A 57,671-nucleotide genomic window follows, 5' to 3' on the forward strand; every position below is an offset into this window, starting at 1 on the left:
TCCATATCCTCACGCGCGAAGTCGGCAGCCATGTCCTTGAAGGCGCGCTGCTCCTCGCTGAGCGCAAAATCCATCCCGTCTCCTCCCGTACCGGCCTCCCCGCCGGATCGATGGTCTTTCCGTGTCGGCTATCGGGATATCGGGCGCGGGCGGAAGCGTCAATCACAGAGCGCAATGAGCATTGTTTAGGAAAAAACACAAATAATAAAACACCCCCCCAAAATATAATTATTATCCACTATGAATCTTAAATATTTTACACCTCCAAATAACTAAATCAATCTGCCCTTATGTCTTCCCGTTTCTCGAAAGCGGCTAAGGGAACTTCCTTCAGATTTGACATCCCGCCCATCCTCACACCGCCCATGAATGCATTATCTATAGAAAAATCGTTACCAAATACGTCTTCATAATACAAACTTATTAGCAACACTACAAACAACCCCCCACTGCCACTTGCCATGTTAATAGCTTCCTCTTCTTTATAGTTAAGAGAGAATCCAAATTCCGTAGATAACTCAAAGCAACCGTTAGACGGTATTGTTATACCGAACTCGCCTGATCCCAATCTATGCTGAAGTCGTCGAGAGCTTTGCCTTTCTCTCAACGACGGATTATCTCCATCATAAAACACAGCCATATATTTTATCGATGGAGCCCAGCTAACACGAAGTGCTGGACTATTACCAAAATTCTCCAAAATTATATATATCTTTGGATTTATATTGCTTTCATTTCCATCATCTGGATTCTCAGAAGGAGTAATTGTCTGGGTCCCTTCTTCAATACCAAAGCCCAAACGAACGTCTTTAATCGTAGGATAACAGCGAACTTGCGCTTCACCCATTTCTCGCGCGACAGATACAGCGCGCCAAGCCGCCTCCGCACTACTCTTTGATAATTCCCAAGTGCGCTTCAACCAAATAAGAGCGATATAACTTATCAACGTCGCAAATATACCAAGTATTGCCATAACCCATTGAGCAAGAGAATCTTCCGAAAAGATCCACCCATCAAATGGACCGAGCCAATTATGCCCCGAATAACTTTCTCCAAATATACAGTGCCAATCCGAATTTATTAATCTAGAAAAATACACTCCGGCAAATGAAGAATTCCGAAACTCCGGGACTGCCCATACTAAGAATAATAGCGCCACCCCCAAACCGAGCACGAACCCGAGCGCCGCCCAAAAATATCTTTCTGGACCCGACATCTCCCCCCCTAGAAATTAGCTCTAATTATAACATAGATAAATATCATCTATTTCGTAAATAAAATTTGCAAGTTATTCCAGAACAAATATAAACAGATTTATATTATTTTTTGTCACCCCCAATCCGACCGCGCACGCACGCACGCACGCACGCACGCACGCACGCACGCACGCACGCACGCACGCACGCACGCACGCAGAAATATATCCAATCAAACAGATCTAAAAACAAAAAAAATCGATATTAATATCATTATTTTTTAATTCACTATTTACTCATTTCTTCGAATTATTATTAATTTATATTGATAAATTATATAAATAATTATTAGAATTTTACGATAGAAGAAGAGAAATGTATTTATTATTCAATACACACATCAACAACTTTACGTCATATGAAAATTGCGCAGTGCTCGAGCAACATGCGCAAAAATTGGGCTTCCGTTGCGATCAATTTAGTCATTTCGTTTCTGTATCAAATCGTACAACGCTGTTACGCTCTCTAACGAATAGAACAGACAGCATCGCACGACGACGTACGGGGAACGGACGCATGCCAGGCAATTCAGCCCCCCTTCTGGCGGTCAGGCGGCTCTGCAAGGACTTCGGCGGCATCAGGGCGCTTTCCAGTGTCGACTTTGAAATCCCGGAAGGTGTGCTGGCGGGCCTCATCGGCCCCAACGGCTCGGGCAAGACCACCGCATTCAATCTCGTCACCGGCGTTTTGAAGCCGACATCGGGACAAATTCTCTTCCGCGATATCGACGTCACGGGCAATGCGCCGGAGCGCAACGCCGAACTGGGCATGGCGCGCACGTTCCAGAACATCCGGCTGTTTCGCGACCTGCCCGTCATCGACAACGTGATGGTCGGCCTGCACATGCGCAAAGGGCCGGGTTTCTGGTCTACCGTTCTGGGCCTGCCCCGGGCGGCGACGGCCGAACGCGACATCCGCCGCGCGGCGCTCGAAGCGCTTGACGTGCTGGGGCTCGCCGACAAGGCGGAGCTGGTCGTCGGCAACCTGCCCTATGGCGACCAGCGCAAGGTCGAATTCGCCCGCGCGCTCGCCACAGGACCCCGCCTGCTGCTGCTCGACGAGCCGACGGCGGGCATGAACCCCAACGAGACCGCGGATCTCGGCAGGACGATCTCGAAGCTCCACAAGGATCTCTCGCTCACCGTCCTTCTGGTCGAGCACGACATGAAGATGGTCATGGGCATCTGCGAGCAGCTGACGGTGATCAATCAGGGAAAGATGCTGGCGGCCGGCACGCCGCACGAGATCCAGAGCAATCCGGCCGTCATCGACGCCTATCTGGGCCGCCGCCGGGACAGAAAACATGCTTGAGATCGAAGACATCCACGTCAACCGAGGCGGCACCCATGCCGTTCGCGGCCTGTCGCTCACCGTCGGGCGCGGCGAGATCGTCTCGCTGATCGGGGCAAACGGCGCCGGCAAGACGACAACGCTTTCCGCCGTCTCCGGCCTGCTGCGCCCCCGCAAGGGCCGGATCCTCTATCGCCCGGACGAGACCGCCGGGGCCATCGATCTGACAGCCATGAAGGCGGAGCAGATCGTCGCCGCCGGCATCTCCCACTGTCCCGAGGCGCGGCAGATCTTCGGCAATCTCACGGTCACGGAAAACCTGCGGATCGGCGCCTATCTGCGCCGCGACGCCGAGGGCGTGGCGAAGGATCTCGCCGACATCCACCGCCGATTCCCCATTCTGGAGGAACGCGGCTCGGTGCCGGGCGACAAGCTTTCCGGCGGCGAGCAGATGATGCTCGCCATCGGCCGGGCGCTGATGAGCCGGCCGAAGCTGATCCTGTTCGACGAGCCCTCCCTCGGCCTCGCCCCCATCCTCGTGGAGCAGATCTTCGACATCCTGGAGGCCGTGCGGGCAGACGGCGTCACCGTGCTGCTGGTCGAACAGAACGCGGCCATGGCGCTGGACATCTCCGACCGAGCCTACGTGATCGAGGCGGGCGAAATCACGCTGTCCGGCACCGGCAGGGAACTCGCCACCAACGCCGACGTCCAGCGCGCCTATCTGGGAGCTGCCTGATGACCTTTCCCTACCTCCTCGATCAGCTCGTCAACGGCCTGATCCTCGGCAGCATGTACGCGCTGGTCGCCATCGGCTTCTCGATGATCTACGGCATCGTCCGGCTCATCAACTTCGCCCACGGCGACATCCTCACCATCGGCGCCTTCGCCGGGCTGGCGGCCTTCGCCTCCGCCGACCTGCCCTTTCCGGTGGTTATCCTGATCGTGCTCGTCGCCGGGGCCGTCGTCGGCATGGTGATCGAGCGCACGACCTTCCGCCCCATGCGCGGCTCGCCGCAGGTGACCGGCTTCATCGCCTCGCTCGCCGTTTCCATCATCCTGGAAAACCTGGCGATCATGATCCTGTCCGCCCAGCCGCGCACCTTCCACATTCCGGCCTATCTCAACACGCTGGTGCATTTGGGCTCGGTCTCCGTCCGCGTGATCGACCTGACGATCGTCGTGCTCGCCATCGTGCTGATGATCGCGCTGGTGACCTTCGTCCGCTTCACCCGCATCGGCATCGCCATGCGGGCGACGGCGGAGAACTATGACGTCGCCCGGCTGATGGGCATCAACATCAACCGCATGATCATGCTCGCCTTCGCCATCGGCAGCGCGCTGGCGGCCACCGCCGGGCTCATGTGGGGCGCAAAATACGGACAGATCAGCCCGCTCATGGGCGCCCTTCCCGGCCTGAAGGCCTTCGTGGCGGCGGTCATCGGCGGCGTCGGCTCGATCTCCGGCGCGGTTCTGGGCGGCTACATCCTCGGGCTTGCGGAGGTGCTGTTCGTCGGCCTGCTGCCTCCGGCCCTTTCCGGCTACCGCAACGCCTTCGTCTTCGGCGCGCTGATCATCGTGCTGCTGGTCCTGCCCAACGGCCTTCTCGGCCGCAACCAGGAGACACGGGCATGAGCGGACGCGACACCTTCCTGCCGAAGTTCGCCGCCCTTGCCCTCATTGGCGCAGGCCTCGTCTTCTGGGCGCGCTCGGTCCTCGACCCCTATGCGCTCTCCATCGTCATGTTCGTCGGGATCAACATCATCCTGGCGGTCAGCCTGAACATCTCCAACGGCTTCACAGGCCTGTTCTCGCTGGGCCATCCCGCCTTCATGACCATTGGCGGCTACATGACCGCGATCCTGGTCATGCCGGCGGCGCGCAAGGGGCTGATGCTGCCGGACCTGCCGGCCTTCCTGGCGATGCAGGAATGGAGCTTCCTTCCAGCCCTTGTGGCCGGCGGACTTCTCTCCGCCCTTGTCGCCGTCATCGTCGGCTTCCCCGTGCTCCGGCTGCGCGGCCACTACCTGGCCGTCGCGACGCTGGGTCTGATCTTCATCGTCCAGAGCCTCGCCGTGAACCTCGACGGCGTCACCCGCGGCGCGCTGGGCCTCAGCGGCCTGCCGTCGCTCACCACCACCTGGTGGGTCTACGGCTTCGTGCTGCTGACGCTGTTCGTGTGCTGGCGGCTGAAGCATTCCTCGCTCGGCCGCACCATGCTGGCCATCCGCGAAAACGAGCTCGCCGCCGCCTGTCTCGGTGTGAAGGTCGCGCGCACCCGGGTCTTCGCCTTCGCGCTCGGCGCCTTCTTCGCCGGCATCGCCGGCGGCCTGTGGGTGCATGTGGTGACCCTGATCAGCCCGGACAGCTTCTCGTTCGGGTTGGCGTTCCAGCTCGTCGTGATGGTCGTCGTCGGCGGCACCGGTTCGATCACCGGCGCCAGCCTCGTCGCCGCCGTCCTCACGCTCGCCACCGAATTCCTGAAACCGGTCGAGGAGAGCCTGAACCTCTACGGCGCCAGCCAGATCGCCATCGCGGTCGGCGTCATCCTCATCCTCATCTATCGTCCCGCCGGCCTGTTCGGCACGGCAGAGCCCCAACCGCTGAACCTCATAAAACGACTGGGCAGCCGGCACACCTCACCCGCCAACTCACCTGAATGAACAGAAAGGCAATCCCCATGCAGACTTGGATCAAGGGTTTGGCATCGGCAGCCGTGGGCGCGCTCATCGCGGCCTCCGCAGGCTCCGCCCAGGCGGCCGACCCCATCGACATCGTCGCCCTCTACAATCTCTCCGGCGGCGGCCAGGCTTCCCTCGACGTGCCCTCGCTCAACGGCGTCAAGCTGAAGGCGAAGATGATCAACGAGGCGGGCGGGCTGCTCGGCGGCCGGATGCTGAACGTCACCGCCTTCGACACCAAGGACGACACGCGCGAGGCCGCCACCGCCGCCAAGCGCGCCGTCGCCATGAAGGGCGTCAGCGCCGCGATCGGCTTTTCCGACACCACCTACGTGCTTGCCGCCGCCCCGCTCTTCCAGACCGCCGGCATCCCGTTCGTGACCTCCGGCGCCACCTCGCCCGACCTCCCCGTCATGGTCGGCGACGAGATGTTCCTCGTTCCCTTCGGCGATGACGTCCAGGCCGAGGCCATGGCCGAATACGCCTACAACAAGCTCGCCATCCACAAGATCGCCATCTGGACCGACCGGGGCATGGACTACACCACCGGCCTGACCAAGTATTTCACCAAGCGCTTCGAGAAGCTCGGCGGCGAAGTCGTTCTCTCCGACGTCTTCATGACATCCGACCAGGACTTCTCCGCCCTCGTCTCGCGCCTGAAGTCCACCGACGGGGTTGAGGGCGTCTATGCCGCCTCGGGACCTGATACCGCCGGCATCATCATCAAGCAGATCCGCGAAGCCGGCCTCGATCTGCCGATCATGGGCGGCGACGGCCTCGACACCGACCTCGTCGTCTCCGTTCCCGGCAAGGCCATGGCGACCAACGTCTACTTCACGACGCACGCCTATGTCGGCCTCGACACCGGCCCGGCCAACGAGTTCCGCAAGGCCTACACCAAGGAATACGGCCACGAGCCGGAGAACGCCTTCGCAGCCCTCGGCTTCGACGCGATGGGCGTCGTCGCCAACGCGATCGAGAAGGCCGGCTCCTCGGACCCGGCCGCCGTCACCAAGGCGCTCGCCGCGACGAAGGACTATGAGGGCGTCACCGGCGCGCTGACCTATCCCGAAGGCAGCCATGTTCCTTCCAAGCCGGTCGCGATCATGCACGTCGACAAGGGCAACGTCGCCTTCGAGGAGACGGTGACCCCCAAGGACTGAGGCCGCAGGACCTGCGTCCTTACTCATGCTTTCCCGGCCGGCGGCGCATGCCCTCGCCGGCCGGGATCCCGCAGTTCATCGCGGACCTTCGGTCCGCTTCGGAGACTTCGACCTCGACATGACCGACGGACTTTTGCGCGACGGTGATTGCAGCCCATTCGTGACGGAAAATGCGGGCGCCCCCTCACCCATCCTCCTCACCTCCGACCACGCGGGCCGTGCCGTTCCGCGCCAGCTCGGCACCCTGGGCCTGTCGGAGGAAGATCTCGCCAAGCATGTCGCCTACGATATCGGCATCTACGGGGTGACCACGCGGATCGCCGCCGCGCTCGAGGCGACCTACGTCTACCAGCCCTATTCGCGCCTCGTCATCGACTGCAACCGCAAGCCCGGCCACGCGCAGTCCGTCGCGCCCGTCAGCGACGGGGTCCGGGTTCCGGGAAACGAGAACCTCTCGCACGAAGCCATCGCGGCGCGGCAGAACGAGATTCTCATGCCCTACCAGAACGCCATCGCCCGCACGCTCGACGACCGGCAGGCGGCCGGGCTGGCGACGGTTTTCTTCGCGATGCACAGCTGCACGCCGGTGATGGGATCGATGCCGCCGCGCCCCTGGCACATCGGCGTCATGGCCGTCGACGACTGGCGCATCGGCGATGAACTGATCGCCCTTCTGGAGAAGGAGACGGATTTCTGCATCGGGCGAAATCAGCCTTACGAAATCAATCCCGAGACCGACTACACTGTGCCCGTGCACGCAATCGGACGGGGCCTGCCCTATGTCGAGATCGAGATAAGACAGGACCTCATCGGTGACGAAGACGGCCAGCGGGAATGGGCAGCGCTGCTGAGCGACATCTTCCCCCGCGCGGTCGCGAACGCGGAGATCCTGGCCCATTGAGCACGCATGGAAGCCGACCGGCCGACGCCCCGGCCCCTACCCCGCCCCCGGCCCAGACCCCGGCCCGCTCCCTTCAGGAGCAGGTCCGCCAGCACCTGACGCGCTTTACCGATGCGGAACGCCGCGTCGCCCAGGCGCTTCTGGCGGATTATCCCGTCGCCGGGCTTGAGACCGTCGCCCGTTTCGCCAAGCGGGCGGGCACGAGCAGTCCCACCATCCTGCGCTTCGTCTCCCGTCTCGGCTTCCACACCTATGCCGATTTCCAGAACGCCCTGCACGAGGAAATCCACGTCCGCCTGCAGGGTCCGCTCACCCGCTACCCCGCCCGCAGCCAGCCGGCGGAGCGCGATCTGGCGGAAAATATCTCCCGGGCGTTCAGCGACAACATCGCCCGCGTCGGCAAGAGCCTGCAGCCCGACGACCTGCGCGAAATCATCGCCCTTTTGTGCGACGTGGAGCACACGGTGTTCTTCCTCGGCGGCCGCTTCAGCCACCTGCTGGCGTCCTACTTCCATCACTACATGCGGGAACTGCATCCCCAGGTGCGGCTCGTGCGCGACACGAGCGCGGCATGGGCCGACTACCTGCTGGACGTGAAGCCCGGCGACGTGCTCGTCACCTTCGATTTCCGCCGCTACCAGGCCGACGTTCTGGAATTCGCAAGAGCAGCGGCCGCGCAGGGCGCGCGGATCCTGCTGATCACCGACGTCTGGTATTCGCCCATCGCCTCGCTGGCGCACAAGGTCGTGCCCTGCCCCGTCGAGATCCCCAGCGCCTTCGACAGCGGCGTGGCCGGACTTGCGGCCGTGGAAATCATCGTTTCGGCCGTCATCGAGGAGCTCGGCCCCGACGCCCGGGAGCGGATGGCGGCGCTGGAGGACCTGCGCAAGTCGTTCAGGCTCGGTCAATAGGCAAAGCACACACACTTTCAGCCCGGAAAAGACGCATCATGATCCACGAAGACCTCACCATGTTCTGCTACGCAGACCTTTCCGGCGCCGTGCGCGGCAAGGGTCTGCCCGCCCGTCTCGTCGAAAAGCGCCTGAAGAGCGGTGTCGGCTGGACCCCCACCAACATCATGTACACCGCGCTCGGCACCATCGCCCCCTCGCCGTTCCTCGCCTTCGGCGACGTCATGCTGAAGGCGGACCCGAAGACCCGCGTCGAGGTCGATTTCGACGACGGAACGCCGGCGGAACGGTTCTACCTCTCCGACGTCTGCAACACCGACGGCACCCGCTGGGAATGCTGCCCGCGCAGCGCCCTGAAGGACGCGATCGAGGCGCTGCGCGCTGAAACGGGCCTCACGCTGAAGGCGACCTTCGAGCACGAATTCATCTACGAGGGCGCCAACGCGGGCGCGGCCGACATGTATGCGCTGGAAGCGATCCGCAAGCACGGCGCCTTCGGCGAGGTGTTTCTGGCCGCGCTGTCGCACGCAGGCATCGAGGTCGACAGCTATCTCTCCGAATTCGCCGCCGGCCAGTTCGAGGTGACCCTGCCGCCGTCGGATCCGCTGGCGGCCTGCGACAGGGCCATCATCGTCAAGGAAATGGCCCGCGCCACCGCCTGGCGGCTCGGCTCCTCCGTCAGCTTCGCGCCGCGCCTTTCGCCCAACGGGCTCGGCAACGGCGTCCATGTCCATTTCAGCCTGTGGGACGAGAACGACAAGCCGGTGAGCTTCGATGCGGACGGCCCGCACGGGGTCAGCAAGCCCGCGCAAGGGTTCCTCGCCGGCATCGTGCGGCACATGCCGGCGCTGCTCGCCTTCTCCGCCCCCTCGCCCGTATCCTATCTCCGGCTCGTGCCGCACAGCTGGACCGGCGTGTGGTCGAACATCGGCCTGCGCGACCGCGAGGCCGGTATCCGCATCTGCCCGACGTTCGGATCCGCGGACAAGGTCGCCAAGCAGTTCAACTTCGAGTACCGCGCGGCCGACGCGACCGCCAATCCGTACCTGATGCTGGCCATGATCCTGCACGCCGGCCGGATGGGCATGGCCGACGGGCTCGCCATGCCGGAACCGACCGTCAATGTCGATCCGGAGGATATGAGCGAGGACGAGCGCGCCAAGAACGGCATCGTCCGCCTGCCGACGAGCGTCGGCGCCGCCCTTGCCGCGCTGAAGGCCGACACGAAACTGGCCGGATGCCTGCCGCAGGCGCTGCTCGACATCTTCGTCATCAACAGGACCGCGGAAGAGGAAATGACGGCCGAGTGGTCGGCCGAGGAGATCTGCCAGCGCTACGCCCGGGTCTACTGACCCCTCACGCACGCGACCGACGGGCGGCATGGATCCGCCCGATAATTCCTGTATTTGCCGAAGGCCACTGCCATGCAGCGCGAACAAGATGCAAAACTCAGCCGGCTCCGCCCGTTCGATCCGAAGCGGACGTGCCTGCTCCTGATCGACACCCAGAACTGCGTCTGGAACGACGACGTCGCGGCCCGTCTGCCGGACTTCGACGCCACCATCCGCGCCACCGTCCTGCCGAACCTGAAGAAGCTGATCGCGGCCTTCCGCGAAGCGGGCGGCGAGGTGATGTACACGGTCATGGAAAACCTGACCAAAGACGGCCGCGACCGCAGCCTCGACTACAAGCTCTCCGACTTCTTCATCGCCAAGGGGTCGTGGGAGGCGAAGGTGCTGGACGAACTGGCGCCGGGAGACGACGACATCGTCCTGCCGAAGACATCGTCCGGCGTTTTCAACTCCACCAATATCGAATACATCCTGCGCAACATCGGTATCGACACCGTGGTCATGACGGGTTTCCTGACCGACCAGTGCGTCGATCACGCCATCCGCGATGCGGCCGACCGGGGCTTCTATCCGGTTTGCGTGCGCGATGCCTGCGCCACCCACTCGCCCGAGCGCCACGAAGCGGCCCTGAACGCCTTCAAGGGCTACTGCCGAACGATGACGACGCAGGAACTCGTCGCCGCCCTCCTTTGACGCACCGGCCAGTGCAAGGCGAGGGTTTAGAGACAACCGGATTGCCGCGCACACATGACCGCCGCGCGAGGTTCTTGCGTGCCCTTCGCCGGGCATGAGTTTGGAGATGAATGGAAATGGCTGACTGCGACTGGGCCCTCGCGCTGCACGGCGGTGCGGGAACGATCTTGAAGGAAATGATGACGCCGGAGCGCGAGGCCGCCTACCGGGCGGGCCTTGAAGCCGCGCTGGAGGCGGGGCGCAAGGTGCTTGCCGACAACGGAACGGCGGAGGACGCGGTGGTCGCCGCGGTCATGGTGCTGGAGGACGATCCGCTCTTCAACGCCGGACGCGGCGCCGTCTTCACCAGCGCCGGCACGATCGAGATGGACGCCGCGATCATGCGCGGAAGCGACCGCGCGGCCGGTGCCGTTGCCGGCATCCACACCGTGCGCAACCCGATCCGGCTCGCGCGCCAGGTGATGGAGCATTCGCCCCATGTGATGTTCTGCGGCGCGGGCGCGGAGGCGTTTGCGCGCGAACAGGGTTTCGAGGCGATGCCCGCCTCCTATTTCGAGACCGAGCACCGGCGAAACCAGCTTCGCGAGGCGCAGAAGCTGAACCAGATCTCGCTCGATCACAACGACCACAAGTACGGCACGGTGGGCTGCGTCGCCAGGGACTGCCACGGCAACCTCGCCGCGGCGACCTCCACCGGCGGCATGACCAACAAGCATCCCGGCCGCGTCGGCGACAGCCCGGTGATCGGCGCCGGCACCTATGCCAGCAATGACGGGGCGGCGGTCTCCGCCACCGGCCACGGCGAGGCCTTCATCCGCGAGACGGTGGCGCGCGATATCGCGGCGCTGGTGCAATATGGCTGCGTTCCGCTTGAAGAGGCGGTCCGGCGCAAGGTGCTGGAGGATCTGCCCCGCATCAGTGGCGACGGCGGCGTGATCGCCATCGCCGGAGCGGGCGCACCGGTCATGCTGTTCAACACGCCGGGCATGTACCGCGCCGCGCTCTGCGAAGGCGGCGAAGCCGAAATCGGCATCTACGGCGACTGACGCCCCGTTTGGCGGCGGGCCACCCGCCGCAATTCGGGGGGCGTCAAGTTCCTCGCCCCCATTCCCCCTCCCGCATCATGGTGCTACACCATGCCTCACTGGGAGACACACGCCGAATATTGGAGCCAGAGAATGAACGTCGAACCGCGTAAGCGCCGCCCCATGCCCGAGATTGACATGAGCGGGATCCTGGGTGGCAAGCGGATGCGACGCAACCGCCGCTCCGACTGGTCGCGCCGTCTGGTACGCGAGACCACGCTGACCGTCGACGATCTCATCTGGCCGATCTTCGTCATCGACGGCGAGAACCGCCGCGAGCCGGTCGCCTCCATGCCGGACTGCTATCGCCTGTCCGTCGACGAGGCGGTGCGCGAGGCAGCGCTGGCCGCCTCCCTCGGCATTCCGGCGCTGGCATTGTTTCCCTACACCGACGACGCCTTGCGCGACGAGACCGGCTCGCAGTCGCTCGATCCGGACAATCTGGTCTGCCGCGCCTGCCGCGCCATCAAGAAGGAAGTGCCGCATATCGGCCTTGTCACCGATGTCGCGCTCGACCCCTACACCAGCCACGGCCACGACGGGCTGCTCGACGGCGAGACCATTCTCAACGACGAGACGGTGCGCGTGCTGGTCGCCCAGGCGATCAACCAGGCGGAGGCCGGCGCCGACGTCATCGCACCGTCGGACATGATGGACGGCCGCATCGGCGCCATCCGCGCCGGGCTCGACGCGGTCGGCTTCCAGGACACCCAGATCATGGCCTATTCGGCCAAGTACGCCTCGGCCTTCTATGGGCCCTTCCGCGATGCCATCGGCACCAACGCGTGCCTGAAGGGCGACAAGCGCACCTACCAGATGGACTACCACAACTCCGACGAGGCGATCGTGGAGGCCGGTCTCGATCTGGAGGAAGGCGCCGACATGATCATGGTCAAGCCCGGCCTGCCCTATCTGGATGTGGTGCGCCGGCTCAAGGACACCTTCGCGGTGCCGACCTATGCCTATCAGGTGTCCGGCGAATACGCGATGATCTGCGCGGCCGGCCAGAACGGCTGGCTCGATTTCGACAAGGCGATGGTGGAAAGCCTCGTCGCCTTCAAGCGCGCCGGCGCCGACGGCATCCTCACCTATTTCGCGCCAAAGATCGCCAAGCGGCTCGCTTCCGGGCTTTGAGGGCACAGCGCTCCGGATTTGCGGTTGGTTCTTCGCGCCGAATTCGGAGCACCTTCAAACCTCTCCATCGTCATTGCCCGGCACCCGCTTTCGCGGGCACAGGCTCCGTCCGGGTGATCCAGCGCGCGCCAAATGCTGCGGCTGAAGATGGATTGCCCGGACTTCGCCGGGCAATGACGGCGGAGGGATATGAAGGCGCGTATAATTATGAAGGCGCGTAGAATTCGAGGCGAAGAACCAACTACCATTTTCGAGCGAGACTCTGAGGAGCGCTCGTGAGAGCGCGTCTCGAAGGACAGGCACCACTGACATACCAGTTGGCACCTCCGCCGCATCGCCAAGATGAATCAGAAAGCCAAAGATCTCGCGCAATCGATTGTTCGAATAGGAATTTTACGTACCGCCCCAGCCGCCCTCCCCGCAGGATCGCCCGTCATGTCCGTCCACGACCTCCTGCCCGCCCTGATGCCGCTCGACCGGTTCGGCCTCCTGTGCCTCTATGTCATGGCGCTGACGGGCACGCCTGGGCCGGCCAACATGGCCCTCGTCGCCCTTTCCGGCACCCACGGCATCGCGCGCACGGTTCCGTTTTTCCTCGGCACGCTGGCCGGCTTCGCGATGACCTACTGGCTGGCGGCCCTCGGCCTTCTGGCACTGGTTGCCGGCGTCCCCGTCGTCTGGGGTGCGCTGAAAATCGCCTGCATCGCCTACATTCTCTATCTCGCCTGGCTGATCGCCACGGCCGGCCCGGCCGGGCCTGACGTCACGAGCGCCCCCGCCGCGCCGGGGTTCCTGCGCGGGTTCTGGGTCCATCCGCTCAATCCCAAGGCGTATGCCATGCAGGTCGCCGCCATTTCGCAGTTCACCGCGCCCGAGCGCTACGGCGCCGATGCGCTCGTGATCTGGCTCACCTTCTTCCTTCTCGGCGGCGCGATGAATTTCTGCTGGATGATCGGCGGCCGGCTGCTGACGCGGTTCGTGCACATGCCGCGGCTCTTTCGCGCCATCAACGTGACGCTCGCCCTCCTGATGGTGGCGAGCACGCTGGCGAGCCTGCTGGCCAGCTGAGCGTACCGCTGATCACTCCCCCATCTTGCCAACCGGCGCAAACGGGTGCACATCGCGCAATCATCCCGAAATCACCTTCCGGTGCCATCATGCCGCTCGATGCCAGTTCGCCCGATCTTCCCGTCACCCTTGCCGACATCGAGGAGGCGGCGCGGCTGATCGAAGGTCAGGTGGTGCGCACACCCTTCCTGCCGGCCCCCTCCCTCTCGCGCCTCACGGGCGCCGATGTCTGGGTGAAGTTCGAGAACCAGCAATACGTCAACTCCTTCAAGGAGCGCGGCGCGCTGGTGAAGCTCCTTTCGCTCTCGCAAGAGGAGCGCGCACGCGGCGTTATCGCCATGTCGGCCGGAAACCATGCGCAAGCCGTCGCCTACCACGCCTCGCGGCTCGCCATTCCCGCCACCATCGTCATGCCCAAGACGACCCCGCACGTGAAGGTCGCCGCCACCCGCTCCTATGGCGCCAGCGTGGTGCTGGCCGGCGAGACAATCGCAGACTCGCAGATCGAGGTCGAACGCCTCATCCGCGAGCGCGATCTCACCCTCGTCCACCCCTACGACGATGTCCGCATCATCGCCGGCCAGGGCACCATCGCACTCGAAATCCTGGAAAAGACCCGCGAGGCGGGCGTCTCGCTCGACTGTCTGGTCGTGCCGATCGGCGGCGGCGGGCTCATCTCCGGCATCGCCGTCGCCGCCAAGGCGCTGGCCCCCGATATCGAGATCATCGGCGTGGAGGCAGCACTTTACCCCTCCATGTACGCCATGCTCCACGGCGAGGAATCACGCTGCGGCGGCAACACGCTGGCGGAGGGCATCGCGGTCAAGAACGTCGGCGCGCTCACAAGCCAGATCGCCGAACGCCTTGTCGACGACATTGTGCTGGCGGAGGAAGCGGCCATCGAACGCGCCGTCAACGCCTTCCTGGCGCTGCAGAAAACGGTGGCTGAAGGCGCGGGCGCTGCCGGCCTCGCCGCCATGCTGCAGCAGCCGGAGCGCTTCCGCGGCAAGCGCGTCGGGCTTGTGCTGTGCGGCGGCAACATCGATCCGCGCCTCCTCGCCTCCATCATCGTGCGCGAGCTCGCCCGCGAGGGCCGCATGGTGGCGATCCGCATGGGCATTCCGGACCGGCCGGGCGTTCTGGGCGAAATCACCTCGCTGATCGGCCAGATGGACGGCAACGTGGTCGAGGTCGCCCACCACCGGCTGTTCCTCGACGTCCCGGCCAAGGGCGCCATTCTGGATGTCACGATGGAGACCCGCGACAACGCCCACGCAGAGGAGATCATCGCCGCGCTCGAGGCCCGCGGCTACCACGTCAAGCGCGTGGCGGCGGCCGAGACGGCGGACTGAGGGCGAGGGCGCGGCGCACGTTCCGGCTGTAGCCCATCCTTCGAGACGGCGCTGACGCGCCTCCTCAGGATGACGTTGTGTTTGTTGATGTTTTCTTCAAAACCGACAACACGATAACGTCATCCTGAGGAGCCGTCGCGAGACGGCGTCTCGAAGGATGGGCCCCAGCCGCATCGCCCGATTTTTCCGCCCGCCGCACGCGGGCCGGCACCATAATCGCGCCGGAGATCGAGGCCCTGCGCATTGAAAACACCGCCGCGCACCCCCAATTTCCCAGGGTAACCGCCGCACGAGGACAGCCAAGACATGAGCACCATCGAGCCCAACGCGCTTTACGACCGTGATCCGCTGGAGCACATGGCGCTCTTCGAGGGCGTGCGCACCAAGCGCATCTTCGCCTTCCTCATCGATGTGGTCGCCATCGCGATCCTCACGTTCCTTGCCGGCATCGCCGTGTTCTTCCTCGGCATTTTCACCCTTGGTCTCGGCTGGCTCGCCTATGCCTTCCTGTGGCAGGGCGTGGCGATCCTCTATTCCGCCTTCACCCTCGGCGGGCCCTACTCGGCCACCCCCGGCATGCGCGCCTTCGGCGTCGAGCTCAGGCTCTTCGACGGAAGCCGCCCGACGCCGCTCATCGCCATCGCTCATGTGGTCGTGTTCTGGGTGTCGGTCACCATGGTCACGCCGCTCATCCTGCTGGTCTCGCTGTTTTCCGACAAGAAGCGCCTGCTGCATGACATCATCGTCGGCGGCGTGGTCGTCAACTCCGCGGCCCTTTCCCGCCCCTATTGACCGCGTCCCCTCCGCCGCTTTTGCGCCCCGCTTTTTGGCCCCCGCTCTCCGGCGGCGCTTGCGCGCGTCGGCCGAAGGGGCTACCCGTGTCAGATTGATCGATGTCTGGCACGATCCCGGATCGTTCGCCCGTGACGCCTGACGGCGCGCAGCCCCGGGCGGAAACCGCAGGCTGCTTCATTGCACCGGGTCAGACGGCCGAAGTCGGGGGAAATCAATTGCAAGAAGGCGACATATGAGCGTTGCCGATATCCAGATGGGGCTCACCTTCGCGGTGATCGCCGGCACCATACTCCTCTATGCGTGGGAACGCTTTCCGATCGAACTGACGGCGCTCGGCTCGGTCGTCGCCTTCATCCTCATCTTCACCGTCTTTCCCTACCAGCCCCCCGCCGACGGATCGGCCGCGGGCGGCCTCGGCCCGCAGGAACTGCTGATGGGCTTCGCCAATCCGGCGCTCATCACCATCATGGCCCTGCTCGTCGTCGGCCAGGCCCTTTTTCAGACCGATGCGCTCGACAAGCCGACGCAGATCGTGCTGCGCGCCTTCCGCCGGCTCAGGCTTGCTCCCGTCACCCCCATCCTCATCGGCGTCGCCGCCATTTCCGCCTTTCTCAACAACACGCCCGTGGTGGTGATGTTCCTGCCGGTTCTGGCGGCCGTGGCGGCTGCCGGCGGCACCTCGGCCTCGCGCGTGCTGATGCCGCTTTCCTTCATCGCCATCCTCGGCGGCATGACCACGCTGATCGGCTCCTCCACCAACCTGCTGGTGGCCGATGTGGCCGGCCGCGCCGGCGGCGTCACCATCGGCTTCTTCTCGTTCACCCCGCTCGGCTCCCTCATCGCCTTCATCGGCGCGCTCTACATCATCTTCGTCATGCCCCGGCTGCTGAAGCCGCGACAGACCATGGCCGACGAAATCCAGGGCCCGGCGGGCGGCAAGCAGTTCATCGCCCAGATTCCGGTCACCTACAATCACCCGCTCGTCGGCGCGCGCTCGGTCAAGGGCATGTTCCCGATGCTGCGCGACATGACGGTCCGCCTCGTCCAGCGCGGCGAGAAGCCGTTCCTGCCGCCCTTCGAAGGCGTGGAGCTGCAGCCCGGCGATACCGTCATCGTCGCCGCAACCCGTCAGGCGCTGACCAAGGCGCTGTCGCTGCGCCAGCCGATCATGCGCTCCGACCATGGCGAGCCGGACGACGAGGACCGAACGATCACCGATGGCGCCGTTTCGCTGGCCGAAGCGGTGGTGGCGCCGGGCTCGCGGATGATCGGACGCACCACCGCGCAATCGAGCCTGAAGGCGGAATCGAACTGCGTCGTCATGGGCCTCCAGCGCCGCAGCCGCATGCCGCGCATGGCGATGACCGACATCCGGCTGGAGGCCGGCGACGTGCTGCTGCTGGCCGGGGCGCACGAGGACATCCAGTCGCTGCGCGGCAACCGCGACGTGCTGCTTCTGGACTGGTCCACCGCCGAGGTGCCCAAGCGCCGCTACGCGCCGCGCGCGCTGATGATTTTCGTCGCCGTCGTGGCGGCGGCGGCCAGCGGTCAGGTGCCCATCGTCACCGCCGCCATCACCGGCGCGCTGGCGATGATGATGGCCGGCTGCCTCAACATCCGCCAGGCGCTGCGCGCGCTCGACAGCCGCATCTTCCTGCTGATCGGCGCCTCGCTCGCCGCCGCCACCGCGCTGGAACGCACGGGCGGCGCGAGAGCCGTCGCGGAAGGACTGATGACGGCCATGGACGGCCAGCCGCCGGCCGTCATCCTCTCCATGCTCTTTCTGCTGATCGCCGCGCTCACCAACGTGCTGTCGAACAACGCCACCGCCGTGCTGTTCGCGCCCATCGCCGTCAACATGGCCGCGCGCACCGGGGTCGACGTCAACGCCTTCGTCACCTGCCTGATCTTTGCCGCCAACTGTTCGTTCGCCACGCCCATCGGCTATCAGACCAACCTGATCGTCATGGGCCCGGGCCACTACCGCTTTTCCGACTTCCTGCGCGCCGGCACGCCGCTCGTCTTGATCATTTGGCTGGCTTTTTCGTTGCTGGCGCCGTGGTATTATGGATTTTGAAACGGAGACGCCGGATCTTTTGAAGACGGGATCTTCGCAACGTTATACGTCGAACGGATTTTCGATGACGCGGACCCTGAGCAGAGGGCGATGAGGTTCAGGCCCAGGTACGGTCGCGCACAGTATCTGCATGTTGAATTTTTCCATGCGGCTTATACAGTTACGGGATAATTCGAGCGACAACTTAGCCAATTTTCGACACGTGGTTTTGGTGCGAGGCTTGGGGCATGACGAAGCCCATTACGGACAATCCGCAATTCTACCTGACAGCGCCGGCGCCCTGCCCCTATCTGCCGGATCAGGAAGAGCGCAAGGTCTTCACCCACCTCGTGGGCGAACGGGCCGGCTTTCTCAATGACGTCTTGACCCATGGCGGGTTCCGCCGCTCGCAGAACATCGCCTACCGCCCGGCCTGCGACACGTGCCGGGCCTGCACCTCGGTGCGCATTCTCGTCGACGAATTCCAGTACACGCGCTCGCTGCGCCGGGTGCGCAATGCCGGCCGCGCCTTTGTCGGGCGCGAGGAGCCGCCCACGCCGTCCACGGAACAGTACGACCTCTTTCGCAACTATCTCGCCGCCCGCCACGGCGAAGGCGGCATGGCCGACATGCGGCTGCTCGACTACGCGCTGATGGTGGAGGACACCCATGTCGAGACGATGGTGATCGAGTATCGCCGCCGCACCGAAGGCCGCGCCGATCTTCTGGAAAGGGACCGCGGCGAAGGCCCGCTCGTGGCGGCGGCCCTGACCGACGTGCTGTCCGACGGGCTGTCGATGGTCTATTCGTTCTTCGACACCGGGATCTCCCACTTCTCTTTCGGCACCTATCTGATCCTCGACCACATCGAGCGCGCCCGCCGCATGGGCCTGCCCTACGTCTATCTCGGCTACTGGGTGCCGGGCTCCAAGAAGATGGAATACAAGACCCGCTTCCAGCCGCAGGAACACCTCGGCCCGCAGGGCTGGGTCAGAAACGACGGCAGCTGAGAGGCGGCAGGTTCGCGCGGATGGTGATGGGTATGATCGGGATAGCCCATTCTTCAACACAGACCTTGCGCGCCCCCTCGGGAGGACGTCATGGTGACGATTGTTCGCGTCGAAGTCTAAGCGCTTTCATACCCCTCCATCGTCATCACCCGGCTCCGTCCGGGTGATCCAGCGCGCGCCCCGAATGCTGCCGCTGGAGGTGGATTGCCCGGACTTCGCCGGGCAATGACGGCGGTGGGGCATGAGCGTGAAAGGTTGAAAGCGCACAACCCGATACCAATTTCGGGCCGGGCTCTCAGGAGGCCCGCAAGGCCGTCTCGAAGGATAGGCCCCACCCGCCCCCGGCACCGACCGTATAAGCCCGCTCACCCCAGATGCGCGGCGATCTTGTCGAACACATCGCGAAACATTTCCGGCGTCAGGCGGCCGGTGTTCGTGTTGTAGCGCGAGCAATGGTAGCTGTCGAAGAGCGTGTAACGGCCGAGATCGTGCACCCCGCCATGGCTGAACGGATGGGCGGCGCGACGCTTGTCCAGCGTCGTCAGCACCGTCTCGTGCGCCACCCGGCCGAGCGCCAGGATCGCCGACAGGTTCTCCATCGAGCCGAGCGTGTTGACCAGAAACGGCCGGCAGGCCTTGATCTCCGGCCCCGTCGGCTTGTTTTCCGGCGGCACGCAGCGCACCGCGTTCGTGATCGCCGCGCCCACCAGTTCCAGCCCGTCATCCGGCCGCGCCCGGAACGTGCCGCGCGAAAAACCGTAGGCATCGAGCGTCTCGTAAAGAAGATCGCCTGCGTAATCGCCCGTGAACGGACGGCCGGACTTGTTGGCCCCGCGCAACCCCGGCGCGAGCCCAACGATCAGGAGCCGCGCCGCCCCGGCCCCGCCGCGCGGCAGGAAGCTCGGTACCGGGCCGTTGAACCAGTCCGGCTCGCGCGCCCGCCAGGTCTCGCGAAACGCAACGAGGCGCGGACAGAACGGGCAGTCGTGGTCCGGGTCGGTGCCGACGACGGCACCATCGGGCAGGCCGGGGGTCATGGAAACGGAATGCTCCTGAAGGCTCGGTGATACGAAAGGGGGCGATGATCCGGACGATCGGCATTGACCGGCGCGCGTCGGCGTCGGACCCGAATCGCGTCCCGTCCGCCGTCACACTACGCCAGATCGCTCCGCCGCGCGGCCGACAGGCGAAAGCGCTTCGTCCCGATGGCGCCGGTTTCGCACGTTTTTCGCATTTTCTCGTAGAAAGCCGGAAATTCGAGGAAATTCGAATGAAATTCGAAACACATGCAAAAAGCCGAGGAAAAGGCCGCACCTCGTTGAATTCAATGATGATTTTACGAGATCGCGTTGGTTCGGCCGGTCGCGCGCACTCCGCCCCTTGCGCCGTCCTTATCCCCGGGCACCGCAAGCCGACCGCAGCGCGCCAGCACTTGCCCCAGGTCGGCGGAAACGAAAAGGCCGGATCGCGGGACCCGGCCTTTCGCTAACTCGTTCGGGGTGTCGGCAAGCTGAGGCCGCGCGAAGCGACCCCGGGCTCACAGGTCGTCGAATTCCTCTTCACGCTCGCGCTCTGCCTGGCGCTGCTGGCGCTCGGCCGGATCGCGGCCGATCTTGTTCGCCAACGTATTGAGATCAATGAAGTGATCGGCCTGACGACGCAGATCGTCGGCGATCATCGGCGGCTGGGTCTGCAGGGTCGAGACGACCGAAACCTTGCGGCCGCGGCGCTGCACCGCTTCCACCAGCGAGCGGAAGTCGCCGTCGCCGGAGAACAACACCAGATGGTCGACGTACTCCGCCATTTCCATGGCATCGACCGCCAGCTCGATGTCCATGCTGCCCTTGATCTTGCGGCGGCCGGAAGCATCGATGAATTCTTTGACAGGTTTTGTAACGACTTTGTAACCGTTATAATCGAGCCAGTCGATGAGAGGACGGATCGATGAATACTCCTGATCCTCAACGAGAGCAGTGTAATAATACGCCCTCAGAAGATATCCCTTACCCTGGAATTCTTTCAGCAACCGCTTGTAGTCGATGTCGAAGCCGAGGGATTTTGCGGTTGCGTAGAGATTTGCGCCATCAATAAACAGCGCAACTTTCTCGCGCGGGTCAAACATCTTTATTCTCTTTTCTTCTATGGGTTTGGACTTGCCATGTGCACAGATAAGAATGAGGCCGATCAGCTGCGAAACCCCGAACCCGGGACCATAATCAGCACTAAAAAATTAGGCAAGGAGCCCGAGCCAATGCGACCATCTTCGTTTTTTGCGTGTGTAGTATAAAATATTATCGCGTGCAAGAACACAGTACCACTACAGATTTCGTGCAAATCGCGGTTCTCATCGGAAATTATCGGAAATTATTTGACCGTGGAGACAAATCCCAAGAGATCCCGAAGGTTACCCGAAGCGTTTCGCGACGACATGCACGTGGTTGCCGCACCGCAAGTCCGAACGGGTCTGGGTAGAGACACCATCAGGCCGACGACCTCGCGACTCCGCACCGCATACCGGGAGACCACCGCCGATGCGCGGCACCTCGATACCTTCGGCACCTCCACTGCGGCCTTGCATTTGCGCCGCGAAATCCCTAATAAGGCGAGTTCATTCCCATGCGCGCGAAAGAGCGTCCGGCCCCTCTCAGGCTGAGCCCAGAGGCCCGGAACCGTCGCACGCCAACGAGACATCGGGCCAAAATGGCGGAATTCTGCCATCAGCGGCCCTCGACTGGAGACCTGCAATGGCGCGTGTGACTGTCGAAGACTGCATCGACAAGGTCGACAACCGCTTCGATCTGGTGCTTCTGGCCAGCCACCGGGCGCGGATGATTGCCTCCGGCTCGCCGCTGACCATCGATCGCGACAACGACAAGAACCCCGTCGTCGCGCTGCGCGAGATCGCCGACCAGACCATCAGCCCGGAAGATCTCAAGGAAGATCTGATCCATTCGCTGCAGAAATACGTCGAGGTCGACGAGCCGGAACCGGAAGCCGTGCCGATGGTGCCGAGCGCCGCCTCCGCCGGTCCCGCGACGGATTCCTCCGAGCCGCCGATCGAATTCGACCGGATGTCGGAAGAAGACCTGCTGAAGGGCCTGGAAGGCCTCGTCCCGCCGGATCGCAACGACGACTACTGAGCCGGCCGGCGGACCGGACATCCCGGTCCGAAAAAAGGCACGCTCCGGCCGCCCTGCGCGACGGGACCCCACGACAGGCTCCCACGACAGGCCCGGCGCGCGGCTCGCACCGAATGCGTATCAAAGGGCGGAAGCGCAAGGAGCGCCCCGCCCTTTTCAACGTCAGTGCCACTCTTTGTCGATGCGGGACCCGCAAAGCTGCGCGCCGCAATTTCGGGCGACGAACCAGGCGGGAACGGCATAAGGCGCGCCGTGGAGACGGCAGAATGATCTGGCGCTTCGCAAACGGGTAACTTATCTAAGGTTAAATCCATATAATCATACGAAAACCCGGCCGTTTGCGGCCTGCTTCAGGAATGCGTCGCCACCACCATGATGCGCCAATACGAACTCGTCGAACGGGTCAACCGCTATAACCCGACCACCGATGAGGCGCTGCTCAACAAGGCCTACGTCTATGCCATGCAGAAGCACGGCATGCAGATGCGTGCCTCGGGCGATCCCTATTTCTCCCACCCGCTGGAAGTCGCCGCGATCCTGACCGATCTGCGGCTCGACGACGCCACCATCGCCGTGGCCCTGCTGCACGACACCATCGAGGACACCGACGCCACCCGCACCGAGATCGACACGGTCTTCGGCGAGGAGATCGGCAAGCTCGTCGACGGGCTGACCAAGATCAGCCGGCTCGATCTGGTCTCGCGCCGTGCCAAGCAGGCGGAGAACTTCCGCAAGCTCCTGCTGGCGATCGCCGACGACGTGCGCGTCCTGCTGGTCAAGCTGGCCGACCGGCTGCACAACATGCGCACGCTGCATTTCGTCAAGGAAGACGAGCGGCGCAAGCGCATCGCCGAAGAGACGATGGAGATCTACGCCCCGCTCGCCGGCCGCATGGGCATGCAGGACCTGCGCAGCGAGCTGGAAGAGCTGGCCTTCAAGACCATAAACCCGCAAGCCTTCCAGACGATTACCGAACGGCTGGCGAGCCTGCGCGAGAAGAACGCCCAGCTCATCGGCGACATCGAGCGCGACCTGACCGAACGTCTGGCCGAGCGCCACATCCAGTCGACCGTGCGCGGACGGATGAAGCGCCCCTACTCCATCTTCCGCAAGATGGAGCAGAAGTCGATCGGCTTCGAGCAGCTCTCCGACATCTACGGCTTCCGCGTGGTGGTCGAGGACGTTGAGACCTGCTACGCAGTCCTCGGCGTCATCCACACCGCCTGGCCGACCGTTCCGGGCCGGTTCAAGGACTATATCTCCACGCCCAAGCAGAACGACTACCGGTCCATCCACACGACCGTCGTCGGCCCCTCGCGCCAGCGCGTGGAACTGCAGATCCGCACCCGGGAAATGGACCGCGTCGCCGAATACGGCATCGCCGCGCACGCCCTCTACAAGGACGGCGTCAAGGGCGGGCGCAACATCGCGCGGCTTGCAGATGAATCGCGCGCCTACGAATGGCTGCGCCAGACCATCGACATGCTGTCCCAGGGCGACACGCCGGAAGAATTCCTTGAAAACACCAAGCTGGAGCTCTTCCACGACCAGGTCTTCTGCTTCTCGCCCAAGGGTCGCCTGATCGCCCTGCCGCGCGGCGCCACGCCCATCGACTTCGCCTACGCGGTCCATACCGACATCGGCAACACCACGGTGGGCTGCAAGATCAACGGCCAGATCGTGCCGCTGGTGACGGAGCTGAGGAACGGCGACGAGGTGGAGATCATCCGCTCCGGCGCGCAGAAGCCGACCGAGGATTGGCTCACCATCGCCGTCACCGGCAAGGCCCGCGCCGCCATCCGCCGTGCCATTCGCGAGGCCCAGCGCGAAAAATACGCAACCCTTGGCCGCCACATCCTGACCCGCGGCTTCGAGCGGCGCGGTCTGGATCTGAACGATCAGGTGCTCGCCCCGGTTCTGCTGCGCTTCTCGCAAGCCTCCGTGCTGGACCTGATGGCCGCGGTCGGGCGCGGCGAGATCCACGCCGCCGACGTTCTCAATGTCATCGACCCGGCGCACGAGGAAGCCCAGCGCGAACAGATCGGCACCGAGCGGGCGACGTCGGCCGATGTCGCGCGCAAGGACGGCTGGTTCGATCTGGAAGGCGGCTCCGGCCTGCAGTTCCGGGTGCCGGCCGGCTCGAACGAGGAGACGGCCTCCCTCCCCATCCAGGGGCGCAAGGGCGATCTTCCCATCCGCTTTGCCCCCGATGGCGGCGCGGTGCCGGGAGATCGTATTGTCGGTATCCTGACGCCGGGCGAAGGCATCACGATCTATCCGATCCACTCCGAGGCGCTGAGGGATTTCGACGACTACGACCAGTGGCTCGACGTCCGCTGGGATATCGACACCGAGCATCCGGAGCGTTTTCCCGCGCGCGTGTCGGTGGCGGCGATCAACGAGCCGGGTACGCTGGCCGAGATCGCGCGCATCATCTCCGACAACGACGGCAACATCGACAATATCAAGATGATGGGCCGCGCTGCCGATTTTCACGAGATGACAATCGATCTCGAAGTATGGGATCTGAAACATCTCAACCGCATCATCAACCAGTTGCGCGGGGCCAAGGTGGTCTCCAACGTGCAGCGGGTGAACCACTGAACCGACATGACGCGCAAGACGCCTTCCGCGTCGCCGCAGGGAAAGGACGACATGACGAAGGACGAGGTTCTGGCCGTATTCCGGGAATCGGGCGCCATTCTGGAGGGTCATTTCATCCTGTCGTCGGGCCTCAGAAGCCCGGTCTTCCTGCAGAAGGCGCGCGTTTTCCAGTATCCCGAGCGCACCGAGATCCTGTGCAAGGCGCTTGCCGAGCGCATCCGCGCGGCCAATCTCGGCCCGATCGACTACATCGTTTCGCCCGCGCTCGGCGGCATCATTCCCGGCTACGAGACCGCCCGTCATCTCGGCGTGCCCGCCATGTGGGTGGAGCGCGAGGATGGCGAACTGAGGCTGCGCCGCTTCGAGATGGAAAAGGGCGCGCGGGTGATCGTGGTGGAGGACATCGTCTCCACCGGTCTGTCCTCGCGCGAGACGGTCGAGGCGCTGAGGGCCATGGGCGCCGAAGTCGTGGGCTGCGCCTGCCTGATCGACCGATCCGCCGGGGAGGCCGATTGCGGCGTGCCGCTGATCGCGCTTGCCGAATACAAGGTGCCCGCCTACCCGGCCGACGCCCTGCCACCGGAACTGGCCGCCCTGCCGGCGGTCAAGCCCGGCAGCCGGGGGCTTGCCTGAAGTCTCTCTTCCCGGGATGCACCGGACCGCGCCCCTTGCCCGGGACCGTCCGCATCCTCATCTGAGCGGTGCCCCCTTGCGATAAGGAGGCGCCACGAGTTCACTGCCGATATCGGTCGATCAGAAGCGTCGAAATGCTGTTCCAGCGTCGCAACCAGCCCAACTGGGCAGAACGGGTCCGCATCGCACTGTGGCCCCGCCACAGCTTCACCCGCTCGGCGAAATATTTCGCCAAGCGGGTGCTTCGGCTGACGGCGAGCCCGCATGCGGTGGCGATCGGCTTTGCCGCCGGCACCTTCGCCTCGTTCACGCCGTTTGTCGGCTTCCATTTCATGCTGGCCTTCTTCGTGGCTTTCCTGATCGGCGGCAACATGCTGGCCTCCGCGCTGGGGACGGCGGTCGGAAATCCACTCACCTTTCCCTTCATCTGGGCCTCCACCTACCGGCTCGGCCACGTGCTGCTCGGTCACGATCCCGCCACGGCCGGCCATCATCCGCTGAAGCTCGACCTGTTCCATCAGTCGATCGACGCGATCTGGCCGATCTTCAAGCCGATGCTGGTGGGCTCGCTGCCGCTCGGCTTCATCGCCGGCGCTATCGCATATTTCATCGTCTACGGTATGGTACGCACCTATCAGGCCACGCGCCGCGAAAAGCTCTCCGCACGCAGGGAGGCGACGCGCGCCGAGCCAAAGGATGCACACCCGGCCGCCATCAAGCCGGGCCCACTGGAGAAGACCTCATGACCACGCGTCTGCGCCTGGGCGTGAGCATCGACCACGTCGCGACCGTGCGCAACGCCCGCGGCGGCCCGCACCCGGAGCCGCTGCGCGCCGCGCTCGCCGCCGAGGCCGCGGGCGCCGACGGCATCACCGCGCATCTGCGCGAGGACCGGCGCCACATCCGCGATGAGGACATCGCCCTGCTGAAACAGCGTCTCGCCATTCCGCTCAATCTGGAAATGGCCGCGACGGCGGAGATGCGCGACATCGCGCTGAAGACCCGGCCGCACGCCGCCTGCCTGGTGCCGGAGCGGCGCGAGGAGCGCACGACCGAGGGCGGGCTCGACGCCGAGGGCGGGTTTTCCATGCTCCAGCCGATCGTCGAGGCGCTCTACGAGGCCGATATCCGGGTGTCACTGTTCATCGAACCCGACGCCCGCCAGATCGACGCCGCCCGTGCGCTGGGCGCCCCGGTCGTGGAGCTTCACACCGGCGCCTATTGCGAGGCGGCACTTTCCGGCGATGCGCAGGCGCGCGCCGCCCATCTGGAGCGCGTGCGCGAGGCCGCCCGCCACGCCGCCCATATCGGGCTGGAGGTCCATGCCGGTCACGGCCTGACCTACGATACGGTCACCGACATCGCCCGCATCCCCGAGATCCGCGAACTCAACATCGGCCATTTCCTGATCGGCGAGGCGATTTTCGTCGGGCTGGAAGGCGCAATCGCCGGGATGCGCCGGCTGATGGAGGCCGCACGCGGCGCGGCCGCGACAGCATGATTATCGGAATCGGTTCCGACCTCATCGACATCCGCCGGATCGAGCGGACGCTGGAGCGCTTCGGCGAAAGGTTCATCCGCCGCGTCTTCACCGAGATCGAGCGCGAACGTTCGGAACGCCGCCAGGAGCGCGCGGCCTCCTACGCCAAGCGCTTTGCCGCCAAAGAGGCGACCTCCAAGGCGCTCGGCACGGGCATTCGCGGCATCCGCTGGCAGGAAATGGGCGTGGTGAACCTGAAATCCGGCCAGCCGACGGTGGCGCTGAAGGGCAAGGCGGAGGCGCGCCTCGCCCGCATGGTGCCGGACGGCTTTGCCCCGCGCATCGACATCACAATCACCGACGACTATCCGCTGGCGCAGGCCTTTGTGGTGATTTCCGCCTGGCCCGAGGACTGGCCATCGGCCCTCGATCCGGGCAAATGACCCGCCATCCGCAGCCCCTTGCGTTGCAGGTTGCGAACGGACCCGGTATCAAGACGCTCGTCTGCGCATTTTCGCCGCGGGAATCATCGACAAGGTTTCCCAAGGCCGGCGGCATGCCGGACATCGACACCGGATGAGGGGACGGACGGCATCGGGCGACAGCGGCCCGGCCCCCGGGTGAGACGTCGCGCGCCCTTGCCGGACGCCGGCGCAGCCACGATTGAGACAACGCCCGCCTCGGCCGGGCCGAACACTGGACGCGCGCTTTTCTGTGCCTCGATGGCGCAAGAGAGCGCGAAGCAGGATGGACGCGAAGGACCCGATGAGCGACGCGAGCGACAAGAACAGTCAGAAAGGCGGCTGGGGCGAGACCGTGAAGGTCGTCATCCAGGCGCTGCTGCTGGCCCTGGTTCTCAGGACCTTCCTCTTCCAGCCCTTCAACATCCCGTCGGGATCAATGAAGGACACGCTGCTGATCGGCGACTACCTGTTCGTCTCCAAGTTCAGCTACGGCTACTCGCGCTATTCCTTCCCCTTCGGCCTGGCGCCGTTTTCCGGCCGCATCTGGGAAGGCACGCCGCAGCGCGGCGACATCGCCGTGTTCAAGCTGCCGCGCGACAATTCCACCGACTACATCAAGCGCGTGATCGGCCTTCCCGGCGACACGGTTCAGATGATCGACGACCGGCTCTACATCAACGGCAAGATCGTCCCGCGCGAGCGCATCGACGACTATATCGAGACCGACGCCTACGGCGAGACCCGGCGCGTCGCGCGCTACCGCGAGACACTGCCCAACGGCGTGTCCTACGATACCCTGGACCTGACCCCCAACGGGGCGGCCGACAACACCGAGCTCTTCACGGTGCCGAAAGGGCACTACTTCATGATGGGCGACAACCGCGACAACTCCTCCGACAGCCGCGTCCACGGATCCGGCGTCGGCTATGTGCCGCTTGAAAACTTTGTCGGCAAGGCCGAGATCCTGTTTTTCTCCGTGGAGGACGGCGAGCCGGCCTGGATGTTCTGGAAGTGGCCGTGGACCGTTCGCTGGGACCGGCTCTTCAAGATACTTTGAGGATGGAATGGCACGAGACACCAGCCCTGCGCTGAACCAACTTGAACGCGAACTCGGACACGAATTCTCCGACCGCTCGCTGATCATCCGTGCCCTGACCCACGCAAGCGCCCTGCCCTCGGCGCGCAGCGCCACGGAAAATTACGAGCGGCTGGAATTCCTGGGCGACCGCGTGCTGGGCCTTGCCGTGGCGGACATGGTGTTCCAGACCTACCCGAAGGCGGAGGAAGGCGAGCTGGCCCGCCGGCTCAACCATCTGGTCAAGCGCGAGACGTGCGCGGAAGTCGCGGCCGAACTCGGCATCGGCGCGCTGATGGTGATCGGCGAGAGCGAGGCGCAGTCCGGCGGCCGCGCCAAGGTGGCGCTGCTCGCCGATATCTGCGAATCCGTTCTGGGCGCGCTCTACCGCGACGCCGGGTGGGACGTGGCGCGGCGCTTCGTCGAAAAGCACTGGCGCGGCCGCATGCTGGCGTGGTCCGGCGACCAGCGCGACGCCAAGACGACGCTTCAGGAATGGGTGCAGGGCAAGGGCCTCGCCACCCCCAACTACCGGATCGCCGAGCGCTCCGGCCCAGATCATGCCCCCCTCTTCACCGTTACCGTGGCGGTCGACGGCATGGATACCGGATCGGGCACCGGCCCCTCCAAGCGGCTTGCCGAACAGGCAGCGGCCGAGGCCGTCCTGCGCCGCGAAGGCGTCTGGTCGGGATCCGACCAATGACCGGCAACGACCGACACAACGACAACGACAACGAGATCGAACCGACCGTGACATCCGATACCGCCGGAAACGGCGCCCCGAACGAGACCGATGCCAGCCAAGACACCGCGGCCGCGAAAGGAACCCGCGCCGGCTTCGTCGCGCTGATCGGCGCGCCCAACGCGGGCAAGTCGACACTTCTGAACCGGCTCGTCGGAGCAAAGCTCTCGATCGTCACCCACAAGGTGCAGACGACGCGCGCCATCATGCGCGGCGTGGCGATCCACGGGACGGCGCAGATCGTGTTCGTCGACACGCCCGGCATCTTCGCGCCGAAGCGCCGGCTCGACCGGGCGATGGTGGACACCGCGTGGAGCGGCGCGGAGGGAGCAGATATCGTCGCCCTGCTCATCGACGCGCGCAAGGGCATCGACGACGAGATCGCCCCGATCCTCAAGCGGCTGGCGGATCTGAAGCGGCGCAAGGTGCTGATCCTCAACAAGATCGACGTCACGAAACGCGAAGAATTGCTGGCGCTCGCCCAACGTGCCAACGCGGAAGTTCCCTTCGACCGGACCTTCATGATCTCCGCGCTCGACGGTGACGGTGCCGAAGATCTGATGGACTATTTCGCCGAGCACCTGCCCGCAAGCCCGTGGCTCTACCCGGAAGACCAGATCTCCGACCTGCCGCTGCGCATGATCGCGGCGGAGATCACCCGCGAGAAGCTTTTCCTGCGGCTGCACCAGGAGATCCCTTACGCCTCCACGGTGGAAACCACCCAGTGGAAGCAGCTGAAGGATGGTTCGGCGCGCGTGGAACAGACGATCTACGTTGAGCGCGAGAGCCAGAAGAAGATCGTGCTCGGCAAGGCCGGCCAGACCATCAAGGCGATCTCGCAATCCGCCCGCCAGGATATCGCGGCGATGGTGGAACACCCGATCCACCTGTTCCTGTTCGTGAAGGTGCGCGAGAACTGGGGCAACGACCCGGAACGCTACCGCGAGATGGGACTGGAATTCCCGCGCTAGGGCAATTCGCGGATAGACGGACACAAGCTGCCATCCTTCGAGACGGCCGCTCTCCAAAGCGTGGAATGAGTTAGGGAGCTTGTTCGAGGCTCCGGGCTTTATGCCTGTGCCTCCCGCAAAGGCCTCTCCGTCGTCATTGCCCGGCTTCGTCCGGGCAATCCATCGCAGGCTGCGGCGTATGCGGAACGTGCTGGATCACCCGGACGGAGCCTGTGCCCGCGAAAGCCCTCAGAGCTTGTTCGTGCCGAACTTGTTCGACCTCGGGAAGCCCGGCGGCGGGAGCCGTCCGGCCTGGGCGCGGTCGCCGCACCAGTCGGCCAGTTCCTCCAGCGTGCGGGTGAAGCTGCGGCTGGAGGAATCGACCCAGGTCAATCCGTCCTCAGCCTTGAACACCGCCGCATCCGAAATCCCGCCGTCACGGTAGCGCTGCAGCCGGACGCCACGCCCGCGCGTCATCTCGCCCACCTGCTCCAGCGGGAAGACCAGCAGCTTGCGGTTCATGCCGATGACCGCGACGCGGTCGCCATCCGCCGGCACGCAGAGCTTGGCTTCGGCTCCGGCGGAGACGTTCAGCACCTGCTTGCCCTTGCGGGTATTGGCGACCACCTCGTCCTCGGGCACGACGAAACCGCGCGCGTCGGTGGCCGCGACCAGCAGCTTGCGGCCCGGCTTGTGCACGAAGACGGCGACGATGTCCTGATCCTGGTCCATGTCGACCATCAGGCGGATCGGCTCGCCCTGGCTGCGCCCGCCGGGCAGACGGTCCGGCGTCAGTGTGTAGAAGCGGCCGCCGGTGGAGAACACCAGAAGCTTGTCGGTCGTCTCCGCCGGGAAGGCGAAGGCGAGCGCGTCGCCCTGCTTGAAGGACAGGGTAGAGGTGTCCTGTATGTGGCCCTTCATGGCCCGGATCCAGCCCTTCTCGGAAACCACCACCGTGATCGGCTCGCGCTCGATCATGGCGTTGTGGATCTCCTCCACGTCGATCTCCTTGGCCTCGCCGAAATCCGTGCGGCGCTTGCCGATCACGGTTTCCGGGCCGTAGGTCTTGCGCATCTGGCGAATTTCGCCGGAGATCGTCTTCCACTGCAGATCGTCGGAAGCGAGAAGCGCGTTCAGCTCGTCACGCTCGGCCGACAGCTTGTCGTGCTCGGAACGGATCTCCATCTCCTCCAGCTTGCGCAGGGAGCGCAGCCGCATGTTGAGGATGGCTTCCGCCTGGATTTCCGTGAGCTTGAAGGCCTTCATCAACTCGGCCTTCGGCTGGTCCTCGTAACGGATGATCCGGATCACCTCATCGAGGTTCAGATAGGCGACGAGATAGCCTTCCAGAACCTCCAGCCGGTGCTCGATCTTGTCGAGCCGGTGCTGGGAGCGGCGGATGAGCACTTCCTTGCGGTGCTCCAGCCATTCCGACAGCACGTCCCTCAGGCCCAGAACGTTCGGCACCTGGCCGCGCGAAAGCACGTTCATGTTGAGCGGAAAGCGGCTTTCAAGCTCGGTCAGCTTGAACAGCGAGGCCATCAGCAGGTTCTCGTCCACATTGCGCGAGCGCGGCTCCAGCACGATGCGGATGTCTTCGGCGGATTCGTCGCGGATATCGGCGAGCAGCGGCAGCTTGCGGGCCATCAGAAGCTCGGCGATCTTCTCGATCAGCTTCGACTTCTGAACCTGATAGGGGATCTCGGTGACCACCACCACCCAGGTTCCGCGCCCGGTCTCTTCCCTGTTCCAGCGCGCCTGTACCTTGAAGCCGCCGCGCCCGGTCCGGTAGGCCTCCAGGATCGAGGCCGGATCTTCCACGAGGATGCCGCCGGTTGGGAAATCAGGGCCCTTGACGAACTCGACGAGCTTTTCCACCGGCGCGTTCGGGTGCTTGATCAGATGCAGCGCCGCGTCGCAGATCTCGGCCACGTTGTGCGACGGGATCGAGGTCGCCATGCCCACCGCAATGCCGGCGGAGCCGTTGGCGAGCAGGTTCGGGAAGCCGCCGGGCAGCACCACCGGTTCCTCGTCGAGGCCGTCGTAGGTCTCGCGGAAGTCGATGGCGTCCTCGTCGATGCCTTCCAGCAGAAGGCGCGCGGTCTCTGTGAGGCGGGCCTCGGTGTAACGCATGGCGGCGGCGCTATCGCCATCTATATTGCCGAAATTGCCCTGTCCCTCGGCGAGCGGATAGCGCTGGGAAAAGTCCTGCGCCAGACGCACGAGGGCGTCGTAGATGGCGCTGTCGCCGTGCGGGTGAAACTTACCCATGACATCGCCGACGATGCGGGCACATTTCTTAAAGCCCTGGCCGGGATCGAGCTTCAGGAGCCGCATGGCATAGAGCAGCCGGCGGTGCACCGGCTTCATGCCGTCGCGCACATCGGGCAGCGCCCGGTGCATGATGGTGGAGAGCGCATAGGCGAGATAGCGCTCTTCCAGCGCTTCGCGCAGGTTGATCTGCTCGATGCCGTCCGGCCCCTTAGGACCTCCGGCGCCACCACCTGCCCCACCGGGCGGAATCAGCTCGTTTCCCATGTGTTCTGGGTATCGCGGGCGCACGAATCGCGCAAGGCGGGAAAGCGCGGAAGGGCGGGATTGCGAGGAAAACCGGCTCGGAGTGGCACGCGACAGAGGTCAGTCTTCGCCCCAAACATCGGTTATGAGCGGACCATAGATGATCCGTTCGATCTCGATGGCGTCCGTTTCGATACGATAGAAGATGACGTGCGATCCATGGACGAACCGGCGATGACTTTCATTTGCCGGATCGGAGCGCCGGCCGAGCCGAGGGGCTGAGGCAAGAAGTTCAAATATGTGCTGAAAAGATATCTGGTATTTGAAAGCCTGCTCCTGCCCAAAGGTCGTGATGCCTTCAATAAGGATAGCTTCCAGATCGGCGACCGCTCCTGTCGAGAGCCTATAAGGCATTTTGACGTTTGGCCTTGAGCGCTGCCGCCCCGTCGAGCGCTCGCTGCCAGATATCGCCCATGGTGAGATGGCTTGTCGGGCTCCGTCGCCCGCGTTCGACCGCCTCGCGCAGGAGCGCGTTTCGGTCATCCTCCGACAAGGCGCGCAAAGCCACCAGGTCCGCCGCCGTCGGAGCGGCGAGAGAGGTCACAATGATCCTGCCATCAAGATACGTCTCACTCATGGACCAAGAATAACAGTTCGGGTTCAAATCACCAACGCCGCGATGGTATTAGTCGATCAGCGCCCGCTTCATCGCCGTGACAAACGCCTCGCGCGATGTCGGCCACGGCAATTCGCGCGGGCCGTAGACGTGCCGGTCGAGGAAGAAGCCCGTCAGGCGGAAGGCGTCGACGAGTTCCTGAAAGGTCGCGCTGGCCGGAACATTCGTGCCCTGCATCCGGTGCAGGAAGGCCGGCAGCGGCAGGAGCTTGTCTGCATAGGGTGCGCCCGCCTCGCGGCTCACCGCACGGCCCGATTTCGGCGAGACCCAGACGAGATCCTGCGTCACGCCGGTCGCGGCGCAGGCCGAAAGATCGAGCCCGACGCCCAGTTCGTTCAGCATTTCCAGCTCGAAGCGCACCAGAAGCGCGGCGGCTACGCCTGCATCGTCCATGTGCTCCAGCACCACCTGAAGCGCGGCGTAGAGGGTCGGGTGCGGATCGCGTTCGGGCAGCAGGCGCAACAGGGCCGCCAGCGTCTGCACGCCGTGGATGCCGATGGGCGTCTCCATCAGGGCGGCCGCCCTCAGTTCGAGGCCTTCCACCTGGAAAGTGCCGAGATGTCCGTCGAGGCGCGCGCGCCACGTCAGACGAACGGAATTTCCCGGCTGCAGCGTCGGTTGCATCTTGCGCGAGCGCCCGCCGCGCACCAACCCCAGATGCCGGCCGCGTTCCGCCGTCATCACCTCCACGATCGCGGAGGTTTCCCCATGTCTGCGCGTGCCAAGGATAATGGCGTCGTCGGTCCATTCCATGGGGGGAGATTAGACGATTCCGGGTGCTGCGCGGGGAGAATGACGGAGCGACCGGCCGGGTGGCACGAGCCTGCCCTCACCTCGCGCTTTCCGCCGGCCAGAACCCCGTTTCAGGATCGCGCCGCATGACCCGCACCTCGATTTCCGGCTCAAGGCACCGCGTGCACTTGAGCCCTGCCGCCACCGCCTCCAGGCTCGCGTTCTGGTCGAGACGGTCGATGTTGAGATAGCGCAGCCGCGCGCAGTTCGGGCAGCAGATGGCGAGGCGGGCGCCTTCGGCGCGGATTTCGGCGACGGTCGTCATCCTCAGCCCTTTTCGCGCAGCAAACGCCCTTTCTCGCGGTCCCAGTCCCGCTTCTTTTCCGTCTCGCGCTTGTCGTGCAGCTTCTTGCCGCGCCCGACCGCGAGTTCCAGCTTCGCTCGGCCCCGGTCGTTGAAATAGAGCCTCAGCGGCACCAGCGTCATGCCGTCCTTCTGGATGGCACCGATCAGCTTGTTGATCTCCTTCTTGTGAAGGAGAAGACGGCGCGGGCGCTTGGGCTCGTGGTTGAAGCGGTTGCCCTGCAGGTATTCCGGGATGAAGCTGTTGATCAGATAGATCTCGCCGCCCTGCTCCGTGGCGTAGGATTCCGCGATCATGCTCTTGCCGGCGCGCAGCGACTTGACCTCGGTGCCGGTCAGCTCCAGCCCCGCCTCCAGCGTGTCGATGATCTCGTAGTTGAACCGGGCCTTCCGGTTGTCTGCGACGACCTTGCGGTTCGTGTGCTCGCCCGCCTTCTTGGGAGCCATCGGGATCATCCTTCGTGACGCGCGAGGCCGGACCTCGAAACGAGAGCCCGGCCTCGTGATTGTTTCGCAAGTTCAACGCAAACGGCGCGCACGGCCGCGCGCGCCGCCTTCGGTTGATCGCCTCAGTTGATCAGGCCCGCATGCACCATCGCATCGCGGATCTTCGCCTGGGTCGGCTCGGTGACGGGCACCAGCGGCAGACGCAGCCGGTTTTCCATCTTGCCGAGCACCGACAGGGCATATTTGGCCCCGCCCGGGCTCGGTTCAAGGAACATCGCCCGATGAAGCGGCATCAGCCGGTCCTGATAGGCGAGCGCGGTGGCGAAATCGCCCGACAGGCACGCCTGCTGGAACTCCGCGCACAGCTTCGGCGCGACATTGGCGGTCACCGAAATGCACCCGTGGCCGCCATGCGCCATGTAGCCGAGCGCCGTGCCGTCCTCGCCGGAGAGCTGGTTGAACTCCGCCCCCATCGCCTCGCGCTGGTCGGAAACCCGCGCGATATTGGCAGTGGCATCCTTCACCCCGACGATGTTCTTGCAGTCGGCAAACAGCCGCGCCATCGTCTCCGTCGTCATGTCGATCACCGAACGCGGCGGGATGTTGTAGATGATGATCGGAATGGAGATGGCGTCGTTGATCGCCTTGTAGTGCTGGTAGAGCCCTTCCTGATTGGGCTTGTTGTAGTAGGGCGTGACCACCAGAACGCCGTTGGCGCCCGAAGCCTCGGCCGACTGCGCAAGCTCGATCGCCTCGGTCGTGTTGTTGGAGCCCGCGCCGGCGACAACCGGCACGCGTCCGCCGGCGGCATCCACGCACAGCTTCACCACGCGCTTGTGCTCGTCATGCGACAGGGTCGGCGACTCGCCCGTGGTCCCCACCGGCACCAGACCGTGAGAGCCCTCTTTTATCTGCCAGTCCACGAAATCCTGGAACCCTTTCTCGTCGACCGAACCATTACGGAACGGTGTCACGAGTGCGGTATAAGATCCCTTGAACATTCTGGCTTCCTCTAGTTCTGCCGTTTTCCTGCCGCCTTCGCGCGGTTGGATAGCGCCGGACAATAGTCGTCCGCGAAAGCCTCGGCAAGCCGCGGTTTCGGCGCAGTCACAAGCGTTTTGCCGCCTTGCTTCGGCCACACAAATGCCTTCGGCGCGGCTGGTTTGGTAAACGGCCCGTTAATCGGTGAAGCGCTAGCATTGTCGCGAAGACGATCCGGACATTTCGGGGCCGAAGTCCCCTTTTCCAATGATTTACGCCGAATGCGAGATGCATGAATGGCCACTGCCGAGACCAGCGCGATGACCGCTCCCCGGGCCGATAACCAGCCGCAGGGCCCCAGGACGCCGCCGCGCGTGCCAGCGCGTAACGGCTGCCGCACGCTCACGGGACTGCGCACGATCCTTGTGGCCGCCATCGCCGGACCTCTTGCCGCACTGCCCGGCATCGAGGCGGCACGCGCCTTCGAAGGTACCAGCACCCTGCCCCGGCCCAAGCCGCAATCAACCGCAGCCTACGCCGGCCCTGCGGCGACGCCCGGCGAGGCGATCACCCAGCTCGTCGCCGGGCAGACGCCCGTGCCCGACCGCAAGCCGGAGATCACCGGCGCCATCGCCTATGCCGATCCCTCCCCCGCGCCCGCCTACACGGTGCCGACGCCGACACGTTCGCCGCTGCAGTCGGAGGACGAGGACGCGGCCGAACCCCTCGGCATTTCCGCGCCCGACAGCGCCGGTTCCGTCGCCCAGCTGAAGAGCGCGCTGGAGGCCATCGACAAGCGCGACGTCGCCGCCGCCTTCGCCATCCGCAACCGGATGTCGCCCTCGCTCGACCGCCGCATCATCGACTGGCAGATCATCGTCTCCGGCGATCCGGTGGTGCCGGCCTCCTTCATTACCGAGTTCGCCCGCGAGGCGCCGCACTGGCCGAACGCCAAGCTGATGCGCCGGCGCGCCGAGGTGGCATTCGCCCGCGAAAAACCCGAGGACGCGGCTGTTCTCGCCGCCTATCGCAGCGCCGGGCCGATCACGCTGACCGGCAAGGTCGCCTATGCGCGCGCGCTCATGGACACGGGCCGGACCAGCGATGCCGCCCGCATCATCCGCGAGGTCTGGCGCACGGACACGTTCGATGAAGGCTCCGAACGGATGATCCTGCGCGACTTCGGCTCGCTTCTGCGCACCGCCGATCACGACCGCCGCGTGGAAATGCTTCTCTACAGGGAGCGCACCAGCGACGCGCTGGAGCTCTCCGGCAAGCTCGGCTCCGCGGCACGCGCCTATGTGAAGGCCCGCGTCGCCGTCATCCGCCGTTCCAAGGACCAGAAGAAGCTGATGAACGCCGTGCCGCGTTCCGAACGCTCGCGCGCCGGCTACGTCTTCGCCGAAATCCAGATGCTGCGCCGCTCCGGCGACGACAAGGCCGCCGTCAAGCTGATGCTGAAGGCGCCGACCAAGCAGGAAGCGCTTGTGGATCCAGATGAATGGTGGATCGAACGGCGGCTTGAATCGCGCATGGCGCTCGATCTGGGCGATGCGCGCGCGGCCTACGCCATCGCGGCCAATCACGGCGCGCTCTCGCCCGCCAAATATGCGGAAGCCGAATTCCATGCCGGCTGGTATGCCCTGCGCTTCCTGAAGGACGCGCGCCGCGCCGAGCCGCATTTCCGCAACATCGCCCGCGTCGGCACGACGCCGATCACCATCTCGCGCGCGCAATACTGGATCGGCCGCGCGCTGGAGGCGCAGGGAAAGAAACAGGCGGCAAACGCGGCCTACGGCCAGGCCGCCGTCTTCGGCACCACCTATTACGGCCAGCTCGCCCGCACCCGGCTCGGCATGGCCCAGGCGGCCGTTCCGCACGCCCCGAAACCGACCGCCACCGACAGGCTGGCGTTTGAGCGCAACGAACTCGTCCACGCCATCCGCCGCATGGACAAGGCCGGCCAGTTCGACGAAACGACGCTGCTGTTCAGAACGCTTGCCCTGACCTTGCCGACAGCCGGTCAGGCCGCCCTTCTCGCGCAACTGGCGGAAGAGCGGGGCACGCATCAGCTCGCGCTCATGGTCGGCAAGCTGGCGGCCGGACACAACAACGACGCGGCCCCCCTCGCCTTCCCCACCGAGGCGATCCCGCGCAAGGCAAAGATTTCGGCCGTGGAAAAGCCCGTGGTCTATGCGATCGCGCGCCAGGAAAGCGCGTTCAATCCGGCCGCCAAAAGCAGCGCCGGCGCACTTGGCCTCCTCCAGCTCATGCCCGGCACCGCCAAGGTGACCGCCCGCAAGGCCGGCATGAAGTATTCGAAATCGGCGCTCACCAGCGATCCCGCCTATAACGCCACGCTGGGCGCGGAGCACCTGAGGGAGCTCATCGACGAGTTCGACGGCTCCTACATCATGACGTTCGCCGCCTACAATGCCGGGCGCCGCCGCGTCTACGAATGGATCGACCGCTTCGGCGATCCGCGGTCCGGCAAGGTCGACCCGGTAGACTGGGTGGAGCGCATCCCGTTTACCGAGACGCGCAACTACGTCCAGCGGATCACCGAGAACCTGCAGGTCTACCGCGCCCGCATCGATGGCAAGGGCCTGAACATCGCCGCCGATCTCTCACGCGGCAAGCCGAACTGAGGCGCCGTCGCGCGAAACGACGAGACAGACACAAAAGGCCCGGCGGATCGCTCCACCGGGCCTTTTGCTTTTCAGATCGCAGGAACGATCAGAACGTGCGCTGGACGCGGAACACGCCGACGAGCGTGTCGTCATCGGCAAACGTGCTTCCGACCGAACCTCCGTTAATGTCCCAGTCTTCCGTCTTGTATTCCAGCTCGACGCCCATCAGGAACCCGGCGACCGGCGACCAGACCACATTGCCCTGAACGCCGATCTGGTCGACGTCGAAGTCGGCACTCAGAACATCAAGGCTGTACCTGGTGTAGGTTGCCGTCAGTGCGGACGAAATCGTCGGCGTCCAGTGATGGGTCATGCCGGCACCGATGCCCCAGGCCTCGAGCAACTCAAGATCGTCCGAGGAGCGGTCAATCGCGTCCGGCGCGATGGCATCCTCATGGACATACCGTGCCGCTCCATTGGAGTAGGCGCCCTGGATGCTGATCGTGTCGCCCGGCGCGAGCATCGGGACGTTGAACGTCGCGCCCGCACCGATCGCCCAACCGATCTCAGTATCGCGCACGGTATTACCGGTCGGCGTGCCGCCAACAACGATTTCGCCGCCATTCACCTCATGGAGAGCGCCCATGATCTGCGCCGAGCCCCACCCCTGATCGACGCGAACGTTGGCGACCAGGTCCGGCATCTTGTGGCCACCGTACACGTCATACGTATCTGACAGATCCCGGGTGCGAACGGCCGTATTCCGCGAGAACGTTCCATCTTCCACCGACAGCGTGGCGGAGAAACCGTTGCCGAAGCCGTGGGTGTAGGCGAACAGGTTCGTGCGGTGATCGGAGAAGCCCTGCTGGATGATCGAGCCCCAGTTGTCGCCGGTGTAGAAGTCGAAGAACGATTCCGCGCGACCGAAGGTGAAGCCGCCGAACTGGATGAAGCCGTCGCGCAGCTCCACGTCCGGGTTGTCGCTGCCCGAATCCTGGGTGAACCACAGATCGACATAGGTGCGCAACAGGCCGTATTCCGTCTGTGTGCGGGAATCGAAGCGGACATAGGCGCGCGCGCGTGTCGTCGTGCCATTGCCGTTGCGCGAGCCCCACGCGACGTTGCCGTCATCGGCGAAGTCCTGGAAGCGCAGCTCGACACGCATGCCGCCCTGGATACGCAGGCAGGTCTCGGTACCGGGGATATAGAAATAGCCGGCGCCATAGGCATCGCAGACACGAACGTAATCGACCGGCTCCGGAGCGGACGGCAGGTCCGCCGCCTGCGCAGCGCCAAGGCCGGCAAATCCGGCAAGACCGGCGAGCAGCAGCGTGTTCTTCTTCATGTTGTTGATTCTCCGAAACATCCCGGGGGGACCATCGGATCGCCCCCGCGTCAAAAGCTGCGGCGAACCTAGAGGGGGCACCACGCGCAGACAACCAAAGTCATGCCGATCGCGCGGTGAAGACGGCTATTCCCGCAACAGTGTGTCCTATTTGAAACATTCTTTTGAATCATGGCGAAATGGCCCCGGCGCAATCGGTCCCGACCGCGCGCTCCCGCCTCCGCCGGGCGTGGCACAGCCTCTGCCTCTCCGGCTTCTCTTCCCCTCCGCGCTTGCTTTCCGACACGAAAAAGCCCGGCGGATTTCTCCGCCGGGCTCTCGTATCCAAACCTTCAGGTTTGGATCAGAACGTGCGCTGAACGCGGAACATGCCGACCAGATCCTCGTCGTCGAGCAGGTTCGTGCCGACGGTCTGACGGTCGTAGTCCGTCTTCAGGTATTCAAGCTCGACACCCATCAGGAAGCCGGTGATCGGCTCCCAGGCCAGGTTGCCCTGAACGCCGATCTGGTCGAGGTCGTAGGTGGTGCTGAAGCCCTCGAGCGCGGCATAGCTGGCGGAGAAGCCGGACGTGATCGTCGGGGTCCAGTGATGCTTGAAGCCGCCACCGACGCCCCAGGCCGTCGTCGCATCGACCTTGCCGTTCTTGACGACGCCGTCATAGGGCAGGTTGGACGAGACGTAGGCCACCGCGCCCTTGGAATAAGACGCCTGGAAGGACACCGTATCGCCCGCCGAGATCATCGGAGCGTTGAAGGTGACGCCGGCGCCGATCGCCCAGCCCATTTCCGAATCGCGAACCGTGCTGTCGCCATAGACCTGATGCAGCGCACCCATGATCTGGGCCGAGCCCCAGCCCTGATCGACGCGCAGGTTGGCGACGAGATCCGGCATCTTGTGACCGCCGTAAACGTCGTTCGGATCGCCGGTCGTGGTGAACGTGCGGTTGCCGATGATGCCGCGCGAGAACGTGCCGTCTTCGACCGACACCGAAGCGGAAAAGCCGTTGCCGAAGCCGTAGGTGTAGGCAAAGACGTTCGTCTCGTGATCGGAGAAGCCCTGATCGAGGATCGAGCCCCAGGCATCGCCGGTGTAGAAGTCGAAGTAGCCGTGCGCCACCCGGCCGAAGGTGAAGCCGCCGAACTGGATGAACCCGTTCTCCAGCGTCACGGTCGTATTGTCGGGGTCGCCGTTCGAATCCCCCGTGAACCACAGATCGACGAAGGTGCGCAGCAGGCCGTATTCGGTCTGGGTGCGCGAGTCGAAGCGGACATAGGCACGCGCCCGCGTCGTCGTCGCATCGCCCTCGCGCGAGCCCCAAGCCGAATTGTCATCGGCGAAATCGCGGAAACGGAACTCAACGCGCATGCCGCCCTGAACGCGCAGGCAGGTCTCGGTTCCGGGGATGTAGAAATAGCCGGCGCCGTAAGCATCGCAGACGCGGACGTAATCGACAGGCTCGGGAGCGACGGGCAGATCGGCCGCCTGGGCCCCCGCAATGCCGCCGAGGCTCGCCGCAGCGGCCACCAAAACGAGCGTTCTTGTCATCGGTTGTGACTTCCATCTGATGAAAGGGAGGACGCCGCGACCGGGCGCCGTTGCCTCATTAGGGGCAACCTAGTCCCATGCGCAGCCAATGCAATCCTGGATGTCACGAAGAAACCGTCCAAAACAAACATTCGAAAAGACAGTTGCAGGAAGGCCACGACTTCCACGGCGATGCTTGTAATAAGTTACCACACGGGATTTTCAATTCTGTTACTGCGTAATATTCGAGCAACGCAGCAATCCGCCATTTGCAGTGCATCGAATGAGAAATGAATTTGGGCGAAGAAGACGACGTTAGACTTTACGGCGAAATGGTGGCGCGCAAAGAATTTACATCGTGGAGGAAAGTGCAGACGCAAAGAGCCCGGCGGATTTCTCCGCCGGGCTCTCGTATCCGATCTTCAGGAGATCAGATTAGAACGTGCGCTGGACGCGGAACATGCCGACCAGATCGTCGTCGTCGGCGTCGACGGCGGTACGGTCGTAGTCCTCATTCAGGTACTCGAGTTCGACACCCATCAGGAAGCCGGAGACCGGCGACCAAACCAGGTTGCCCTGAACGCCAACCTGGTCGACGTCGTAATCGCCACCCTTCGACTCAAGCGTCGCGTAGGATGCCGTCAGAGCGGACGAAATGGTCGAAGTCCAGTTGTGCTTGACACCGCCGCCAAAGCCCCAAGCGGTCGTGGCCTTGACGTCGTTGCCGACAACGACACCATCAACGTCGAGGTTCGACGAGACGTAGGCAGCCGCACCCTTGGCGTAGGACGCCTGGAAGGAGACGGTGTCGCCAGCAGAGATCATCGGGACGTTGAAGGTCACGCCAGCGCCGATCGCATAGCCGAGCTCGGAGTCACGAACGGTGCTGTCGCCGTTGACCTGGTGCAGAGCACCCATCAGCTGAGCAGAACCCCAACCCTGGTCGACGCGCAGGTTAGCAACGAAGTCCGGCACCTTGTGGCCGCCGAAGTAGTCGTTGAAATCGCCGTCGGCGTCCTTCGTGCCATCGCCGATGATGCCGCGCGAGTAGGTGGCATCTTCAACCGACAGCGTGGCGGAGAAGCCGTTGCCGAAGCCGTAGGTGTAGGCAAAAGCGGTCGTCTTGTGATCGGAGAAGCCCTGGTCGAGGATCGAGCCCCAGGCGTCGCCGGTGTAGAAGTCGAAGAAGCTGTTGCCGATACGGCCGAAGGTGAAGCCGCCGAACTGGATGAAGCCGTTCTTCAGCGTCACAGACGGATTGTCGCTGCCCGAATCCTGCGTGAACCACAGGTCGACGAACGTGCGCAGCAGGCCGTATTCGGTCTGGGTGCGCGAGTCGAAACGGACATAGGCACGAGCGCGGGTCGTCGTGCTGTTGTCGTCACGGCTATCCCAGTCATTGTTGCCGGTGCTAGCGAAGTCGCGGAACCGCAGCTCGACGCGCATGCCGCCCTGGACGCGCAGGCAGGTCTCGGTGCCCGGGATGTAGAAGTAGCCGGCGCCGTAGGCGTCGCAGACGCGGACGTAATCGACCGGCTCCGGAGCGGACGGAAGATCGGCAGCCTGGGCGCCTGCGATCGTGAACATGCTCGCAGCAGCAGCGGCGAGAACAAGTGTCTTGGTCATAAGTAAGCTTCCATATCAAAGCAGGTGGGACATCAGGTGCGAGATCCCCTCCTCGCAAGCCGGAAGATACTCAACGTATTTTCTCGCGCAATCCAAGAACGACCAAAGGCAGCCGCGAACCGTTACATTGGTTGGCATAGTTGCAATAAAGACACGGCTTACCTGGCGTCAATAAATATTCAGTCATTTATTATAGTATATCTGATATTTACATTGCGTCATTTCTACGTCTAGCCAAGTTAACAAGTGCGCATTCAGATTCAATGTAACGTCTTCACTGCCCTTCCGGCTCGTATTTTCGTTTGAAATGATCATTTTAGATTAGGCATTCGCCCCATCGAATACGGAAGAGCGCGGCCGCATGGGTGACCGCGCTCTCATTCTGCCTGCCGATTACATTTGAAAGACGAAAAAGCCCGGCGGATTTCTCCGCCGGGCCCTCGATCCGATCTTGTCAGATCAGATTAGAACGTGCGCTGAACGCGGAAGATGCCGACCAGCGTATCGTCGTCGTCCAGGCCAAACGCGTTGCCCGTGGCGTTGTAGTCGATCGACTCGTACTCGAGCTCGACACCCATCAGGAAGCCGGAAACCGGCGACCAGACCAGGCTGCCCTGCACGCCCCACTGATCGACATCAGCATCCGGATTGGCGCCGAGGTCGTTGTTGAACGAGGCGTAGTTGGCCGTCACAGCAGACGACAGGGTCGGCGTCCAGTGGTGGGTGAAGCCACCGCCGATGCCCCAACCGGTCGTCGTCTCGATGTTGGTTCCGGAGATCGCCGCCGCATCCGCCATGGCAGCCGACTCGTGGACGTAGCGCACCGCGCCGTTCGAGTAGGCACCCTGGAAGCTGATAGTGTCGCCCGGCGCGATCATCGGCACATTGAACGTCACACCGGCACCGATCGCCCAACCGACTGCGGAGTCGATGACGTTCCCCGTCGAACCAGACGTACCGGCCGAGCTGTTCGTCCACGTACCCGTGCCGGCATAGACCTGATGCACGGCACCCATCAGCTGGGCCGAACCCCAACCCTGGTCGACGCGCAGATTGGCCACCAGATCCGGCCACTTATGACCACCGTAGTTGTCATAGATGTCGGTGCTGTCGCCATCGCCGTTCTGATTGCCGAAAAGAGCTTCCGAATAGGCAATGCCGTTGCGCGAGAAGGTCGCGTCTTCGGCGGACAGCGTGGCGGAGAAGCCGTTGCCGAAGCCGTAGGTGTACGCGAACAGGTTCGTGCGGTGATCCGAGAAGCCCTGCTGAACGATCGAGCCCCAGTTGTCGCCGGTGTAGAAGTCGAAGAACGACTCGGCGCGACCGAAGGTGAAGCCACCGAACTGGATGAAGCCGTTCCACAGCGTCACGGACGGCGTCGTGCCGGTGCCGGAATCACCGGTGAACCACAGGTCGACGAAGGTGCGCAGCAGGCCGTACTCGGTCTGGGTACGCGAGTCGAAGCGGACATAGGCACGAGCGCGGGTCGTCGTGGCGTTGCCGTCACGCGTGCCCCAAGCCGTGTTGTCGTCGGCGAAGTCGCGGAACCGGAACTCAACGCGCATGCCGCCCTGGACACGCAGGCAGGTCTCGGTGCCCGGGATGTAGAAATAGCCAGCGCCGTAAGCGTCGCAGACACGGACGTAATCGACCGGCTCCGGAGCAACCGGCAGGTCCGCAGCCTGAGCGCCGGCAACAGCGAGCGTGCCCGCCGCGGCGCCGAGGATGAGGGTCTTCATAGTCATTACCTGACCTCCAATAGAAATCAAAAGGAAGAAGTCTGGGCCCTTACCCAACGTTTCGACTGCTTCCGTTTCCCCGCGATTTTGCTTCTCGCATTGTTTGCTGCGTCATCTGACGCGGTGTCGAACAATCAAGCAGCAGAGGTACGACGTTCCCGCCGTTCGCAAAGTCACCATATCCGGATCGCCCGACCGTTCAACCGACATCAGCAGTTGCGGAAGCCCAGGAAGCCGCTTTCGGGTCACGGTGTTGCACGAAAAACACGAACTGACCGTCAAACTTAAGGTTTCGATAGTAAAATAGGCAGTTTAAATATTCATTTGAGTCACTGGAAGTGCCCGTTGCTGTGACAGATATACCGGATTCCCTAGCGAATCTCGACCTGAACACGTGCCGACTTGCCGGAAGAATCAAGAACAGACAGCGTCACGAATCCAGAACCATCCGGAACCCAGCGGAACTGACGTCGATGTACTGTCTTGCCGATCAAATGATCATTTGAGAACAAGTAGAACGGAGGCCGTCCGCGCGACACCCTCACCACCACGCCGCCGATGCGTTGCGTGCCTGCGGTCTCCACATCGAGAACGGCGCCGTCGGGCGGAAAATCAATGGCGAGCCCATCGCGCGCGCCCTCCCCGCGCCGCACCCGCACTTCGCGCAAAGGTAGGGGCAGATCGGTCCCGGACGCCGCGAGCGCGCCCGCAGGCGGCCCGGCAAGAGGTGCGAGCGGCCGACCAAGGCGGGCAAAGGCGTCAAAGAGGATGGGGGCTGCCGCCCTGAATCCGGTGGCGCCGGCAATCGCCGCCCCATCGGCACGCCCGGTCCACACGGCGATCACCACATGGCCGTCAAAGCCGACCGCCCATGCGTCGCGATAGCCATAGGACGTGCCGGTCTTGAAGGCGATGCGGCCGCCGATTGCAGCCGAAGGCGCGGGCGTGCCGGCCAGGATGTCGCCGACATACCAGGCGGCAAGCGGGCTCAGCACGTGCTCGCCACCGCCCGCCGGACGCGGCCCGTCCGCAGATTCGCGCAAGGCGACGGATGTCCCTCCCCGGGCAATCGCACAATAAAGGCCGGCCAGATCGTGCAGCGTGACGCCGATCCCGCCGAGCCCGATGGCAAGCCCCGGCGCTTCGCCCGCCGGCAATTCCGGCGCAACGCCGGCCGCTCGCATCCGCGCCATCAGCCGCGCCGGCCCCACCGCATCCAGCATCGCCACCGCAGGCACGTTGAGCGACAGCTCCAGCGCCTCGCGCACGGTGACGGTGCCGTGAAACGCGTGATCGAAGTTTTTCGGCGCATAGCCGGAAATGGTCGTCGGCCTGTCCTCGATCAGGCTTTGCGGCGCGGCAAGTCCCTCCTCGAAGCCGAGCCCATAGATGAGCGGCTTCAAGGTGGAGCCGGGCGAGCGCACCGCCCGCGTCATGTCGATGGCGCCCTGCCGCCGCTCATCGAGATAGCCCGGAGAGCCGACGGAGGCGAGGATTTCGCCGGTGGCATGGTCGACGGCAAGAATCGCGAGCGACCGCTTCGGCCCGAGCCGGCCCGCCCGCACCCGCGCCAGATCCTCCAGACGCGCCTGAAGCCCAGCATCGATGGTGAGATGGTGAACGTTCGCCTTGGGATCGGCGGCGACCGCCCGGTCGGCCGCGTGGGCGGCCAGCATCGGAAAGGGTCTGCGGCGATCGGGCATGCGTTCCCGCCGCGCGGCCGCCGCTTCGCCCGCCCCCATCGCGCCGGCGGAAACCATCCGCGCCAGCACCCGGTCGCGCGCCGCTTTCGCAGTCTCGGCATGACGATCCGGCCGCCGTGTCTCCGGCGACTGCGGCAACGCGACCAGAAGCGCCGCCTCCGCCGCCGTCAGCCGTTTCGGCTCCTTGCCGAAATAGGCGAGCGTCGCCGCCCGCACGCCCTCGATATTGCCGCCGTAGGGCGCCTTCAGCAGATAGAGCGCGAGAATCTGTTTCTTGGAGAGATGCCGCTCGATCTTCCAGGCGCACAGGATCTGGTGGATCTTGCCGGCCAGCGACCGCTCGCCACCGCAATCGATCAGCCGGGCGACCTGCATGGTCAAGGTGGAGCCGCCGGAGACGATTCGCCCCGACGATATCCCTTGCCAGGCCGCGCGCAGCAGGGCGCGGAAATCGACGCCGCCGTGGCGATAGAAGCGCCGGTCCTCGTAGGCGAGCAGCATCTTCTCGAATTTCGGATCGACATCACCGGCCGCAACAGGCATGCGCCAGCGCTCGTCGGCCGCCGCATAGGCCCGCAGCAACCGCCCGTCGCGATCCAGAACCTCGACGGATTTCGACACCTCGTCCGGCATAGGGATTGGATCGCCGATCAGGCGCGGCCCTATTATATAAAAAGTGAGGCCCGCAAGCAGGACGAGCCCCGCGACGCCGCCCGCCACCGCCACGAGCGCGCGAAAAGACGGATGGCAGGGCCGGGTGCCGACCGCGCTGCCGCCCTCGTCGTCTCGCCCGGCGCCCATGCGGCCTGCCATGACGGCACCCTACCGGTTCGGGCCGACGACCTCGACCCGCTCCGTGGCCGTGCGCGCGAAGCGGTCCGGACGGTACATGTCTTCGACCTGCGCCGGCGGCCGGGCGTAGCTTCCCGGTGTCACGGCGCGCACCAGATAGGCGAAGGTGGTGTTGCGCGAGCCCGATCCGTCATGGTCGAAGGTGGCGACGAACCGATCCGTGCGGAATTCGGTGTGGGTCGCCTGGTCATCGAGCGCCAGCCAGTCGAGCCCGCCGAGATCGCCGCTTCTGACGAGCCGCGGATTGTCGATTTCGAAGCCGGCCGGAAGCGGGTCCACCACCATCAGCCGTCCCGAAAGATCATCCAGCGCCTGCACCTTGAGCACCACGACCATCCGCTGATTCTGCGCAACGGTTGATGCATCGATCTCCTTGCCGTCGAGATCAAAGGTCTGCCGCGTCAGCGTGAAGCCGTTGCCGGCCGCCGCCAGCGGGCCAGCGGCGGGGCCGGTCACCGTCGTCGCCACGTCAACCGGATCCTTGCCGCCATTGGCGACCTGCAGGGCGGCGTTCATCAGCGCCGCGCCGCTGTAGAGCCGGCTCGCCGGGCTCTCAAGCGCATCGCCGTCAAGCGTGAGGTCGGCGGTCTTGTCCGTCTTCAAAAGCGCATCGGCGGCCAGCAGCATCCACGCCTTTTCCTGCGTGCTGAGACGCGCCCGGTCGGCGGCGCCCGCCGCGATCCGGTGGGTAAGATCGTTGAGATCGACGCCGACCTTTCCCGAATCCGCGGCCAGCGCCAGCACCCCGGCCGCATCGCGCAGGTAAGAGCCATAGTCGGCGCGGTAGTGCCACGGCTTGCCGGCCTCCTCTTTGATCGCGGCCACCGCCGAGGCGAAGGCCGTGCGGGCCCGCGGCTGCTCGCCGTAAAGGGCGGCCGCAGCACCAAGCTGCGCCCTGGCAAGCGGCGTGGCGAAGTTCTGGAGCTTGGTGTCGATATAGTAGCGGATATCGCCGATGGACGAGCGCCCTGCCCGCGTCAGCACGTAGAGTGCGTAGGCCACGTCCTCGCCGCCATTGCGGAAGTCGGAGGCATAGGCGAGGCTGTTGGCCAGATTGTCGAGCGCCTGGGTATAGGCGAGGCTCGGCACGTCGTAGTCGGCCTCCCGCGCCCGGGTCAGGAAGTCGGCGACATAAGAATCAAGCCACAGGTTGCGTCCGTCGTCGTTCGGGCTCCACACACCGAAGGCGCCGTTGGACGCCTGGTTGGAGAGGATGCCCGTCAGCGCCTTCTGCACCCGCGCGCGCAAGGCGGCGTCGTCCGTCATGCCGGCGGCTTCCGCCACCTTGTTCAGATAGAGCAGCGGCAGCGCGACGCTGGTGAGCTGCTCGGTGCAACCGTAGGGATAGCGGTTGAGCGAGGACAACAGCCCCACCACATCGAGCCCGGCGAGCGCACCGGCCGAAAAGCTCACTTCGGTGGCCTCCGGCCGCAGCCCGTCGAGCATGCTGGAGCCGAGATAGATCGATTGCCCCGGCACCAGCGAGACCACGGAACGCCGCGTGATGTCGGGCGTCAGGTCGCGCACGCCGAGCGCCAGCGTCTTGGAGGCGACCGGCCCGTCGGGGCCGTTGACGACGAGGGTCAGTTCCGCATCCCCGACGATCCGCCCCTCGATCGGCACGCGCACCGCCTTGTACTCCTTCGCCGCCAGTTCAACGGTGAGATCGGAATCGGCCGCCGCAATGGCGATTTCAGGCGTTTCGGTGAAGGACAGCCGATAGGTTCCCGCCGGCCCCTCCACGTTGTCGAGTTCCACCAGCATGAGGGAATCGTCGCCGGGATTGAGGAAATGCGGCAGGCTGACGGAGGCGACGACCGGGTCGCGCACGATCACGTCCTTGCTCGCATGGCCGACGCCGGCTGCACTCCAGGCAACCGCCATCACCTTCACCGTGCCGTTGAAATCGGGAATGTCGAAATCGACGGTCGCCTCCCCGTCCTCATCGACCTTCACCACGCCCGAAAACAGCGCCAGCGGCTTCTGCGTCGGCGGCGGACCTTCGGCGCGAAGGCCCGCGCCGTCACCGCCCGAACGCACCGCGCCGCGCGTGCCCGCCATGCGGTCGATGAGCTGGCCGTAGAGATCGCGCATTTCCATGCCGAGCTTGCGCTGACCGAAATACCACTCGTCGGGCGCCGGCGGCTCGAAGCGGGTGAGATTGAGAATGCCCACGTCCACCGCCGCGACGGTGACATAAGCCTCCTCGCCCGGCGCCAGATTGGCGAGCTTCACCGGCACCGCCAGCGTGCCGTTCGGACGCATCGTCTCCGGCGCCGTCAGCTCCACATCGATATCGCGCTTGCCGGGGTCGACATCGAGCCAGGTCAGCCCGATCGCGCGCGCCGGCATCCGCTTGGCCTTGATATCCATCGGCCGATAGAGCGTGGCGGTCACATAGGCGCCCGGCCCCCAGGCATCGGTGACCGGCAGATCGACGCTCGTCTCCTTCGCGGCCTCCACCTCCACGACCTTGGTGTCGATCAGCCCGTCCGCCATCACCGCGATCAGCGCCGTGCCGGCAAACCGCGGCTGAAGCCGCAGCTTGGCGACCTCGCCGGGGCGGTAGCGCTCCTTGTCGAGGCCGACCTCCAGCACGTCCGGCGTGTCCGCGCTCGCCTTGGCGACGTACCATCCGGCGGAAAACTCCACGCTCGTCGCGCTCTGGTCCGGCCCGCCGGCAATCTCCAGCCGGAACCGGCCCCAGTCGACCGGCAGCGACAATCGACCCGGATCCTTTGCATCGAGATCGAGCGTCCCATTCGAAACCCGCTTCGTCGTCTTCACCGCATCGTATTGCCAAGATCCGTTGGCCTTGAACCACTGGTAGTGGGTTTCGATCTTCGACAGCGTCCAGGCGAGCCCCTTGGCGGACATCTGCGTGCCGTCGGGCGCCGCGAGAAGGACGTTGAACTCCGCCGGCCCGCCCTGCTCCACCGAATCCTCAAAGAGCGGACGGATGCCGATGCGCGCGCTGTCCGGCTTGACCTCGCGCTTCAGGGTACGCTCCACGTAGCGCCCGCCCGCATCGACCAGCCGCGCCACCACTTCGGCCTCGGCGAGCTGCGTGTCCACGGGGCTGTCGGGCAGCTGCAGCTCGAAGGCGAGCTTGCCTTGCGCATCGGTTTTCAGACCGGAGGGCAGCGACGAGGTGTTCGGATAGGCCTCCTCGTCCTCAAGCCCGAATTCGTAGCCCTTGAACGCCGACCATTCCCGGGTCGGGCGCACCGTCACCTCGCCTTCGAGCTTCATGTCGGCCGCCGGAGCGCCGTACAGATAGTCGGCCTTCAGCGAAATCTCCGCCGGCTTGTCCCGGTCGAACCGCTCCGCATCCGTTTCCAGCTCGAAGGCGACCCGTTCCGGCTCGAAATCCTCCACGAGAAAGCTCACGTCGGCGAGCGCGGCGCCCTTGGGATCGGCATAGACGGCAAGCGACCATGTGCCCCGCATCGCACCGTCGGGCAGCTTCAGGTCGGCCGCATGGCCGCCGAGCCCGGCATCGGGCACAACGACGCGGCGCTGCTCCACGCCGTCGGGGCGGGAGAAGACGAACGTCAGCGGCACGTCCGGCTGCGCCTTGGCCTTGTCGTCGCGCGCCAGCGCCACCGAATGAACGGTCGCGCCGGGGCGATAGACACCGCGCTCGGTATAGGCAAAGACATCCATCGGCCCCGGCGCCGGCCGGCCGTCGACGCCGCGGTCGGTCAGGTCGAACGGCGCCTTGGTGAGATCGAGAAAGGCATAGTCGCCGCCCTTGACCTCCGCGTTGAGCACCGCCGGACGATTGCCGCCGGTCCCGCGCGCAAGGCCGGGATCGAAGGCCGCCTGCCCGCCCTGATCGGTGACCGCGCTGCCGAGGACATCATTGTTGGCCGCGACAAGCGTCACCTTCACATCCGCGACCGCCTTGGCGGTGGAGAGCGAGCGCACGAACACGTGCAGCCCGTCACGGCCCGTATAGGCCGTCAGCCCGAGATCGGAGACGATGAACCACTGGGTTGCGAACGGCCCCCACTGGTTTGACTTGTCGTCCGGCACCCTGGCCACCAGCGCATAGGCGCCGGGTTTCAGGTCGAGACCGATATCGTCGAGCGGGATCGCGGTGGTCACGTCCTTGTTGAGTTCAGAACCGACCTCGATCCGGCCCTCCCAGACCTTGGAACCGACATCGTCGGCCATCTGGTCGGCCCGCCAGGAATTGAGCTGGTCGAGGAAATTGCCCTCGCGCACGAGATCGGCGAGCGCACGGTCGCCCACCCTGTAGATCTGGGCGGTGAGTTCCTTCGTGTTGACAGTGACAACGGGAATGGTCGGATCGTCGCCGCGCGGCAGCACGTAGGCGCGGCCCATGAAACGTACCGACGGCGCCCGATCGCGCACATAAACGGTGAGCTTCGCACCCTTTTCCAGCGTCTCGCCGTCGGCCGCCGGAATGCCGGGACGCACAGCGATCTCGTAGCGCGCGCCGTGGCGCACGCCGTCGACACAAATCTGCGCCTCTTCCACCGAAACCGACGTACCCGGCGCGCCGGTGACCTTGACGAAATCGGCGAGATTCGGCCTCAGCGTCTGCAGCTTGTCGGAAAAGATCAGGCAGATGCGCGGCTCGGCCGCATCGGAATCCACCTGATGCTCGACGATGCGAAAGCCGTGTTCGGCAACCAGCGCGTCGTAATCGTCGCGCAGCCGCGTGTCCTCGCGGATCGCGAGTGCCGCGCGATAGCTGCGGATGGCCGGCTTCCAGAGCTGGCGCGCCTTGGCGGAGACGGCAAGCGCCTCCAGCGCCTGGATGCGAGCATCGTCGTCGGCTGAGTGCAGGTAGGCGTTGACGGCCATTGCCGTCGCGGTCTCCTGCATGCGCTGTTTCTGCTGCCAGTCCTTGGGATCGGCGGCATTGGCGGCCTTGGCCGCCGACAGCCACAGATCCGGACGATCGGGAGCGAGCACCAGCGCGCGGCCGAAGAAGGTCACCGCCTCGACCGGCCGGCCGGCGGACATGGCGCCTTCGGCATTGGCAACCAGCACATCAAGGCCGAGGGAGCCGGGCGTGTAGCGTGTGGCGAGGCTTCTCGCAAAACGGTCGGCCTCCTGGCGCAGCGACGACGGCAGGTAAGCGAGCTCCGCCCGCCGCGCCTCGGTCTCCTTGGGCGTGGCCTGCGGCTTGACCTCCACGACCCGCCCGGCGACGGCGCCGGCGAAACTGCGCAAGTCGCCGAAATCGCGCTTCAGAAAGCACCAGCGGGCGGCCTGGTTGTAGGTGAAGGCCTTGCATTGCGGATCATCGAGACAGACGGCCTTGCAGGCCTCCAGATCGACATCCTTGGCCGTGCGATAGTCCGCCCCGAAATAATCCGCATCCGGAACCGTAACGACCCGCCGCTCGGCTGCCGCCGCTTCCTCGGAGAACGTGAACATAGCGCCGGTCGCCGCCATGGCTCCCATCACGACCGCACAGGCCGCGATCCGCCGCAATTTTGCGCCACGCATGACGTTCTCTCCCGATCGGTTCAATCCGGTTCGACGATGGGCGCGCGAACGCTTCGCGTGTTACGCGAGCGCCCGTGGCCACGATACGGAGTGAAGACGCCTGATGTGAAAAAAGCAAGGCGGTTGCCACGTTTCAAGCGGCTATAGGACAGGCGACTGGCTGGCTCGGGCGACTGGCCGGTTCAGTCCTGCTCCTCCCCCCAGCTCTCGCGCTTGCGATAGAGCGTGGAGGGCGAAACCCCCAGCATGCGCGCCGCGCGCGGCAGCGATCCGTCGCAGGCCTCGATGGTCGCCTCGATGAAACGGCGCTCCATTTCCGCAAGCGTCAGCCCGACGACGAGGCCGACCGTACCTTCGCCCTGGCTGTATCCGCCCGCATCTGATGACAGGGCCGCCCCGTCTGTGGCCGCGGCCCGCGTCTCCGCGTTGCCGCTGCCCGTCCCCACGGCGATGGCGTCGGACGCTGCCTCGCCCCCGGTCTCGCCCCGGATCGGTGCCGGCAACATGTCCGCCGTCAGGAGATCGCCGTCGAAGGCATCCACGATGGCGTGAACGACGCTTTGCAGCTCGCGCACGTTGCCGGGCCAGGCGTAATCCGCGATGAACGCGCGCGCCTCGGGCGCAAGGCCACGAAAGCGCTTGCCCGCTTCCGCCGCCGCCTCGCGCAGCATGCGCGCGGCGATCTCCACCGCATCACCCTCGCGGTCGCGCAAGGGAGGCAGATGGATCGGCAGGATGTGCAGCCGGTAGAAAAGATCCTCGCGGAACCGTCCGGCCACCACTTCCTGCATCGGATCGCGGTCAGAAGCACAGATCACCCGCACGTCCACCGCACGCTCCCGTCCGCCGCCACAGGGCGTGATCAGACCGGTTTGCAGGAAATGCAGGAATTTCACCTGAAGCTCGGGATGGAGCGCACTGATATCGCGAACGAAAAGCGTCCCGCCATCGGCGCTGGCGGCCGCGCCGCACAGCCCGAAGGCGGTATCCGTGACCGCCTCAGGCGCATGACCGAAGATCTCCGCCTCCTGCCGGTCGGCCGGCAGGCTGGCGCAATCGAGGACGACGAACGGCGCCTGCGCACGCGGGCCGGCCTTGTGGATCGCTTCAGCGCAGACCTCCTTGCCGGTGCCCGGCTCGCCGGTGATGAACACCGTCGCGCGCGAGCGCGCCACGCTTTCCACCATCCGGTAGACAGACCGCATCACCACCGAGCGGCCGATGAAGCCGAAGTAGCCGGCCGGCCCCATGTCGGGGCTGAGATCCTCAACTGCGGCATGAAGGACGGCGCGCTCGCGCGCATTGTTCAGGGCCGTCACCAGCCTGAGGTCGTCGACCGGCTCGACCAGGAAATCGTAGGCGCCGCGCACCCGCGCGCCATCAACCACCCCGCCCGGCTTCAAGACCAGCACCGAGGTGTGCGACACGTTGCGTTCCGAAAGCGTCCGCATCAGCGTGGTACCGGGCATGTCGGCGAGATCTTCAGCTATGAGAAGCACGCGCCGGGCGTCACGCTCCATCAGCGCCAGCGCGGCCGCGCCGTCGGGCACCGCCTCTACCGCGATACCGGCGTCTCGCAACGCGTCCGTCCGTGTCCCCGGGGCGACGAGCCCGCCCACCACGAGAACGGGCGGCTTGCCGAATTCCACTTCACTCATTGTCGTCTCCCGGCCGTCCCGCCATGGCGTGCACCGACGCCCTTTGCGCCTCCTACGCGAATCCCATTTTGCAAAGCTTAAGACCGATGCCGAAATTGAAACTAATGCCAATATCGCGACGGTCCGCCCACAACCTTCGCACTTGCACACATTGTACCGTTACGTCATCGCAACCCATTGCCACGACATGACCATTCTTACGGTGCATTGCAAAAGAGTCGCGCTTGACCTGGCAGGCTCTTGGTCCCAAATTCGGGTCCAGACCGCACTTGAGAATTAATCTACTTAAAAAGAAGGAGCCCACACCCATGTTTGCCCAGAAGCTTCCCGACGTGACCTTTCACACGCGCGTGCGTGACGAGTCCGTTGAGGGGCCCAACCCGTTCCGCTGGGAAGACAAGACCACGGCCGACTATTTCGCCGGCAAGCGCGTCGTGCTCTTCTCCCTGCCCGGCGCCTTCACGCCGACCTGCTCCACCTACCAGCTTCCCGATTTCGAGAAGCTCTATCCGGAGTTCCAGGCCGAAGGCATCGACGAGATCTATTGCGTCGCCGTCAACGACGCCTTCGTGATGAACGCCTGGGCGAAGGCACAGGGCATCAAGAACGTGAAGGTGATCCCGGACGGTTCCGGCGAGTTCACCCGCAAGATGGGCATGCTGGTCAACAAGGACAACCTCGGCTTCGGCATGCGCTCCTGGCGCTATGCGGCCGTCGTCAATGACGGCAAGGTCGAGCAGTGGTTCGTGGAAGAAGGCTATTCCGACAACTGCGAGACGGACCCCTATGGCGTGTCCTCTCCGCAGAACATCCTGGAAAACCTGCGCCAGCCGAAGACGGAAGCGGCCTGATCGCGACTGCGCCGGCGCAAGCGGCAATCTCGAAACCCCGGGTCGAAAGGCCCGGGGTTTTCTCTTGTCCGGATGCCGTCGGTCAACGCCCCTTCCGCCCGGCGTCGCCCGTCACATGGCATCCAAGGCGAAATCCGACTAGGATCGCCAAATCCGACCGGGATCCACGGTCAAGGACCATTTCAGAAATCGTTTTCAGCGCGGGGCGTGCGCCGTTGCATGGCAAATGTGCTTTTCCTCAATGCCACTCCCTTCACGACGGCGCTGAACCTCAACGCCAACGATACCAACGCACAAGTCGGTGCGATGGCGCCGCCCGCGCCCTCCGTGACCCTGCCCGGCGCCGCTTATCCGATCTCCGCGAACAAGGGCCCCAACGTCTTCGGCGCCGGCACGGGCCCCGGCGGCGGGGAGAACATCCTCATCCGCATTTCCACCGGATCCAGCATGCCGCAGTTCTGGTACCTGAAGGCGCAGACCAGCGTCGCCCTTGACCTCTACTTCTATCTGTTCGGCGACAAGGTCTTCGGCGTGGACCAGACCGGCAGTTCCGCCGGCATTTCGACCCGCCAGGCAACCATAGAGGAACGCCAGCGGCTGACACGGCAGTTCGCCTCCGTGTTGACCGCACGGCAGTAAATACCGTAACGTAATCCACGAACCCAAGCGACGGCCCCGCGCGTGACGTCAGGAGCGCGCAAAGTCGGCAATTCGTGCGACGGCCTGAAGCCGCCAACGACGTTTCGGACAAGCGATTTTTCGTCGCCTCTTTCGAGGACTGCTTTTTAGACGTGCCGTTTTTGCCTGCGAATTTTCCAAACACCGATTTTCCGGGGAATGCCGATGAGTTCCACCCTTTCCATAATCAACTGGGCTCCGACGCAGATCACTCCGACCCTGAACGGCATGCAATTGCCCGCACTCAAGCCCTCCGATCCTCAGGATTTCTACTACCCCTACAATGTCGACGTCCGGCGGGTCACAGGTGCCCCGGGCAGTGGCGAATGGGGCGACGTCAACAACCTGCTCCTGCGCTCCACGGACAGCTCCACGACACAGATCTACAATTCACTCGCCGACCCGGCTTCCGCGAGCGCAAATATCGCGCTGCTGCTCTGGGTCTTTCCCGGGTTTTCCATGTTTTCGCAGATCGGGAATTGGCTCCAGACGGTGTATCCCGACACCGGCACAGCCTAGGGATGCCACGAGAACGATGACCGGCTCCGGCCTAATTAATACAGACCCCGAATACCCGATTTATTCATCTAATAACTTGCTGCAAAATGCAGATGATAAAATCAATAACCTTTAAAATCAGAAAACGGAGAGAATTTCAATGGGAAAAGCTTACTTCATCAATGCCACTCCGACCAACGTCAAGATCGTCCTGAATGGCGGAGATCAGCACGCGCTTGCGCCGATTTCGGTCAGCCCGACCGCTGACAGCGTGACCGGGACGTCCTGGGCGGCGGACATCAAGGCCAACAAGGCGCCGGACATCTTCGGCGCGAGCCAGCAAGCCTCGCCCGACAACGAGCTCCTGTTCAATTCCGAGCAGAGCGGCATCACCCGGCGCTACACGATTTCCTCGACCGTCTCCAACGTGCTCGATCTCTATTTCTTCATGTTCGAAGACACGATCATCGGCGAAGACAGCACCGGTTCCTCGAAGGGCATATCGATCTCGCCGCCCGTGTCGAGGGAAGGCTCGCTTTAGGCCGGTCGCCGGCAGGACCGGAGCGCTCGAGACGACAGGCAGGATCGGTCGGCGCGGTGCTGACGCCGTCGCGGCTCCCTTCCGGCCGGGTGGATCTGCCCGGCCGGAAAACGGGCAAGCCGTGTCGGACCACGTCCGCGACCGCGCCGCCGCTCACGCGGCCCTTCACGCGGCCCGTCACGCAGGGCGTCCCGACGCGCCCTGACCGAAGCCGGACCGCATATGGCCCAGTCAGATCGGTTCCAACCCGCGTGGGGTCCCCATGGGTCCCAAGGCTCTCATGGGTCTCAAGGCTCTCATGGGTCTCAAGGCTCTTGGGAACCAGTCGAAACCGGGACTGCCCTATCGAAGGCATTTCGTGCCGCCTCCGGGCCTCGCGCCGTCAAGCCCGCGCGAAGTCCGCCCGCGATCGCATCCGGGTGCGATTTTTTTTTCGAGGGCGGACGCCGGGTATTTGCAGATTGACCCGCCGTCGCAGGGGCAGGCCCCGGCGACCGAGCCCCCATCCGTCGTAGATGCCTGGCAGCATCTCGAACCGGCAGCTTGGGATTTGCGCCATGACCAACGCCTATTTTCTCAACGGCTGCGCGACCGATATCGATCTGGTCGTCAACAACGGCCCCAAGCATCCTCTCGACAAACTCGACCTGCAGACCCCGACGCGGAACCAGACGGTCCGACTCGGTCTGGCGGTCTCGCCGGCAGCCGATCAGATCGGCCTCGGCCTCAACGAGGTCCGGGTCACGGTGGACGGGGTCACGACGATCTACCGGGTCGAGCTCTCGTCTGCGGTGATCCTTAGCCTCGACGTGCAATTCCTGATCTTCGCCAATGCGCTGGAGGCCAAAAACACGATCGGGACCGACGGTTTCAAGATCACCGTCGTGAGCAAGCAGGAAAGCGAAGCGGCGCGCGTAGCGTCCGAGGCAGCTCCCCCCGCCCCCGCACCGGGCCGGCGGCCGCCCGCCATCGTTGCCGACGAGCAGG

49 protein-coding genes (2 of these 49 running past the window's edge) are annotated in these 57,671 nt (G+C 64.5%); 32 read left to right on the forward strand and 17 right to left on the reverse strand.

Features of this window, described 5'->3' with window-relative positions; translation table 11 throughout:
- Positions 1-74, reverse strand: the 5' end (the start) of a protein-coding gene (locus tag V2L18_RS21000; RefSeq protein WP_336180303.1) for an acyl-CoA dehydrogenase family protein. It extends 1,066 nt beyond the left edge of the window; only the first 74 of its 1,140 coding nucleotides appear in the window; its start codon is at positions 72-74; its stop codon lies beyond the left edge, outside the window.
- A 203-nt stretch (positions 75-277) separates the two neighbouring features.
- The gene (locus V2L18_RS21005; RefSeq protein WP_336180304.1) at positions 278-1,216 is read right to left on the reverse strand and encodes a hypothetical protein; all 939 of its coding nucleotides are present in this window, start codon (positions 1,214-1,216) and stop codon (positions 278-280) included.
- Positions 1,217-1,772: 556 nt separating this feature from the next.
- Here V2L18_RS21005 and V2L18_RS21010 point away from each other — a divergent pair.
- The 16 genes from V2L18_RS21010 to V2L18_RS21085 all read left to right on the forward strand — a co-directional run bounded on the left by V2L18_RS21010 (position 1,773) and on the right by V2L18_RS21085 (position 18,747).
- Positions 1,773-2,567 (forward strand): ABC transporter ATP-binding protein, encoded by a 795-nt coding sequence (locus V2L18_RS21010; RefSeq protein ID WP_336180305.1) that lies wholly within the window; start codon positions 1,773-1,775, stop codon positions 2,565-2,567.
- Entirely contained in the window at positions 2,560-3,285 is a 726-nt protein-coding gene (locus V2L18_RS21015) for an ABC transporter ATP-binding protein (RefSeq protein WP_336180306.1), read from the forward strand. Before V2L18_RS21010 ends, V2L18_RS21015 begins: the two co-directional genes overlap by 8 nt.
- Positions 3,285-4,181, forward strand: coding sequence for a branched-chain amino acid ABC transporter permease (locus V2L18_RS21020; protein WP_336180307.1), 897 nt, complete (start codon positions 3,285-3,287; stop codon positions 4,179-4,181). Before V2L18_RS21015 ends, V2L18_RS21020 begins: the two co-directional genes overlap by 1 nt.
- Positions 4,178-5,209 carry a branched-chain amino acid ABC transporter permease gene (locus V2L18_RS21025; protein ID WP_336180308.1) on the forward strand — a complete coding sequence of 344 codons (1,032 nt, stop codon included), beginning with the start codon at positions 4,178-4,180 and terminating at the stop codon, positions 5,207-5,209. The genes V2L18_RS21020 and V2L18_RS21025 overlap by 4 nt, the downstream gene beginning before the upstream one ends.
- Positions 5,210-5,226: 17 nt before the next feature.
- Positions 5,227-6,390, forward strand: coding sequence for an ABC transporter substrate-binding protein (locus tag V2L18_RS21030; protein ID WP_336180309.1), 1,164 nt, complete (start codon positions 5,227-5,229; stop codon positions 6,388-6,390).
- A 118-nt stretch (positions 6,391-6,508) separates the two neighbouring features.
- Positions 6,509-7,291 carry an N-formylglutamate amidohydrolase gene (locus V2L18_RS21035; protein WP_336180310.1) on the forward strand — a complete coding sequence of 261 codons (783 nt, stop codon included), beginning with the start codon at positions 6,509-6,511 and terminating at the stop codon, positions 7,289-7,291.
- Positions 7,288-8,202, forward strand: coding sequence for a MurR/RpiR family transcriptional regulator (locus V2L18_RS21040; protein ID WP_336180311.1), 915 nt, complete (start codon positions 7,288-7,290; stop codon positions 8,200-8,202). The genes V2L18_RS21035 and V2L18_RS21040 overlap by 4 nt, the downstream gene beginning before the upstream one ends.
- 38 nt (positions 8,203-8,240) lie before the next feature.
- Positions 8,241-9,554: a glutamine synthetase family protein gene (locus tag V2L18_RS21045; RefSeq protein ID WP_336180312.1), complete on the forward strand. Its 1,314-nt coding sequence runs from the start codon at positions 8,241-8,243 to the stop codon at positions 9,552-9,554.
- Positions 9,555-9,626: 72 nt separating this feature from the next.
- A complete protein-coding gene (locus V2L18_RS21050; RefSeq protein ID WP_336180313.1) occupies positions 9,627-10,247 on the forward strand; it encodes an isochorismatase family cysteine hydrolase in 621 nt (206 codons plus the stop codon).
- Between the two features lie 116 nt (positions 10,248-10,363).
- Positions 10,364-11,293, forward strand: a complete 930-nt coding sequence (locus V2L18_RS21055) for an isoaspartyl peptidase/L-asparaginase (RefSeq protein ID WP_336180314.1) — start codon at positions 10,364-10,366, stop codon at positions 11,291-11,293.
- Between the two features lie 177 nt (positions 11,294-11,470).
- On the forward strand, positions 11,471-12,466 hold the full coding sequence (gene hemB / locus V2L18_RS21060) for a porphobilinogen synthase (protein ID WP_336180315.1): 996 nt from the start codon (positions 11,471-11,473) through the stop codon (positions 12,464-12,466).
- A gap of 435 nt (positions 12,467-12,901) precedes the next feature.
- A complete protein-coding gene (locus V2L18_RS21065) occupies positions 12,902-13,534 on the forward strand; it encodes a LysE family translocator (protein WP_336180316.1) in 633 nt (210 codons plus the stop codon).
- Between the two features lie 89 nt (positions 13,535-13,623).
- Positions 13,624-14,886 carry a threonine ammonia-lyase gene (locus V2L18_RS21070; RefSeq protein WP_336180317.1) on the forward strand — a complete coding sequence of 421 codons (1,263 nt, stop codon included), beginning with the start codon at positions 13,624-13,626 and terminating at the stop codon, positions 14,884-14,886.
- Positions 14,887-15,192: 306 nt separating this feature from the next.
- Positions 15,193-15,678, forward strand: a complete 486-nt coding sequence (locus V2L18_RS21075; RefSeq protein ID WP_336180318.1) for an RDD family protein — start codon at positions 15,193-15,195, stop codon at positions 15,676-15,678.
- Positions 15,679-15,913: 235 nt separating this feature from the next.
- On the forward strand, positions 15,914-17,758 hold the full coding sequence (locus tag V2L18_RS21080) for an SLC13 family permease (RefSeq protein ID WP_336180319.1): 1,845 nt from the start codon (positions 15,914-15,916) through the stop codon (positions 17,756-17,758).
- Between the two features lie 227 nt (positions 17,759-17,985).
- Positions 17,986-18,747: an arginyltransferase gene (locus V2L18_RS21085; RefSeq protein ID WP_336180320.1), complete on the forward strand. Its 762-nt coding sequence runs from the start codon at positions 17,986-17,988 to the stop codon at positions 18,745-18,747.
- Positions 18,748-19,112: 365 nt separating this feature from the next.
- Here V2L18_RS21085 and V2L18_RS21090 read toward each other — a convergent pair whose 3' ends face one another.
- A complete protein-coding gene (locus V2L18_RS21090; protein ID WP_336180321.1) occupies positions 19,113-19,784 on the reverse strand; it encodes a uracil-DNA glycosylase in 672 nt (223 codons plus the stop codon).
- 44 nt (positions 19,785-19,828) lie between these two features.
- Between V2L18_RS21090 and V2L18_RS21095 the strand changes: the two genes are divergently transcribed.
- Positions 19,829-20,236 carry a hypothetical protein gene (locus V2L18_RS21095; protein WP_336180322.1) on the forward strand — a complete coding sequence of 136 codons (408 nt, stop codon included), beginning with the start codon at positions 19,829-19,831 and terminating at the stop codon, positions 20,234-20,236.
- Positions 20,237-20,284: 48 nt separating this feature from the next.
- Here V2L18_RS21095 and V2L18_RS21100 read toward each other — a convergent pair whose 3' ends face one another.
- A complete protein-coding gene (locus V2L18_RS21100) occupies positions 20,285-20,869 on the reverse strand; it encodes an NYN domain-containing protein (protein ID WP_336180323.1) in 585 nt (194 codons plus the stop codon).
- A gap of 622 nt (positions 20,870-21,491) precedes the next feature.
- Here V2L18_RS21100 and rpoZ point away from each other — a divergent pair.
- The 9 genes from rpoZ to era all read left to right on the forward strand — a co-directional run bounded on the left by rpoZ (position 21,492) and on the right by era (position 29,856).
- Complete coding sequence (gene rpoZ, locus V2L18_RS21105; RefSeq protein WP_336180324.1) at positions 21,492-21,887, forward strand: DNA-directed RNA polymerase subunit omega; 396 nt, start codon at positions 21,492-21,494, stop codon at positions 21,885-21,887.
- 372 nt (positions 21,888-22,259) lie between these two features.
- The gene (locus tag V2L18_RS21110) at positions 22,260-24,491 is read left to right on the forward strand and encodes a bifunctional (p)ppGpp synthetase/guanosine-3',5'-bis(diphosphate) 3'-pyrophosphohydrolase (protein WP_336180325.1); all 2,232 of its coding nucleotides are present in this window, start codon (positions 22,260-22,262) and stop codon (positions 24,489-24,491) included.
- A 51-nt stretch (positions 24,492-24,542) separates the two neighbouring features.
- On the forward strand, positions 24,543-25,124 hold the full coding sequence (gene pyrE / locus V2L18_RS21115; RefSeq protein ID WP_336180326.1) for an orotate phosphoribosyltransferase: 582 nt from the start codon (positions 24,543-24,545) through the stop codon (positions 25,122-25,124).
- A 134-nt stretch (positions 25,125-25,258) separates the two neighbouring features.
- Positions 25,259-25,870: a DUF2062 domain-containing protein gene (locus tag V2L18_RS21120; RefSeq protein WP_336180327.1), complete on the forward strand. Its 612-nt coding sequence runs from the start codon at positions 25,259-25,261 to the stop codon at positions 25,868-25,870.
- Positions 25,867-26,625: a pyridoxine 5'-phosphate synthase gene (locus tag V2L18_RS21125; protein ID WP_336180328.1), complete on the forward strand. Its 759-nt coding sequence runs from the start codon at positions 25,867-25,869 to the stop codon at positions 26,623-26,625. The genes V2L18_RS21120 and V2L18_RS21125 overlap by 4 nt, the downstream gene beginning before the upstream one ends.
- Entirely contained in the window at positions 26,622-27,047 is a 426-nt protein-coding gene (gene acpS, locus V2L18_RS21130; RefSeq protein WP_336180329.1) for a holo-ACP synthase, read from the forward strand. The genes V2L18_RS21125 and acpS overlap by 4 nt, the downstream gene beginning before the upstream one ends.
- Before the next feature lie 322 nt (positions 27,048-27,369).
- Positions 27,370-28,125 (forward strand): signal peptidase I, encoded by a 756-nt coding sequence (gene lepB / locus V2L18_RS21135; protein ID WP_336180330.1) that lies wholly within the window; start codon positions 27,370-27,372, stop codon positions 28,123-28,125.
- A gap of 7 nt (positions 28,126-28,132) precedes the next feature.
- On the forward strand, positions 28,133-28,846 hold the full coding sequence (gene rnc, locus V2L18_RS21140) for a ribonuclease III (protein WP_336180331.1): 714 nt from the start codon (positions 28,133-28,135) through the stop codon (positions 28,844-28,846).
- Positions 28,843-29,856, forward strand: coding sequence for a GTPase Era (gene era, locus V2L18_RS21145; protein ID WP_336180332.1), 1,014 nt, complete (start codon positions 28,843-28,845; stop codon positions 29,854-29,856). Before rnc ends, era begins: the two co-directional genes overlap by 4 nt.
- Before the next feature lie 228 nt (positions 29,857-30,084).
- On the opposite strand, the gene parC is transcribed toward era, so the two are convergent.
- From parC to dapA, 6 genes are all read right to left on the reverse strand, one after another.
- Entirely contained in the window at positions 30,085-32,373 is a 2,289-nt protein-coding gene (gene parC / locus V2L18_RS21150; RefSeq protein ID WP_336180333.1) for a DNA topoisomerase IV subunit A, read from the reverse strand.
- Between the two features lie 99 nt (positions 32,374-32,472).
- Complete coding sequence (locus V2L18_RS21155; protein WP_336180334.1) at positions 32,473-32,766, reverse strand: type II toxin-antitoxin system RelE/ParE family toxin; 294 nt, start codon at positions 32,764-32,766, stop codon at positions 32,473-32,475.
- Between the two features lie 271 nt (positions 32,767-33,037).
- The gene (recO, locus tag V2L18_RS21160; protein ID WP_336180335.1) at positions 33,038-33,781 is read right to left on the reverse strand and encodes a DNA repair protein RecO; all 744 of its coding nucleotides are present in this window, start codon (positions 33,779-33,781) and stop codon (positions 33,038-33,040) included.
- Between the two features lie 76 nt (positions 33,782-33,857).
- On the reverse strand, positions 33,858-34,085 hold the full coding sequence (locus V2L18_RS21165) for a hypothetical protein (protein ID WP_336180336.1): 228 nt from the start codon (positions 34,083-34,085) through the stop codon (positions 33,858-33,860).
- 2 nt (positions 34,086-34,087) lie between these two features.
- Complete coding sequence (gene smpB, locus V2L18_RS21170; RefSeq protein ID WP_336180337.1) at positions 34,088-34,570, reverse strand: SsrA-binding protein SmpB; 483 nt, start codon at positions 34,568-34,570, stop codon at positions 34,088-34,090.
- A 122-nt stretch (positions 34,571-34,692) separates the two neighbouring features.
- Complete coding sequence (gene dapA / locus V2L18_RS21175) at positions 34,693-35,571, reverse strand: 4-hydroxy-tetrahydrodipicolinate synthase (RefSeq protein ID WP_336180338.1); 879 nt, start codon at positions 35,569-35,571, stop codon at positions 34,693-34,695.
- A 276-nt stretch (positions 35,572-35,847) separates the two neighbouring features.
- Here dapA and V2L18_RS21180 point away from each other — a divergent pair, with 276 nt between their 5' ends.
- Positions 35,848-38,199, forward strand: a complete 2,352-nt coding sequence (locus V2L18_RS21180) for a transglycosylase SLT domain-containing protein (protein WP_336180339.1) — start codon at positions 35,848-35,850, stop codon at positions 38,197-38,199.
- Between the two features lie 88 nt (positions 38,200-38,287).
- On the opposite strand, the gene V2L18_RS21185 is transcribed toward V2L18_RS21180, so the two are convergent.
- The 7 genes from V2L18_RS21185 to V2L18_RS21215 all read right to left on the reverse strand — a co-directional run bounded on the left by V2L18_RS21185 (position 38,288) and on the right by V2L18_RS21215 (position 54,116).
- On the reverse strand, positions 38,288-39,526 hold the full coding sequence (locus V2L18_RS21185; RefSeq protein WP_336180340.1) for a porin: 1,239 nt from the start codon (positions 39,524-39,526) through the stop codon (positions 38,288-38,290).
- A 343-nt stretch (positions 39,527-39,869) separates the two neighbouring features.
- Positions 39,870-41,072: a porin gene (locus tag V2L18_RS21190; RefSeq protein ID WP_336180341.1), complete on the reverse strand. Its 1,203-nt coding sequence runs from the start codon at positions 41,070-41,072 to the stop codon at positions 39,870-39,872.
- A gap of 414 nt (positions 41,073-41,486) precedes the next feature.
- Positions 41,487-42,677 carry a porin gene (locus tag V2L18_RS21195; protein WP_336180342.1) on the reverse strand — a complete coding sequence of 397 codons (1,191 nt, stop codon included), beginning with the start codon at positions 42,675-42,677 and terminating at the stop codon, positions 41,487-41,489.
- Between the two features lie 464 nt (positions 42,678-43,141).
- Positions 43,142-44,416, reverse strand: coding sequence for a porin (locus V2L18_RS21200; protein WP_336180343.1), 1,275 nt, complete (start codon positions 44,414-44,416; stop codon positions 43,142-43,144).
- A 371-nt stretch (positions 44,417-44,787) separates the two neighbouring features.
- Positions 44,788-46,932, reverse strand: a complete 2,145-nt coding sequence (gene pbpC, locus V2L18_RS21205) for a penicillin-binding protein 1C (RefSeq protein WP_336180344.1) — start codon at positions 46,930-46,932, stop codon at positions 44,788-44,790.
- A 9-nt stretch (positions 46,933-46,941) separates the two neighbouring features.
- Complete coding sequence (locus V2L18_RS21210; protein ID WP_336180345.1) at positions 46,942-52,458, reverse strand: alpha-2-macroglobulin family protein; 5,517 nt, start codon at positions 52,456-52,458, stop codon at positions 46,942-46,944.
- A gap of 182 nt (positions 52,459-52,640) precedes the next feature.
- On the reverse strand, positions 52,641-54,116 hold the full coding sequence (locus tag V2L18_RS21215; protein ID WP_336180346.1) for a sigma-54 dependent transcriptional regulator: 1,476 nt from the start codon (positions 54,114-54,116) through the stop codon (positions 52,641-52,643).
- Between the two features lie 308 nt (positions 54,117-54,424).
- Here V2L18_RS21215 and V2L18_RS21220 point away from each other — a divergent pair, with 308 nt between their 5' ends.
- From V2L18_RS21220 to V2L18_RS21240, 5 genes are all read left to right on the forward strand, one after another.
- The gene (locus tag V2L18_RS21220; protein ID WP_336180347.1) at positions 54,425-54,967 is read left to right on the forward strand and encodes a peroxiredoxin; all 543 of its coding nucleotides are present in this window, start codon (positions 54,425-54,427) and stop codon (positions 54,965-54,967) included.
- A 219-nt stretch (positions 54,968-55,186) separates the two neighbouring features.
- On the forward strand, positions 55,187-55,606 hold the full coding sequence (locus V2L18_RS21225; RefSeq protein ID WP_336180348.1) for a hypothetical protein: 420 nt from the start codon (positions 55,187-55,189) through the stop codon (positions 55,604-55,606).
- Positions 55,607-55,810: 204 nt separating this feature from the next.
- Complete coding sequence (locus V2L18_RS21230) at positions 55,811-56,164, forward strand: hypothetical protein (RefSeq protein ID WP_336180349.1); 354 nt, start codon at positions 55,811-55,813, stop codon at positions 56,162-56,164.
- Between the two features lie 139 nt (positions 56,165-56,303).
- Entirely contained in the window at positions 56,304-56,684 is a 381-nt protein-coding gene (locus V2L18_RS21235; protein ID WP_336180350.1) for a hypothetical protein, read from the forward strand.
- A 557-nt stretch (positions 56,685-57,241) separates the two neighbouring features.
- Positions 57,242-57,671: the beginning of a hypothetical protein gene (locus V2L18_RS21240; RefSeq protein ID WP_336180351.1), read on the forward strand. It continues 9,680 nt past the right edge of the window; the window shows 430 of its 10,110 coding nt (coding positions 1-430); the start codon lies at positions 57,242-57,244; its stop codon lies off the right edge, out of view.

This window comes from Breoghania sp. JC706 (assembly GCF_037026715.1).
Taxonomy (GTDB): domain Bacteria; phylum Pseudomonadota; class Alphaproteobacteria; order Rhizobiales; family Stappiaceae; genus Breoghania.

Coding starts and splice junctions, on each gene's coding strand:
- V2L18_RS21005 (WP_336180304.1), bottom strand. CDS start 1,216: ATGTCGGGTCCAGAAAGATATTTTTGGGCGGCGCTCGGGTTCGTGCTC.
- V2L18_RS21010 (WP_336180305.1), top strand. CDS start 1,773: ATGCCAGGCAATTCAGCCCCCCTTCTGGCGGTCAGGCGGCTCTGCAAG.
- V2L18_RS21015 (WP_336180306.1), top strand. CDS start 2,560: ATGCTTGAGATCGAAGACATCCACGTCAACCGAGGCGGCACCCATGCC.
- V2L18_RS21020 (WP_336180307.1), top strand. CDS start 3,285: ATGACCTTTCCCTACCTCCTCGATCAGCTCGTCAACGGCCTGATCCTC.
- V2L18_RS21025 (WP_336180308.1), top strand. CDS start 4,178: ATGAGCGGACGCGACACCTTCCTGCCGAAGTTCGCCGCCCTTGCCCTC.
- V2L18_RS21030 (WP_336180309.1), top strand. CDS start 5,227: ATGCAGACTTGGATCAAGGGTTTGGCATCGGCAGCCGTGGGCGCGCTC.
- V2L18_RS21035 (WP_336180310.1), top strand. CDS start 6,509: ATGACCGACGGACTTTTGCGCGACGGTGATTGCAGCCCATTCGTGACG.
- V2L18_RS21045 (WP_336180312.1), top strand. CDS start 8,241: ATGATCCACGAAGACCTCACCATGTTCTGCTACGCAGACCTTTCCGGC.
- V2L18_RS21050 (WP_336180313.1), top strand. CDS start 9,627: ATGCAGCGCGAACAAGATGCAAAACTCAGCCGGCTCCGCCCGTTCGAT.
- V2L18_RS21055 (WP_336180314.1), top strand. CDS start 10,364: ATGGCTGACTGCGACTGGGCCCTCGCGCTGCACGGCGGTGCGGGAACG.
- hemB (WP_336180315.1), top strand. CDS start 11,471: ATGAGCGGGATCCTGGGTGGCAAGCGGATGCGACGCAACCGCCGCTCC.
- V2L18_RS21065 (WP_336180316.1), top strand. CDS start 12,902: ATGTCCGTCCACGACCTCCTGCCCGCCCTGATGCCGCTCGACCGGTTC.
- V2L18_RS21070 (WP_336180317.1), top strand. CDS start 13,624: ATGCCGCTCGATGCCAGTTCGCCCGATCTTCCCGTCACCCTTGCCGAC.
- V2L18_RS21075 (WP_336180318.1), top strand. CDS start 15,193: ATGAGCACCATCGAGCCCAACGCGCTTTACGACCGTGATCCGCTGGAG.
- V2L18_RS21080 (WP_336180319.1), top strand. CDS start 15,914: ATGAGCGTTGCCGATATCCAGATGGGGCTCACCTTCGCGGTGATCGCC.
- V2L18_RS21085 (WP_336180320.1), top strand. CDS start 17,986: ATGACGAAGCCCATTACGGACAATCCGCAATTCTACCTGACAGCGCCG.
- V2L18_RS21090 (WP_336180321.1), bottom strand. CDS start 19,784: ATGACCCCCGGCCTGCCCGATGGTGCCGTCGTCGGCACCGACCCGGAC.
- V2L18_RS21095 (WP_336180322.1), top strand. CDS start 19,829: ATGATCCGGACGATCGGCATTGACCGGCGCGCGTCGGCGTCGGACCCG.
- V2L18_RS21100 (WP_336180323.1), bottom strand. CDS start 20,869: ATGTTTGACCCGCGCGAGAAAGTTGCGCTGTTTATTGATGGCGCAAAT.
- rpoZ (WP_336180324.1), top strand. CDS start 21,492: ATGGCGCGTGTGACTGTCGAAGACTGCATCGACAAGGTCGACAACCGC.
- V2L18_RS21110 (WP_336180325.1), top strand. CDS start 22,260: ATGATGCGCCAATACGAACTCGTCGAACGGGTCAACCGCTATAACCCG.
- pyrE (WP_336180326.1), top strand. CDS start 24,543: ATGACGAAGGACGAGGTTCTGGCCGTATTCCGGGAATCGGGCGCCATT.
- V2L18_RS21120 (WP_336180327.1), top strand. CDS start 25,259: ATGCTGTTCCAGCGTCGCAACCAGCCCAACTGGGCAGAACGGGTCCGC.
- V2L18_RS21125 (WP_336180328.1), top strand. CDS start 25,867: ATGACCACGCGTCTGCGCCTGGGCGTGAGCATCGACCACGTCGCGACC.
- acpS (WP_336180329.1), top strand. CDS start 26,622: ATGATTATCGGAATCGGTTCCGACCTCATCGACATCCGCCGGATCGAG.
- lepB (WP_336180330.1), top strand. CDS start 27,370: ATGAGCGACGCGAGCGACAAGAACAGTCAGAAAGGCGGCTGGGGCGAG.
- rnc (WP_336180331.1), top strand. CDS start 28,133: ATGGCACGAGACACCAGCCCTGCGCTGAACCAACTTGAACGCGAACTC.
- era (WP_336180332.1), top strand. CDS start 28,843: ATGACCGGCAACGACCGACACAACGACAACGACAACGAGATCGAACCG.
- parC (WP_336180333.1), bottom strand. CDS start 32,373: ATGGGAAACGAGCTGATTCCGCCCGGTGGGGCAGGTGGTGGCGCCGGA.
- V2L18_RS21155 (WP_336180334.1), bottom strand. CDS start 32,766: ATGCCTTATAGGCTCTCGACAGGAGCGGTCGCCGATCTGGAAGCTATC.
- recO (WP_336180335.1), bottom strand. CDS start 33,781: ATGGAATGGACCGACGACGCCATTATCCTTGGCACGCGCAGACATGGG.
- V2L18_RS21165 (WP_336180336.1), bottom strand. CDS start 34,085: ATGACGACCGTCGCCGAAATCCGCGCCGAAGGCGCCCGCCTCGCCATC.
- smpB (WP_336180337.1), bottom strand. CDS start 34,570: ATGGCTCCCAAGAAGGCGGGCGAGCACACGAACCGCAAGGTCGTCGCA.
- dapA (WP_336180338.1), bottom strand. CDS start 35,571: ATGTTCAAGGGATCTTATACCGCACTCGTGACACCGTTCCGTAATGGT.
- V2L18_RS21180 (WP_336180339.1), top strand. CDS start 35,848: ATGGCCACTGCCGAGACCAGCGCGATGACCGCTCCCCGGGCCGATAAC.
- V2L18_RS21185 (WP_336180340.1), bottom strand. CDS start 39,526: ATGAAGAAGAACACGCTGCTGCTCGCCGGTCTTGCCGGATTTGCCGGC.
- V2L18_RS21190 (WP_336180341.1), bottom strand. CDS start 41,072: ATGACAAGAACGCTCGTTTTGGTGGCCGCTGCGGCGAGCCTCGGCGGC.
- V2L18_RS21195 (WP_336180342.1), bottom strand. CDS start 42,677: ATGACCAAGACACTTGTTCTCGCCGCTGCTGCTGCGAGCATGTTCACG.
- V2L18_RS21200 (WP_336180343.1), bottom strand. CDS start 44,416: ATGAAGACCCTCATCCTCGGCGCCGCGGCGGGCACGCTCGCTGTTGCC.
- pbpC (WP_336180344.1), bottom strand. CDS start 46,932: ATGGCAGGCCGCATGGGCGCCGGGCGAGACGACGAGGGCGGCAGCGCG.
- V2L18_RS21210 (WP_336180345.1), bottom strand. CDS start 52,458: ATGCGTGGCGCAAAATTGCGGCGGATCGCGGCCTGTGCGGTCGTGATG.
- V2L18_RS21215 (WP_336180346.1), bottom strand. CDS start 54,116: ATGAGTGAAGTGGAATTCGGCAAGCCGCCCGTTCTCGTGGTGGGCGGG.
- V2L18_RS21220 (WP_336180347.1), top strand. CDS start 54,425: ATGTTTGCCCAGAAGCTTCCCGACGTGACCTTTCACACGCGCGTGCGT.
- V2L18_RS21225 (WP_336180348.1), top strand. CDS start 55,187: ATGGCAAATGTGCTTTTCCTCAATGCCACTCCCTTCACGACGGCGCTG.
- V2L18_RS21230 (WP_336180349.1), top strand. CDS start 55,811: ATGAGTTCCACCCTTTCCATAATCAACTGGGCTCCGACGCAGATCACT.
- V2L18_RS21235 (WP_336180350.1), top strand. CDS start 56,304: ATGGGAAAAGCTTACTTCATCAATGCCACTCCGACCAACGTCAAGATC.